This is a genomic window from Nonomuraea sp. NPDC004354, from assembly GCF_053602555.1.
In genome coordinates, this window is the sequence record NZ_JBSGDV010000021.1 from 56208 (window position 1) to 111320 (window position 55113).

Sequence of the window (55113 nt, forward strand, 5' to 3'; positions counted from 1 at the left end):
CCCGCCTACCTGGCCCCCGAGCAGATCAGCGGGGAGCCCGCGGGCACGCCGGTGGACCTGTTCGCGTGGGGGCTGACCATGTCGTTCGCCTCCAGCGGGCGGGCCGCGTTCGCCGCCGACTCCTATCCCGCGGTGCTCGGCAGGATCCTGTACGGCACGCCGGACCTCGGGCAGTTGTCGGGAACGCTGCGGGAGCTGGTGGTGGCGTGCCTGGCCAGGGCGCCGCAGGAGCGGCCCACGGCGGAGGAGGCGCTGGCCGTCCTGCTCGGCGGGCCCGCCGCCACCCCGCCCGCCGCCACCCTGTCCGCCGGCGCCTCGTCCGCCGCCACTCTGCCCGGCGCCGTTCCGCCCGTGGCCTCTCCGCCCGCGCCCCGCTCGGTCCATGGGGCGGCGGCGCCGGGGCGCCCACCGGTCTCGGTGGCCGAGCGCGCAGCCGCGAGCCGCACCGACGAGGGCACGCTCGTGGCCGCGGAGCACCCGGCACGGCCGAGCCGTGCCGGGCGGTGGCCGTGGCGGTGGTGGTGGATCGCGGCGGCGGTGGCCGGCGCGCTGGCGCTGGCGGCGGGCGCGCTCGCGCTGGCGAGCCCGTGGCGCGGCGATCCGCCGCCGCTCGCCGGCGAGTGGTCCGGCGCGGCCCATCACCCTAGCTCGAAGGTCACCTTCCCGATACGGCTGAGCCTACGGGGCGACGCGGCCGGGGGCACCATGCGGTGGGGCCAGAGCCTCCACTGTGACGGCGTCCTGGCCAGAGTCGACCCGGCCACCTACGACCTGTCGCAGGTCAGGGGTGAGGGATGCCATCCCGGCCGGGTGGTGTTCGCCGCGGAGGACACGCGCGGGTACACGTTTCAGGTGATCAGAGCGGGCGAGGACACCCCTCGCTACACAGGAAGTATCCAGAAATAGGACATCACAACGGCGTCACGGTCCGTTGACGCGCCGCGATCCCTCGACTTCAGTAGAGAGGTAACCGGTGGGCGGCGAGGGGAGGCGCCCGTGCCGAAACCGCTCCGGGCGGGGGACCCTCAGCGACTGGGCGACTACGAACTGTCCGGGCGGCTGGGGGAGGGCGGTCAGGGGATCGTCTACCTCGGCGAGTTAGGCGCGAACTCTTTCGCGATCAAGTTGCTGCACGGACCCGTGGGCGAGGAGCCGGCGGCTTTCCTGCGCGAGGTCGAGCTGGCCAAGCAGGTCGCGCGGTTCTGCACGGCGCAGGTGGTGGACGCCGGGCTGGACGACGGCAGGCCGTACATCGTCAGCGAGTACGTCGAAGGACCCTCGCTGGCCAGGGACGTGGCACTCGAGGGCCCGCGCGGCGGCGGCGCCCTCGAACGGCTCGCGGTCGGCACCGCCACCGCGCTGGCCGCCATCCACCGCGCCGGCATCGTGCACCGTGACTTCAAACCGCAGAACGTGCTGCTCGGTTCCGACGGCCCCCGCGTGATCGACTTCGGCCTGGCCAAGGTGCTGGACGCGGCGGCGACCGTGAGCGGCAGGGGCGTGGGCACGCCCGCCTACATGGCGCCCGAGCAGATCACCGCCTCGGCGATCACCGGGGCGGTGGACGTCTTCGCGTGGGGCGCGACGATGTGCTTCGCGGCCAACGCCGCCGCGCCGTTCGGACAGGACTCGGTGGCGCCGGTGCTGCACCGCATCCTGACCGCGCAGCCCGAGCTGGGGCGGCTCGACGGGCGGCTGCGCGGCCTGGTCGCCTGCTGCCTGGACAAGGACCCGCGCAACCGGCCGGCCAGCGGGGAGCTGTTGCTGGCGCTGCTGGGCGCGGGTGGGGGCGTGCCGGCGGAGGTGCTGCGCTCGCCCGCGCCGCACATCCTGCGCGTGGATCCGGACCCGCTGGCCGAGCCGGAGGCGACCGGGGCCTCGGGCGGCTACCTGCTGCCGGAGATCCCGGCGCAGCGCGGCGCCGAGCCGGTCGCGGGCGCCCGGCTGAGGGAAGCGGTCCGGGCCTCCGGCTCGGGCGCGGCGCCCGCCAGACGTCCGGCGGGCCCCCGGCCGACGGCGGATCCCTCGAACCCCTGGCCGGCGGGGGATCCCGCGGGCCCCCGGACAGCGGGGGATTCGGCGGATCCGGCGGGCCGTTGGACGTCGGGGGATCCGGCGGATCCGGCGGGCCCCCGGCGGGCGCATTCGGTGGGCGACGTGGGGGAAGGCCATCCCTCGTGGCCGGGACCCGCGGGCTGGACACCGGAGGCCACCCATCCAGGCCGCTGGGCGGGGCCCGCCGCCAACCGCGTCTCGCTGGCGGTCTCCTCCGCGCTGCTGATCAGCGCCGCGGTGCTGGTCGCCGTCCTGGTGCCGGCCCTGCAGAGCGCCAGGACACCGGCCGCCGCCGCGCCCAGGTCCGCGGTCGTGACCGGGACGCCCACCCCGGCGACGGTCCAGCAGGGCTCGGGCGGGATCAGCGACAGCCCCGCGACGGTCGAGCGTCCGCCGCTCACGGTGCCCGCTCAGCCGGTCCTGTACGCGGTGCCTGGCGTCGTGGGACTGGACCGTTCCGCGGCGATCAGGGCGATCGAGGGCGCGGGGCTCGTCGTGGGGTCGGTGCGTTCGAGCGAATCCTCACGGCCGTCGGGCGAGGTGCTGGGGAGCACGCCTGGACCGGGAGCGAGGGTGGCCAGGGGCACCAGGGTCGACCTGAAGGTGTCGGCGGGCGGCGTCGAGGTGCCCGCGCTGACGGGGATGTCGCGCGAGGCCGCCGAGGCGGCGCTGAAGACGGCGGGACTGAAGGTGGGCAGGATCGGCACGAGCTGCTCCGACCTGCCCGACGACCAGGTGATCAGCAGCAGGCCGGCGGCGGGCGCGCGCGTGACGGCGGGCCGTGCGGTCGCGCTGACGGTGGCCCGGCACGGCGTGCGGGTGCCGCAGGTGGTGGGGCTGTCCAGGCGTGAGGCCCGGGCCGTGCTGGGAGACGCGGGCCTCGCGGTACGGCAGCGGCCCCAGATCGTCGGCGAGATCGGCCAGGTGGACTCGGTGCTCGGGCAGAGCGTGTCGCCCGGCACGTGCGCCGCGCCTGGACAGCCGATCGTGATCACGGTCGGCGTGGCGGGTCAGTCGTTCCCCGACCCTGGCGAGCCGAGCACGCCACCCGACGTCGATCCGCCCGCGGGCACCGACCCCGAGCCGACTCCCGCGCCGACCTCCGGCGCTGGATCGCCCGCGGACTGACGACCGTCCGGCCGCCCCCTCCTCAGATGGCGAGGGCGGCCGCGGTGAGCACGGGCAGCACGCTCTCCTCGGGCAGGTCCATCGTCTGCACGACGCCCCACTGGAGCGCGCCGAGCACCGCCCACCCGCGTACCCGCGTCTCCCGCGTCGGTTCGGGGCCGACGAGCTTGGTGAAGATCTCGTCGCGGAAGGTCCTGATGGCCTCGCCCGGCGATCCGGCGGGCGCGTCGTCGGCACCGCCCAGGTCCTCCATGACCAGCCTGATCACCGCGCGGTGCCGTACGGTGAAGGCCGCCAGCGCCGTCACGAGCGCGCGCCGGTCGGCGAAGTCGGTGCCCAGCAGGTCGAGCATGTCGTCGGCGCAGGGCGCGATCAGCTCGGCGGCCAGCGTGTCCTTGGGGTGGAAGTGGTAGGCGACGGCCGTCTTGGTCAGCCCGACCGCGGCGGCGATGTCGGCCAGCGACGTGGCGGCGTAGCCGCGCTCGGCGAACAGCGTGCGGGCGGCGGCCAGGATCCTGGTGCGGGTGTCGCGTCCCTGCTCGAGTGTGGTCATCGTCCCGCTTCCGCCCGGGGCCGTCGCCAATGATCACACCATCGTAGGGCCGGGCGGCGCCGTGGCGGACGGCGGGCTAGAAGACGATCACGGAGCGGGCGACGCTGCCCTGGCGGACGTGCGCGACGGCCTGGCCGATGTCGGCCAGGGGGAGGCGTTCGGTGATCAGGCCGTCGAGATCGAGTCGGCCGCGCTGGTACTGCGCGGCCAGCATGGGCAGGTCGCGGTGGGGGGCCGCGTCGCCGCCCTGGGTGCCCATGAGGCGGCGGGAGGCGAACAGCAGGCCGGGCTCGATGGTCAGGGGGGTGCCGGCGGCGGGGCTGCCGACCATGACCGTGGTGCCGCCCGGCTGGGTGGCGGCGAAGGCCTGGCCGAGGACGCCGGCGACGCCCGTGGCGTCGAAGGCGTGGTCGACGCCGCCGCGCACGATCTCGCCGACCTGCCGGGGGAGGTCGCCGGCGAGCAGGGTGTGGGTGGCGCCGAAGCGGGCGGCGAGCTTGAGCTTCTGCTCGACGACGTCGGCGGCGATGATCGTGGTGGCGCCCGCCAGCACCGCCCCCTGGACGACGTTGAGCCCGACGCCGCCGCAGCCGACGACCAGCACGCTGGAGCCCTGGCCGGCCCGGGCGACGTTCAGGACGGCGCCGACCCCGGTGATGACGCCGCACGCCAGCAGGCACATGGCGTCGAACGGCGCGTCGGGGGCGATCTTCACGCACATCGCCTCCCTGACGACGGCGTACTCGGCGAAGGCGCCGATGCCGATGAACCGCCGCGTCTCCTGCCCGTCCATGGTGACCCTGGGCTCGCCGCCCATGATCGCGGTCATCCTGGCGGGGCCCGAGCACAGGTGGAAGCGGCCGGCCCCGCACTGCCGGCACTTCCCGCACGGGCCGCTCATGGAGATGATCACGTGGTCGCCCGGCGCGACCGCGGTCACGCCCTCGCCGACGCTCTCCACGATGCCCGCGCTCTCGTGGCCGAGGATGAACGGCGGCTGCCGGACCACGGGGCTCTTGCCGTCGATGGCCTTGAGGTCGGACCCGCACACGCCGGAGGCCTTGATCTGGACGCGCACCTCGCCCGGGCCGGGATCGGCGATCTCCACCTCGCGGATCTCCATCGGCCGGTGGAATCCGGTCAGGACGGCGGCGCGCATCAGCATGCCCGAACCGTAGCAAGCACATGCTTGGTTGAGAAGCGTTGACACCTATTCGGCCCGAACCTACTCTGACGCAAAACCAAGCGAGCGCTAGGCCAAAAAGCGGAGGCTGGGTTGCGGCGAGAACTCGTGGTGCTGGCAACGGTGATGGCGATCGCGGGATGCGCGGCGCAACAGAAGGCGGCGGCTCCGGGCGGGCAGACCCCGGGGGTGACCGACACGACGGTGCGGGTCGGCGGTGTGCTCACCAAGACCAGCGCCAGCGGCTACTCCACCAAGGACGCCGAGATCGGCGCCAGGGCCAGATTCGAGCGGGCGAACGCGGCCGGAGGCGTCCACGGCCGGAAGATCGAGTTCATCGGCGCCGAGGACGACACCCAGGACGCCGCCAAGGGCGACGCGGCGGCCAAGAAGCTCGTCCAGAAGGACAAGGTGTTCGCCCTCGTCCCCGTCCACGCCCCCAACTTCGGCGGCGCGGTCTTCCTCGAGCAGCAGGGCGTGCCGTGGTTCGGCTGGGCGACCGGCCCGCAGTGGTGCGGCACCAGGACCGGCTTCGGATACAACGGCTGCCTGGCGCCCAAGCCGGGCGCGGGCTCCCAGACCTGGTGGGGCAACCAGATGGCCGACCTGCTCGGCGGCGCCGCGGGCAAGACCGTCTACGTGCAGACCTCCGACTCCAGCGGCAGCAAGTACGGCGGCAAGACCATCTCCCAGTCCTTCCAGGCCGCGGGCTTCGAGCTCGTCGGGCTCAACTCGGCGTTGCCGGCCGCCGCGCCGCCCGCCGACTGGCTGCCCTACGTCGACAAGATCATGACCTCGGACGGCGGCGGGCCACCCGACATCGTGGTGTCGATCATCGCCGGCACCAAGTTCAACGTCGGCCTCTACTCCGCGCTGAAGAAGGCCGGCTACAAGGGCGTGCTCAGCGACGCCACCAGCTACGACGCGGCCATCCTCAAGGACGCCGCCACGGCCCAGGCCCTCGAGGGCGTGATCGCCGCCCCCATGTTCGAGCCCTTCGAATCGAGCGCCCCCGAGATCGCCCAGCTCAGGCAGGACGTGGAGAAGATCGCCCCCGGCACCGCGCTCACCCAGCACCTGGCCATCGGGTACTGGTCGGCCGACATCTTCCTGAAGATGCTCGAACAGACCGGCAAGGACCTCACCCGCGAGAAGTTCCTGGCCACGGGCAACGGCTCGTTCAGCTACGAGAACGCCGGATTCGGCAGGATCCGCTACCCCAAGGACCACGACGAGCCCAACGGCTGCGGCGCCCTGGTCAGGCTCCAGGCCGGGGCCTACCAGGTGGCCAAGAACATGAAGTGCTTCGACAACGTCCCGCTCAAGTAGATGCTCGCCTACGTCCTGAGCGGGCTGGTCACCGGCGCCGTCTTCGCCGTGATGGCGTCGGGCCTGACCCTCTCGTACGCCGCCACCGGCGTGTTCAACTTCGCCCACGGGGCGGTCGGCTTCCTGACCGCGCTGGTCTTCTTCGAGCTCAACGTCGGTCTGGGCTGGCCTGGATGGGCCGCGGCCCTGCTCGCCGTCGCCGGGTTCGCCCCGCTGCTCGGCTACGGCCTGCACAAGGCGATGTTCAGGGGCCTGGCCCACGCGGGAGAGACCGCGCAGATCGTGGCGACGATCGGGCTGACCATCGCGCTGCCCGCGCTCGGGCTGCTCGTCGCCGACCTGCTGGACGAGCCGCTCGGCCTGCCGCCCGCCGACGCCACCGCCCTGCCGCACGGCGCCGGCCCCTATCCGGCGGCGCAGGTCTCGCTCGGCGGGATGAGCTTCGACTCCGACCAGGTCATCACCTTCTGCGTGGCGGCGCTGGTGGCGGCGGGGCTGTGGCTGTTCATGCGGCACACGCCGTACGGGCTGCGGATGCGGGCCGCGGTCGACCGGCGCGGCCTGGCCACGCTGCGCGGGATCGACGCCGACGCGACCTCCGCGCTGGCGTGGACGCTCAGCTCCGGGCTGGCGGGCCTGGCAGGCGTGCTGGCCCTGCCGGTGGTGGGGCTGGACTCGGGGGCGTTCACCGTGCTGCTGTTCGCCTCGGCGACGGCGTCGGTGTTCGGCCGGTTGCGCTCGATCCCGTGGACGTTCGCCGCGGGCCTCGGGCTGGGCGTGGTGCAGAACCTGGTCGCCGGCTACGCGGACTTCGCGGCCGAGATCACCGGGCTGCGCACGGCCGTCCCGGTGATCCTGCTGTTCGTGGGGCTCGTGCTGCTGAACAGGTCGCGGGAACGGGTGGCCGGCAGCGCCGCCCAGGACGCACCGCCGCCCGACCACCTGGCCGACCTGCCCGTCTGGCGGCGCCGGCTGCCGTGGCTGGCCGGCCTGGCGGCGCTGCTGGTGTGGACGTTCACCAGGCCCGCGGACGACTTCTACGTCGGCGTGGTGGCGCAGGGGCTGGTGCTGGCGCTGATCTTCTGCTCGTTCGTGGTCGTGACGGGCATCGGCGGCATGGTGAACCTCGCGCAGGCGGCCTTCGCCGCGATGGCCGCGCTCACCTGCGGGTGGGCCTTCGCCTCCGGCTGGCCGTTGCCCGTGGCCATCCTGGTCGGGGTGCTGGCGGCCACGGCCGTCGGGGTGCTGGTGGCCCTGCCCGCGCTCCGGCTCGGCGGCAGGATCCTCACACTCGCCACGCTCGCCCTGGCGCTGCTCGCCGACCAGGTGCTCTTCCAGGTCGACGCCTTCAGCAACGGGACCATCGGCTGGCCGCTGCCCGCCCTGTCCTTCGGCGTGGCCGACACCACCGATCCGCGCGTGCGGGTCGTGCTGCTGCTGGCGCTCATCGGGCTGGCCGGGCTGGTGGTCCGCAACCTGGAACGGTCGGTGTCCGGCCGGGCGATCCTGGCCGTCAGGTCGGCGCCCGCCGCGGCGGCGACGGTCGGGGTGTCGGGGCCGCGGACGAAGGTCATGCTGTTCGCGCTGGCGTCGGCGATCGCCGGCCTCGGCGGGGTGCTGTACGCGACGTCGAAGGGGTCGATCACGGCGACGGACCTGCCGGCGTTCGCCGGGTTCGTGTGGCTGGCCGTCGTGGTGCTGCAGGGCGTGCGCAGGATCGGCGGCGCGGTGCTCGGCGGGCTGATCGCGGCGATCTTCCCCGAGCTGCTCGCCGGCTGGGAGATCTCCGCGCACGTCGGGGCGATCCTGTTCGGGACGGGCGGGATGATCCTCGCCCGGCATCCCGACGGTGTCCTCGCCCAGCTCGCCGAGGCCCGCCACCGCCGCCGCACCGCCCGCTCCGCCGGCGCTAGCACCGCCGGCACTAGCACCGCCGGCACGGTCAGCACTGCCGGCACGGTCAGCACTGCCGGCACCGTGAGCACCGCCGGCACCGCCGCGTTGGCGGCACCGCCCGGCGGGCCGCCCGAGGATCCCTCCGCGCCACCGCCCAACGGGTCGTCCGGGGATGCCTCCGCGGCGCGGTCCTGGCTCGCCTCCGGGGCGGCGCGGCCGGCTCCCTCCGCGCGTCCCCGCGAGGAGGTCAGGCGGGAAGGGGTGCCCGATCCCGTCCCAGTGCTCGCGCTCGACGGCGTCGTCGCGGGCTACGGCGACGTGACCGTCCTGCGGGGCGTCGACCTGGAGATCAGGCCGGGCGAGGTCGTCGCCCTGCTCGGCGCGAACGGCGCGGGCAAGTCCACCACCTGCGCCGTCGCCGCCGGGGACGTGCCGGTCACCACGGGACGGGTGCTGCTCGACGGTCACGACGTCACCGGCCGGCCCGCGCACCGGCGTGCCCGCGCGGGGGTGTTCCTGGCGCCCGAGGGACGCGGCGTCTTCCCCGGGCTGACCGTCGAGGAGAACCTGCGGACCTGGCTGGAGGCGCCCGACCAGGTCTACGAGCGGATGCCGCAGCTGGCCGCCCGCCGTACCGTGCCGGCCGGAGCGCTGTCGGGCGGCGAGCAGCAGCTGCTCGCGCTCGCGCCCGCCCTGGTCAGGCCGCCCCGCGTGCTGATCGCCGACGAGCCCTCGCTCGGCCTGGCCCCGCTGGTCGTCGAGCAGGTCTTCGCCGTGTTCGCCGAGCTGCGCGAGCGCGGCGTGGCGCTGCTGCTGGTGGAGGAGAAGGCCACCGAGGCGCTGGCGCTCGCCGACCGGGTCGCCTTCATGCGCCTGGGCCACGTCACCTGGACGGGCCCTCGCGCCGACGTGGACGCCGACCGCCTGACCGCCGCCTACCTGGGGGTGTCACCATGACCGAGCCCGCGTTGGCCGTCGAGGGCGTCTGCGTGGCCTTCGGCGGGGTCCGCGCCCTGTCCGAGGTCTCCTTAACCGTGCCCGAGGGGCAGGTCTGCGGCGTGATCGGCCCGAACGGCGCGGGCAAGACCACCCTGTTCGACGTCGTCTCCGGCCTGCGCCGTCCCCAGTCGGGGCGGGTGCTGGTCGCGGGCGCCGACGTGACCGGCGTCCCGGCGGTACGGCGGGCACGGGCGGGGCTGCGCCGTACCTTCCAGCGCACGCAGGTCTTCGGCCGGCTCACCGTGGCCGACAACGTCCTGGCCGCCATGGAGTGGCGCGGCGGAGGGGGCGGCGTGCTCGCCGACCTGGCGGGCCTGCCCGGCAGGCGCGCCCTGGAGGCGGCCCGGCGCGAGCGGGCCGCCGAGGTGCTGGAGCTGTGCGGCCTGCTGCCGCTGCGCGACGCCTACGCCGCCGCGCTCCCCGTGGGACAGCGGCGGCTGGTCGAGCTGGCCCGCGCGCTGGCCGACCGCCCCTCGGTCCTCCTGCTGGACGAGCCGACCTCGGGCCTGGACGCCGACCAGACCGCCCGGCTGCGCGCGGTCATCGCCGCGCTCGACACCACCGTGCTGCTGGTCGAACACGACATGGGATTCGTCATGGACACCTGTGACCGTCTGGTCGTCCTCGACCTCGGCAAGGTCATCGCGACGGGTCCGCCGTCGTCGGTCCGGGCCGATCCCGTGGTCCGCGCCGCCTACCTCGGCTGAGCGCCGTCCGGCGCGCGGAGTCACTCGATGACGAGCTCGACGGGGATGTTGCCGCGGGTGGCGTTGGAGTAGGGGCAGACCTGGTGGGTGGCCTCGACGAGCCGCTGCCCGCTCTCGCCGTGGAGCTCGTCGGGCAGTTCCACCCTGAGCGTCACCTCCAGGCCGAACCGGCCCTCCCCGATGCCGCCGAGGCCGACCTCGGCGGTGACGGAGGCGTCGGAGCCGTCCAACTGCTGGGCGAGGACCCCGAGTTCGCGGCGTTCAGGGCGCGGGTGGTCGAGGGCTACATCGGCCAGGCGGCGGACCGGATCGAGCGGGAGCGCGGCGCCGGTCGGGCCGCCGCGGGGCCGCCCGCGGTCCCGGCTCGCCGGCCTCATGAGGACTTCACGTTCAGGGCCGGGCGGGGGTGCGGACGGCGGCGAGCTGCGTGGCCTGGGCGACGAGGCGGCCCTTGGCGTCCCAGGCGTGCGCGGTCTCGTCCATCCGCTCGCCGGTCACGTCGGAGGCGGTCAGCCGTACCCTCAGCGGGCCGGGGGCGGGCAGCCGCCTGATGTAGGCCGACAGCTGGATGGTGGGCACCCACCCGGTCGCGCCGAGGTCGAAGGAGACCGGCGGCACCGGGTCCATGGCGACCAGCAGCGACAGCGGGTCCCAGTCGGAGCCGTCGGCCAGACGCTGCCAGCCCGAGATCACTCCCCTGCGGGACGGCTCGCCGAAGGCGAAGGCGAGGTGGGCGGGGTTGAGCCGCTGCTCGATGACCTCCATCAGCGGCACCCGCATCCCCGCGCCGGGCGGCTCGGTCGGCGACAGCCAGCACTCCTGCTCGTCGGGCAGGTCCACCGGCTCCAGGTCCGACCACCACGGGTCCTCCTCCGTGAGGCGGCCGAGCGTGATCAGCGCCTCGACCAGCGGGGCGCCGTCCTGCGACAGGCGGGCGCGCACCTGGGTGACGGCCTTGCCCTGCCGCAGCGTCTCCACCTCGACCCGCGCGGGTCCGAAGGCAGGGGGCGAGACGAACGCGCCGCTCACCGCGGTCACGTGCGGATGGTCATGGCCCGCGCTCTCCACGGCGGCCCTGCCCATGACGGCCAGCAGGTAGCCGCCGTGCGCTTTGCCGCCGACGCTCCACGTCTCGTCCAGCGTGGCGTCGAAACCACCGTCCGCGCGCGGCACCACAGCGGTCGCTTCCCCAAATGTCGTCATATGGTCACATTGACGGCGTCAACCTGACGGTGTCAACCTGATGGGATGAAACGGGTGCGGGCCAATCCGGGCCACGGCGAACGGCTGCGCGAGGAGATCCTCGCGGCGGCCGAGGCGCTCCTGGTCGAGACGGGCAGCGAGGCGGCGCTGACGCTGCGCGCGGTCGCGGGCCGTACCGGGGTGTCGACCCCGTCGGTCTACCTGCACTTCGCCGACAAGGACGCGCTCATCGAGGCGGTCTGCCTGCGCGCCTGGAACGAGCTCGAACGGCGGATGCGCGAGGCCACGCGCGACGTCGGCCACCCGTTCATGGCGCTCGGCAGGTGCGGGCGGGTCTACGTGCGCTTCGCGCTCGACCACCCCGTGCAGTACCGGGTGCTGATGATGCGGCAGGGCTCGGGCTCGGCCGCCGAGGCGTGCTTCGGCTACATGGTGACGGCGGTCTCGGCGTGCGTGGTGGCCGGGGTGCTCCGCGGCGACCCGCAGGCGCTCGCCCTGGGGGTGTGGTCGGCCGCGCACGGGTGCGCGTCGCTGCTGATCAGCCAGCCGTCCTTCCCGTGGCCCGAGGACCTCGACGGGTTCATCGACGACACCGTCAGGATGGTCGGCTTCGGTACGGCGCTCGCCTCCCGGCTGCCCCGCCGCGCCGTCTCCACCGAGGTGGTCGCCGAGCTCGACGCCCTCGCCGCCCGCTTCACCGGCTAGGACTCCGGCAGCAGCCTGCCGCGGAACTCCCCGAGCAGGTGCCGGTACACCCGCGCCACCGCGGGCCTGGCCAGCCCGCCCGCGCGCACCGCGAGGTAGCCGGTGTTGAGCGGCGGGATCTCCGGCGCGGCGAGCGCGACCAGGCGTCCTGCCGCCAGGTCGGCGGCGCACAGGTAGGCGGGCAGCACCGAGACGCCGGCTCCGGCGCGCACCGCGGCCAGCACGCCGCGCAGGTCGGGGATGATGGCCCCCGCCGTCATGCCGGCCCGCCGGCCGAAGACCGTCCGCCAGTAGCGCCTGATGATCGGCAGGTCCTCCGCGTAGGCGATGATCGGCGCGTCCCTCGTCACGCCTGGCGCCGCCACCAGCACGAACTCCTCGTCGTAGAGCGCCTCGGCCTGCACGCCCCGCACGCGCGGCCGTACCGTGGAGACCACCAGGTCGAGCCGGCCCGCCGCCAGCTCGGCCAGCAGGTCGTCGGTCAGCCCGAACGTGGTGCGCAGCACCAGCCCCTCGGCGACCAGCGGCGCGAGCACCGGCACGACCTCCACGCACACGAACTCGGCCGGCCCGCCGAGATGCACGCTCTGCTGCGCGGGCAGCTCCGCCCCCACGACCTCGGCGAGCTCGTCGAGGGCGCCCGCCACCCGCCTGGCCAGCTCGTCGGCGGCGGCGGTCGGGGCGACGCCCCGCGGCAGCCTGTCGAACAGCGGCCGGTCCATCGCTGCCTCCAGCGCCCGCACCTGCGCGGTGACCGCGGGCTGCGACAGCCCGAGCGTCTGCGCGGCGGCCGTGATGGAGCCCGTCCGGTGCACGGCGAGAAAGGTCCTGAGGAGGTCCAGCGAGAGCGACATATCAGCATTCTGATGCTTGATAGCAGGTTCGGCGATTTGTGGCCGATGGCGGGCGCCGCGCATCATCGAGGCATGAGCAAGCGCATTCTGATCGCCCTGACCAGTCATGACGACCTGGGCGGGGTGCGAAAGACCGGATACTACGTCTCCGAGGCCGCCCATCCGTGGCACGTCTTCCGCGAGGCCGGGTTCGAGGTGCGGGTGGCCAGCGTCCTCGGCGGGCAGCCGCCGCAGGACGGCTACGACCCCGAGGACGCCGCGCAGTCCGCCTTCCTCGCCTCAGGCGAGCTGCGCGACGCGGGCAGGCTGGCCGACCTCGACGGCCGCGACTTCGACGCGGTCCTGTTCGCCGGCGGCCACGGCACGATGTGGGACTTCCCGAACGACCCCGACGTCGCCCGCGTCGGCCGCGAGGTCTACGAGAACGGCGGCGTGGTGGCCGCGGTCTGCCACGGTCCCGCCGCCCTGGTGAACCTGACGCTGTCCGACGGCACCCCCCTGGTGTCGGGCAAGCGGGTGGCGGGGTTCACCAACGCCGAGGAGAAGGCCGCGGGGGTGGACCACGTCGTGCCGTTCCTGCTGGCCGACGCCCTGGTCGCCCAGGGTGCGACGCACGTGCCCGCGCCCGACTGGCAGCCCCAGGTCGTGGTCGACGGCCGCCTGGCCACGGGGCAGAACCCGGCCAGCGCCACCCCGCTCGCCGAACGCGTGGCCGACCTTCTCAAGTAACCAAGCGTGCGCTAGGTTGGGTGAGTGGATCTCGACTTCACCCCCGCCGAGGAGGACTTCCGCGCCGAGGTACGCGACTGGCTGGCCGCTCACGTGCCCGCGCGCTTGCCCTCCATGGACACGCGCGAAGGATTCGAGGCGCACCGCGCGTGGGAGGCGACCCTGGCCGGCGCGCGCCTGTCAGTGGTCTCCTGGCCCGAGGAGTACGGCGGGCGGGCCGCCTCCCCGATCGAGTGGCTGATCTTCGAAGAGGAGTACTGGGCCTGCGGCGCCCCCGGCAGGGTCAGCCAGAACGGCATCTTCCTGCTCGCGCCCACCCTGTTCGCCTTCGGCACGCCCGAGCAGCGGGCCACGCTGCTGCCCAGGATGGCGCGGGCCGAGGACGTCTGGGCCCAGGCCTGGTCCGAGCCCGGAGCCGGCAGCGACCTGGCCGCGCTCGCCTCGCGAGCGGTCCAGGTCGACGGCGGCTGGCTCCTGTACGGGCACAAGACGTGGAGCTCCCGCGCCGCGTTCGCCTCCCACGGCTTCGGCCTGTTCAGGACCTCCGGATCGCGCCACCAGGGACTGACCTACTTCCTCTTCCCGCTGGACGACGTGCTCGTCCGGCCCGTCGCCCAGCTCGACGGCACGCACGGCTTCGCCGAACTCTTCTTCGACGGCGTCTTCGTGCCCGACGACATGGTGCTGGGCGAGGTCGGACAGGGCTGGAAGATCGCGATGGCCACCACCTCGTCCGAGCGCGGTCTCACCCTGCGCAGCCCCGGACGCTTCCTCGCCACCGCGAACCGGCTCGTCTCCCTCGCCAGGGACGCCGGACCCGTGCCGCGCGAGCGGGCGGCCCGATGCCTGATCGACGCCGAGGCCTACCGGCTGCACACCTTCGCGGCCGTCATGGGCGAGCTCGGCGCGACCACCAGCCTCGGCAAGGTCTTCTGGTCCGAGCTGGACGTGCGCATGCACACCCTCGCCATGGAACTCCTCGGGCCGCGCGCCGCATCCACGCCGTGGTTCGACGCGTACCTGTTCTCCCTCGCGGGCCCGATCTACGCGGGCACCAACGAGATCCAGCGCAACATCATCGCCGAACGCGTCCTGGGGCTGCCCCGATGAACTTCACCTTCACCGAGGAGCAGCTCTCCCTCGGCGCCGCCGTACGGCAGGCGCTGCGCGACCACTGCCACCCCTCCGACCGCGGATCGGGCTGGAAACAGCTGGCCGAGCTGGGCTTCTTCACCGCGCTGGTGGACGAGGAGGCGGGCGGGCTCGGCCTCGCGCTGATCGACGTCATCCCCGCCGTCGAGGAGACCGGGCGGGCGGCCATGCCGGGGCCGGTCGTCGAGACGCTGGCCGCCGCGCCGTACGCGCCGGGGGCGGGGCGGATCGCCCTCCTGGTGGACGGGGTGGCGCTGGACGCCGACCTGGCCGACGTGGTGCTGGACGCCACCGGCGGCGCGCCGGCGGACTGCGTCCTGGAGCCGCTGGCCGCCGTGGACCCCGGGCGGGTGCCGTTCGCCGTCGACCGGGAGCGCACGGTGGCCCCCGTCCAGGAACGGCCGGCCGCTGTCGGCCCGGGGCGGGTGCCGCCCATGGCGGACCCCGTCGGGGAACGGCCGGCCGCTGTCGGCCCGGGGCAGGCGCCGCTCACCGCGGACCCCGTCCGGGAAGCCCCGCTCGCCGTGGCCGCCGGGCCCGGCGTGACGGGGCCGCTCCTGCGGCGGGTCACGGTCGGCGTGTCCGCGCAGCTCGTCGGGGTGGCCAGGGAACTGCTGGCCAGGTCGGTCGAGTACGCGAAGACCCGCACCCAGTTCGGACAGCCGATCGGGGCGTTCCAGGCGGTCAAGCACCGGCTCGCGGACGTGGCGATCGCGGTGGAGTTCGCCGCGCCCCTGGTCCACCGGGCGGCCCTGTCGGTGGACCGCGCCGGTTCCCGGCAGAACGTCGATCGGGACGTGAGCGCCGCCAAGGTCGCCGCCGGAGAGGCCGCCGCGCTCGCCGCCCGCGCCGCGCTCCAGGTGCACGGCGCCATCGGCTACACCGACGAGCTCGACCTGCGCTTCTGGCTGGCCAGGACCTGGTCGCTCACCGCCGCCTACGGCACCACCGCCGCCCACCGGGCCAGGGTCACAGAGGCGGTGTTCGGCGCGTGAGGTTCGGCGTCCCGCTCGGGCTCCTCCACCCCGCCGCGTGGAAGGACGTCGCCGTCGCCGCCGACGAGCTCGGCTTCGAGTCGCTGTGGATACCCGAACACCTGGTGTTCGCCACCGACCTGTCACTGGCCCGCTACCCGGGCACGTCCTCGCCCGGCATCACCCCGCACACGCCGCTGTTCGACGCGCCCGCCTACCTGTGCTGGCTGGCGGGCCTCACCTCCAGGATCAGGCTCGGTACGGCGGTGCACCTCTTCGCCCTGCGCCACCCCTTCGTCTCCGCCCGCGCCTTCGCCACCCTCGACATCGTCTCCGGCGGGCGGGCCGTCTGCGGGGTCGGCGCGGGCTGGTACCAGAGCGAGTGGGTGGCCGCCGGAATCGACTTCGCCACCCGCGGCCCGCGCCTCGACGAGGCCATCACCGTCACCCGCCGCCTGTGGTCGGAGCGGTCGGTGGCCCACCACGGCCGGTTCTTCACCTTCCCCGAGGTGGCCTTCGAGCCGAAACCCGTCCAGCGCCCGCTGCCCATCCTCGCCGGCGGCGAGTCGGCGGCGGCGCTGCGCAGGGCCGCCACGCTGTGCGACGGCTGGATCAGCATGCCCCACACGCTGGAGTCGGCGGCGCCCCAGCTGGAACGGCTGGCCCGGTTGCGCGACGGGCGGCCCTTCTCGGTCACCGTCCACGCCTCCTCGCTGGAGTCGCCCCGGGAGGTGGACGCGTGGGCGGCGATGGGCGTGGACCGCCTGATCGTCCGCCCGTGGACCCGGACACGGGACGCCGTCGCCCGCCTGACCGCCTTCGCCGCGGACCACGGCATCTGATCGCCCACGCCGGTTGGCCTTGCGACCCCAGCGCGGTCAGCCGCGCCGACCTCCGCCGCCCTGGCATGGTGGCGGGCCCAGGCGCAGCGGCCCCTGCGGCCTTGGGCGCGAGAGGCGCGGGCGGGAGGCGCGGGCCGGGTCGCGGGAGCCTGGGGCGGAAGGCGCCCGGCGGGTCGTGGGATGCCCCCGGGCTGGAAGCGCGGGCTGGGTCGCGGGAGCCAGTGCGGGAGGCGTCCGGCGGGGTCGTGGAGTGCCCGGGCGGGAGGCCCGGGCGGGGTGGTGGGGGGCAGTAGGAGGGCGCGGGCGCGGCGGCGGGGTCAGGCGCGGTGGCGGCCCCTGCGGTTCCGGGCGGAGGTACGGCCTGCGGCGTCGGAACCGGTGTCGGCGGAGGTGTCGCGGGAGGGGGCCGCGCCGGTGAGCACGGGTTCCTTCGCGACGGCCTCCCACAGGGTGTCCCATGGCTCGGGGGTCGGGACGACCGGGCTCTGGAAGAGGGGGCGGTGCGCCGGGAGCGGCTCGATGAGCGTGCGGAACGAACCCGGAAGGACCGGACCCGCGTGCTCCTGACCCGGGTTTGAGCTGGCTGGGCTCAGGTCGGCGGTGGCGGTGTGGGTGAGGCCGGCGTGCGCTGTGCTTGGGTGGGTGGCGCCCGTGTGAGTGGGGCCGGTATGCGCTGTGCTTGGGTGGGTGGCGCCCGTGTGAGTGGGGCCGGTATGCGCTGTGCTCGGGTGGGTGGCGCCCGTGTGGGTGAGGGCCGCATGCGCCGTGCTCGGGTGGACGGCGGCGGTGCGGGTGGGGCCGTTTGACGAGGCCGGGCTCGGGTGGGCCGGTACGGGCGTGGGGCGGTGACGGCGGCCCCGGAGCGGGGCGTCGGGGGAGAACGCGGTGGCGGGGGCGCCCGTGGAGGTGGCGCGGTGGGGGCGGACGTTCTCGGTGGTGCGGTGCCGGCGGCCACGGGCCGGGAGGTCGGGACGGAACGTGGTGCTCTCCTCCACCGGGTGCTCCCGGCGGCGGCGCCTGCCCCGGTAGCCGCCCAGCGACCTGGACTCCTGGGCGGCGGCGAAGGCGGAGCCCTCCCAGGAGGCGGGCGCCGCTTGCCCGTGCGAGGCGCCGAAGAGGTCGTCCCTCAGCGGGCTCGGGCCGCCGAACAGGTCGAGGTCGGTGCTGAGGGTGGCGTCTTCGTCCCTGAAGGGGCTCGGGCCGCCGAACAGGTCGAGGTCGGTGCTGAGGGTGGCGTCTTCGTCCCTGAAGGGGCTGGGGCCGCCGAACAGGTTGAGGTCCGTGCCCAGGATGGCGTCGTCGTCCCTGAACGGGTTGCCGCCGGCGCCGAAGAGGTTGAGGTCGGTGCTCAGGACGTCGCCCTGGCGGGCCGCGCTGAAGGCGTCGAACGGCGCCGTGGTCGAGGACTCCAGCTCGGCCAGGACCGCGTTCGACGCCTCGAGGCCCGCGGCGAGTGCGGCGGCCGCGTCGAGGTCGGACTGCCGGGCATGCGAGAGCGCGTCGAGCGCGGCCGGGCCGGTGGCGGCGACCGTCGACGACGCCGCCGCAGCGGCCGAGGCGCTGAGGGCGAGGGACGCGTCCGCGACCGAGGGCAGGCCGGTGAGCAGGGGCGCGGCCGAGGGAAGGCCGGTGACGGAGAACGGGGTCGCCGTGGGGGGCGCCAGTTCGGGGGTGGTCGTCGTCGTGGCGGCGAACAGCGGCTCGGGACGCGCCTGCCCCGGAGCGCGGCGGCGCGTTCCGGCGGAACGGCGCCCTGGCCGGCGCGTCGTGCGGGACGGGGCCGGGGCGGCGGGCCGTACCCGCAGCTGGCGGGTGCGGGCCACGGCCAGCAACCCGAGGGCGGCCAGCAGCACGGGCCCGATGATCGCGGGGGAGCCGAGGCCGGGCGCCGGCGTCGTGGACGAGGCGTCCTTGAAGGCCGTGACGGGTTCGCGGGTGGTGGCCTCGGTGTCGGCGGTGGCGGGCTTGGCGTGCTTGCCCTTCTTGGTGCCCGGCTGCTGTGCGTTGGTGCCGGGCTGCCGCGCGGCGGTCGCCACGGGCGCCTCGGCGGGCCGCGAGGTGCCGATCGAAGTGCCGGGCGAGGTGCCGGGCGAGGTGCCGATCGAGGTGCCGGTCGAGGTGCCGGGCGACGGGCTGGGGGAGCTGGGGGAGCTGGAGGAAGGGGAGACCGCAGAGGTGGAGAGCGGGGAGGTGGAGAGTGGGGCGGCGGGCGAGACGGCGTGCTCGCGGCCGGCCACGGACACCGAGGGGGCCGTCGAGGGGGCCTCGTGCCTGGGGATGAGCGCGGTGACGCTCGTCGTCTCGGTCTGCGCCGGCAGCTGGAGCCGGTCGACCTGGCTGGGCTCGGTGTCGGGCGCCAGTGACCCGTCGACCTCGGCCTCCTTCAGCTTGGCCGCGTCGAGCCGCTTCTTGATCTTCTCCGGATAGCCGTAGCCCGCGACCTTGCTCTGGTCGCGCTCCTTGCGCTTGGCGATGCCGCCGTCGATGTTGCCCTCGATCGTGAAGATCGTGTCCCCTTCGACCCTGGTGACGATGCCCACGTGGTCGATGTTGTCGATCTTGTTGGAGCCGCTCCAGTCGTAGAAGACCAGGGCGCCCGGCTTCGGCTGGTGACCCCAGGCGTCGTTCTCCTTGAACCACTTGGCGTGCGCGACGGTATAGGCGAACTGCCCGACCCACTCCTCGTAGCCGAGCTTGTGGGCCGCCCAGGACAGGAACATGTCACACCAGGGAGCGCCGCTGTAGTCGGCGTCGAACTCGACCGTCTTGCCGTACCAGTCGCCGAACTTGGTGTACGCGCCTTTGCCCTCGGAGTAGCCGAGTTCGCTCTCGAGGAGCTTGATGAGCTTGTCTGTCTCTGGGGTCATGGAAGTATGGGGAAACCTTCCGTGCACGATGGGGCTCGTGAGGTTGGAGGCTACCTTGGGAAAGAGCAGGTCAAGCACGTCCCAACCGCGGCCCGGGCGATCCCGGAAGGTGAAACCCCAGGTCAAGAGCGATTCAGGATTTTCTCCAGAAAACCGACATATCCCAAAAAGATCTACCGAATGGGGTTCGGTAAGGTGTGCCGCATGTCGGTCGAACTAGGAACCGAGGAAACCCGCCTCGCCGCCCTCTGTGCCCTTACCCAGCAGACCCGTGAGCTGATGGACGCGGTCGCGCTGACCGACGTCGCCGAGGCCGATCTGGTCGCCGCCACCGCCGCCCTGGCCGCGGTCACCGAGCGCCTGCGCGCCACCGTCCGCCAGACGCCCCAGCCGTTCGAGATCGCCCCCGACGGCACGCTGCGGCACCTCGGCAACGCCGTCACCGGCGCCGCGAACCCGCACGCGCTGCCCCTGGTCATCGAGGTCTTCGACGGCGGCGTGCGGGCTGACGTGATCTTCAAGCCGATGCACGAGGGCCCGCCGAACGGCGTCCACGGCGGCATTAGCGCCATGATCCTCGACCACATGCTCGGCCAGGCCGTCGCCACCGCGGGCTCGGCGGGGATGACGGGCACGCTGACCGTCCGCTACCGCAGCCCGGTGCCGTACGGCACGGCGCTGGTCGCCACCGCCGAGTACACCCGCACCGAGGGCCGCAAGACATGGGCGGAGGGCCGCATCGCGCTGCCGGGCGGCGAGACGCTGGTGGAGGCCACGGGCCTGTTCATCACCCCCGCGGCGTGGCTGGGCCTCTGACCCCGAAGCGGTCCGCGACGGCCCTGACCTGGCCGGAAGATCGTCACGCACAGTGAGCGTTATCGATTCGTTGTCAACCGGGGGTGAGTCTTCCGGGTCCAACCCGATGTGAAGATCTTGTACGGCACGTTCGCGTTCGTCCTGCTGGCCCAGGTGCTCAGCGGCGGCTTCGCGTCGGGCCCGACACCTCTTCGAGCCGCGTGGCTGCAGGCGAGGCCGACCAACGACGGCGAGGTGCCGACCGGCACGTGGCAGCTCGAGTTCGCCGACGGCAAGCGGAAGAACCTCTCGGTGGCGCGAGCCGCGACCACCCCGGGGGACGCCGCCCCGGTCGCCATCAGCGGCGACGGCCTGCACCTGGCTTACGTCCGCACGAGCGACCGGCGCGTGGTCGTCGCCTCGATGGCGGGCGGCGAGAGCTTCGTCGGGCCGTCCGGCGCGCACGTCAGGGCCATGTGGCTGAGCGAGGACGGCAGCCGCCTGCTCATCGACCACTACGACGAGCGGCTCGGCGACGGACGGCGCGCCAGCGACACCGCCGACCTGCTCGTCGAGGTCGGCTCGGGCCGTACCGTGTCGCTGCCCGTGGGCGGCGAGCCCGCGGGTTTCAGCGCGGACGGGGACGAGGTGCTGTCCAGGCGGCAGCTGAAGGACGACACCGTCCAGGTGTCGGCGCACCGGACGGACGGCACGTCGGCCGCCTGGGTCCCGCCGCGGGACGTCGTGCCGGCCGACCTCGCGCTGTCGGCCGACGGCGGCACGCTGGTCACGCTGGAGCAGGGCAGGCTGCGCCGCTACGACCTCGCGGCCGGGCAGTGGCTGGCAGGGGAGGTGTCGCTGGGCCCCTCGGCGTACGGCCTGGCGTGGCGGGCGGGTGAGCTGACGGTGAAGGTCGGCGCGCACGGCGCGGAGAACCGATGGAACGTCCAGGTGCTGGCCGTCGACCCGGCGACGGGTGCGACACGCACGGTGGACAGCTACCGGCTGCCGGGGTGGACCGACGACGGCGCGCTGTTCATGGCGGTGCAGCGATGACCGGCCGGATGCTCGCGGCGGGTGTCGCGCTCGCCGCCCTGATCGCGCCGGGCGCCCTCACCACGGCCGCGCTCGCCTCGCTCTCCACGGGCGGGGGTCCCGGTCAGTAGCCGGCGCCCGTCAGCAGGCCGCCGTCCACGGTGAACTCGCTGCCGGTGCAGTAACTGGACCGGTCCGAGGCCAGGAACGCCACCACGTGCGAGACCTCGACCGGTTTGGCGAAGCGCTTGATGACCATCGACTTCACGAACGCCTCGCCGTCGACCTCGGCCATCAGGTCCGGGTCGGTGGCCATCGGGGTGTTGATCGCGCCGGGGTGGACGGAGTTGACGCGGATCTTGAACGGGGCGAGCTCGCGCGCCGCCGCCTTGGTCACGCCGCGCACGCCGAACTTGGAGGCGGCATAGGCCGACAGCCCCGCCGCGCCGATGAACCCCTCGATGGAGGAGATGTTCACGATCGAGCCGCGTCCGGCCGCCTTCATGGCGTCGATGACCGACTTGATCCCCAGCCAGGTCCCCGTGAGGTTGACGCCGACGACCCGCTGGAAATCCTCCAGCGACATATCACTGATACGGCCATATTTCAGGATCCCAGCGTTGTTGACGAGGATGTCGAGCCTGCCATGGGTGTCGACCGCGGTGCCGACGGCGCGCTCCCACTCGGCGGGGTTCGTCACGTCGTGATGGACGAACGTGGCGCCGGTCGCCTCGGCCAGCTGCTTCCCCTCGTCGTCGAGCACGTCACCGAAGACGACCCGGGCGCCCTCCTCCACGAACAGGCGCACGTGCGCCTCGCCCATGCCGCGCGCGCCGCCGGTGATCAGCGCGATCTTGCCGTCAAGCAGTCCCATCGGTGCCTCCACAGAAACGTTGACCGGCGGCGACGGCGATCGCGGCCGCCTCCATGGTTCGGTAGACGGGTATACCCGCCTCGGCGGCGATCGCCCTGATCTCGTCCTCGACACCCGGCGGGGCGAATTCGCCGTTCCTGGTGACGAGCGTGACCCTGACGCCTTCGACCTCGCCCAGGTGGCGGGCGTAGGCGCGCAGGGGGTCGGCGCTGGTGCCGTAGGTGAAGAAGCTCTGCACGTTCACGTGGGCGACGACGTCCTGGTACGGCAGGCGGCGGACGATCGTGGTGATCACCTGCTTGACCAGGTCGGGCCTGCCGCGGGGGCCGACCGGGACCTCGAGGGGGTTGGCCAGCGAGCTTCCCACGCCCAGGCCGAGCGCCCTGAGGTCGTCGAGCACGTCGGCGGGGAGGGGGTCGAGGGTGAGGCCCGCGCCGTCGAAGGCGTCGGCGGCGAGCACACCGGCGCCGCCGCTGGGGCCCACCACCAGCACCCCGGGGAGGGACCCCGAGCCGGTCGCGGGGCCGAAGTCGGCGGGCGTGCGGCGGGTGGTCGCGGGGCCGGGGTCTTGCGGGGTGGGAGGGGCCGGGATCGCGGGGCCTGGGTCGGTGGGGGTGCGGCGGGAGGGGAGGCGGGGGGCGTGGGACTGGAAGTAGGCCAGGGCGCCGATCAGGGCGTCCTGGGTGGTGACGAGCGTGGCGCCGGTCTGGTCGGCCAGGGCCTGCCAGATCCGGGAGTCGGTCACCATCCCCCCGGTGTGCGAGGCGGCCGCCCTGCGCCCCTGGCCGCTGCGCCCGCCCACCAGCATCACGACCGGCAGCGGACAGCCCGCCAGCGCCGAGAACAGCGCGCGCCCGTCGCGCGGATCCTCCAGGTAGAGCCCGACGACGGCGGTCGACGGGTCGTCGGACAGCCAGCGCAGCAGCTCGGCGGGCGTCACGTCGGCCGCGTTCCCGACCGTGGCGACCCGGCTGAAGGCCAGCCCCCGCCGCTCGCCCACCTTGATCACCTCACCGGCCAGCCCGCCGCTCTGCGAGATCAGCGCGACCGTGCCCGCCGGTCCGAGCCCGCCGCCGACGAACGTCTGCCGCCCCCGCGGGCAGTAGACGCCCATGCAGTTGGGCCCGAGCAGCCGCGTCCCCGCCTCGCGGGCCGCCGCGACCAGCGCCGCCTCCAGGTCCGCGCGGCCCGCCTCGCCGAACCCGCCGCTCATGACCTGCGTGTACGGCACGCCGCGCGCCTGCCGTACCACCTCGGCGCAGCGCGGCGCGGGCACCGCCACCAGCGCGTAGTCCGCGCCGGCCGCCGCCAGCGAGGGCACCGCGGGCACCCCGCCGACCGCGGCGGCCGTGGGGTGGACGGCCACCACGTCCGCGCCCGCCGCCAGGTAGAACTCCAGGAACATGTTGCCGAAGGTGGGCTTGCTCGACGACGCCCCCACCACGGCGACCCGGCGCGGCTCGAACAGGGCGGTGAAGTCCCGCGCGACGGGCGGGACGAAGGACGGAGCGGCGGAGGGCAGGTAGCGGGCGTCCACGGCGATCACGCCGGAGGGGCCGGCGATCACCGGGTTGAGCTCGAACTCGCCCAGCTCCAGCCGTTCCCAGAGCCCCCCGTGCCCGCCGATCGCCAGCAGGAGCTTCACGACCGCGTCCACGTCGGCGGGCGGCGCGCCGCGGTAGCCGTCCAGGAGGGCGGAGCCGCGCAGCGACGCCAGCATGCGCCGCGCGTCGGCCTCGGAGACGGGGCACAGGCGCAGCGCGGTGTCGTGCAGCACCTCGGTCCACACCCCGCCGAGCCCCGCCAGCAGGACGGGGCCGAACCCGGGGTCGCGCACCAGCCCGACGATCAGCTCGACCCCCGGCGGGGCCTGCTCCTCGATCAGGAAGCCGGCGCCGAGCCGCTCGCGCATCTCGGTGACGGCGGGGCCGAGCGTGTCGTGGGTCAGGCCGAGCCGTACCCCTCCCGCGTCGGACTTGTGCAGCAGGCCCGCGGCCTTGAGGACCAGCGGCGGGGTCAGCGTCCCGGCGAGCGCGGGGTCGGTGACCCCGCGCGGCACCGGGATGCCGGCCTGCCTGAGCAGCTCCTTGACCTGGTGTTCAGTCCACAAGGTGCCGGTACGTCTCTCGGATCTCGCGCCGCAGCAGCTTGCCGGGGCCGCCGGAGGCGTCCGCGGCGTGCGGGAGCGACTCGGTGACCACGATCGCGTCGGGCCGCTGGTGTGGCGGCAGGATGTCCGCCAGCGCGAGCGCGATCTTGGACGAGTCGAGCGTCTCCCCGGTGACCGGCACCACCGCGAGCAGGATCCGGCCGTCGCCGACCCCGACCGCGCCCGCCTCGGCCACCGCGTCGAGCGCCGTGGCCGCCTCCTCGACGGTGGAGGGCTGGGTCCAGACGCCGCCCTTGAGGATCGCGTCCTCGCGCCGCCCGAGCACCTGCAGCACGCCGTCGGCCGACAGGGTGCCGAGGTCGCCGCCGACGTACCACTCGCCGCGCAGCACCTCGGCGGTCGTGTCGGGCAGCCGGTCGTAGCCCGCCATCCGGTGCGGCCCGGCCAGGTTGATCTCGCCGACGGTGTCGACGACGCGCGCGCCCGACGGGTCGGTGATCGCGACGGCGCAGCCGGTGCGGGCCCTGCCCGAGGTGCCGAGCGGGGTCGAGCCGTCGTCGACCCGGCCCACGCAGGTGTAGGGGGCCTCGGTCTGGCCGTAGTAGGAGTAGACGCCCGCGCCGGGTAACCGCTGCTTGATCCTCGACAGCAGCGAGGCGGTCAGCGGCTCGCCGCCGAGCATGATGACGCTGATCGACGACAGGTCGACCTGCTCGTGCTCGGGCGAGCCGAGCAGCGCCGCGTAGAAGGAGGGGATCTGCGAGACGTGGGTGACCTTCTCCCTCGGGACGACCTTCAGGAAGTTGGCCGGCCCCCAGTCCTGCTCGAGGACCAGGCGCATCCCTGCGTGGAGGGCGGGCCCGACGATCGCGGGGAAGCCGATGCCCCAGATGATCGCGCCGGTGCCGAAGACCGAGTCGGGCGCGCGCGGGACGTCGAGCCAGATCTGGGCGGTGGCCAGGCTGGAGGCGTGCGTGTGGACGACCGGCTTGGGCAGGCCGGTCGTGCCGGAGGTGTAGTACAGCGCCAGCGGGTCGTCGAAGCCGGCGCCGAGCGGCGGCTCGCCCTCCTCCGGCGAGGTCAGCCCGGCCGCGTCGATCCACGTGGTGATCTGCGGCAGCGCGGGCCTGATCTCCTCGACGATCCGCGCGACGGTGGCGTCGTGGACGAACGCCGTGCACCCCGAGGCGGCGACCACCTCCCGCAGCGTCTCCACCGGCCAGTAGGGGTTGAGCGCCGCCGTGACGGCTCCCACCTTGGCCTGCGCGAGGTAGACCTCCGCCACCGTCAGCGTCTCGTTGAGCAGCGCCGCGACCCGCTGTCCCGGCAGTACGCCCGCCGCGAGCAGCGCGTGCGCGCGCCGGTTGACCGCCCTGTTCAGCTCGTCGTAGGTGAGGCTCCGCTCGCCGCAGTAGGTGAGCGCGACCCGGTCGGGGGTACGCAGCGCGTTGGCCGTCAGGATCGCGTAGGCGTAGTTGCCGTAGGGCGTCATCGAGAACCTCCGGGGGAGTAGAGCACGAAGAGGTTTCCTGAGGGGTCGCGCATGACCGCGCGCGTCTCGTGCGGCCCCGCCTCGGGCTCCCTCGCCACCGCGCCGCCCCTGTCGAGGAAGTCCCGTACGGCCTGCTCCAGGTCGTCCACCTTGAGGCAGAACGCCGTCGCGCCGGTGAGCTGCTCGGCCGGGCCGGCGAGCCCGATCCCGCCTTCCAGCAGCGCGAACCTGTCGCCGTCCTGGAACCTCACCGGAAGCCCGTAGAAGGCGATCGCCTTGCCGACGTCCTCCACGGGGATGAAAACGTTCACCTGGGCCTCCATTGCGGCAGTTCGTCGCTGAACGTCACCCGCACCGGCATCCCGATGCGCACCTGGTCGGGTGGGCACTCCACCACTCGGCCGAATGCGCGCGCCCCCTCCGGCAGGTCCACCCAGGCCAGCACGTACGGCTCCCGCCCGCGGAACTCGGGGACGAACGAGCGGTGCACCACGGTGAAGGTGTGCACCACGCCGTCGCCGGAGACCGGCTCGAAGGCGAGCTCGCCTCCGCCGCACCACGGGCACGCGGGGGCGGGCAGGTGGACCCGCCGCTCGCAGTCCGCGCATCGCTGAATGACCAACTCGCCGCGCGCGCAGGCGGCCCAGTAGGTGTCCATCGACTGCCAAGCTAGCGCACGCTTGGTTCACTCACAAGGGCGTCGCCGGCGGGCGGACCAGGCGCTCGCTCACGACTCCTCCGACGGCGCCAGGGCGGCCTCGCCGTCCGGCCACGGGCCGTCGTCGCCGGGTTCGGCCTCCTGCGCCGGCGGCTCCGAGGTGACCCTCGGCTCCGGCGCGTCCGGGTCAGGAGCGCCGGCGGGCACGCTGGTGGAGGAGGACGTCGCCCCCGCTGTCGTCGAGGAGGCGGTGGGCGAGGTGGCCGTGGAGGAGACGCCCGCGGACGGCGTGCCGGTCGGGGAGGCCCGCGTGGGCGACGACGCGCACGGCGGCCCGTCCACCGGGATCTCGCTGATCTGCGGGCCGTTCGCCGCCGCCCGCTCGGTCTGCACGATCACCCCGAGGTAGACCCGCCTCCCGCAGGCCACCGCACCGAGGTCGCGCGCCACCGGCACGGTGTAGGCGGTGCTGCCCTTCAGCTCCTTCACGTCCTCGTGGACCGTGCGGGCCGGCCCGTCGCCCTCCCTGCGGGTGTAGCTGACGCGCAGCCGTACGGGGCCGGGGCCCTCGGTCGCGACCTTCACCGTCCCCGCCGACCCGCTCCAGGTGAGGATGCCGGCGGACTTGACGGCGGGCGGCAGCACGCCCGCCCTCGGCGGCGCGCTCGTGGGCGGCGCGGGCGAGCCGGACGGGCGGCCCGGCGGCTGTGTCGCCGGCAGTGTCGGCGGTTTCGGGGGTGCCGGCGGTCTCGTCGTCGGCGGGGACGTCACCCCCGTGCCCGGCGGCCGGCTCACCGGCGCGGTGCTCGTGGAGGCACTCGTCCTGGACGCCGCGGGCCGGTGCGTCGTCCTCCCGGTCGTCGGTTTCGAGTCGACCGGCGTGGCGCCCAGCTCGAAGGGCGACTTGGGCGGGGGCGCGAGGAAGGTGCCGGGCCCCGGCGGCAGCCGTCCCCCGCTGACCAGCAGCGCGACCAGCGTCGCGACCAGCGCCCCGCCCGCGATCCACAGGTGCGGCGGCAGCCTCGGCGCCCGCCGCTCCCGCACCAGCGATCCCCTCGCCTGCGTCTCCTGGGGCGAGCCCGGATTGGCCAGCGGATAGCGCAGCGCGAGCAGCGTGGCCAGCTCGCCCAGATGCCTGCGGCCCCGCTTCTCCCACTCCCCGCCGAACCCGGCGACCGCCGCCACCTCCAGCTCGGCCGCGAACTCCCTGGCCGAGCGCGGCCGGCCCGCGGGATCCTTCGCCAGCCCGCGCCGTAACAGCTCGCGGACCGCGTCGGGCACCACCTCCACCGGTACCGGCTCCACCAGGTGCTTGTCGCGCAGCGCCGCCACGTCGGGCGCCCGGTAGGGCTGCCGCCCCGTGACGCACTCGAACAGCACACAGGTCGCCGCGTACAGGTCGGTCAGCACGCTGGCCGTGCCCGCGGTCCACAGCTCGGGCGCCATGTACGGCGGGCTGCCCGCCGGCACCCCCGGCTCCTCCACGTGGACGGCCAGGCCGAAATCGGCCAGCTTGCTCGTCCCGTCCGCCTGGACCAGCACGTTGTCCGGCTTCACGTCGCGATGCGCGATGCCCCGCTCGTGCGCCGCCGCCAGCCCGAGCAGCGTCCCCTTCAGCACGGCCAGCGCCGCCTCCGGACTGGTCCTGCGGTGCTCGGCCAGGATGGCCCGCAACGACACCCCGTCGACCAGCTCCATCACCACGGCGGTCCTGGTGGGCGTCTCGACGTACTCGTAGAAGCGCACGACGTTCGGGTCGTCGATCTCCACCAGGCCCGGCGTCTCCGCCCTGAACCGCTCCATGAACTCGGCGTCCCTGCGCAGGGTGGCGTTCAGGTACTTGATCGCCACATAGGCGCCGGTGGACTGGTAGGTGGCGAGGAAGACCCGGCCCGTACGGCCGGCGCCCAGCTGACGTACTTCGCGGTAACCCGGAACCAAACCAGCCCCCATGCGCAGCGCGTGTCACTGTTTCGACGGTCTCACCCGGGGTTCCGGTTGTCACGACTCACACTGTTTCACCCACTGTCACCGACAACTACGAGTCGTAGCCGTCCGGTGGTGTCCGTGTCGTACCAGCTCAGAGCGGGGACGTCCGCGCATAGCGGCAGGTCACGCAGGTGTGGAGCGGGGCGGCAGGGGGCAGCGGAGCCGTATGACGATGACTGAGGTGGCGTCGTGGCGGCAGCTGGACGACGCCATCCGCGAGGTGGGGCAGCGGTGCGGGCAGGAGCACGCGCACTCGACCCTGGTCTACCGCGGCCTGGCGCGCAGCGCCTACTCGCACGTGTCGGGACTGGCCCGGCTGGAGGGCGACTACGCCGCCCTCGAACCGCACCTGATCCGCAACTTCCGCAAGTACGCCCACACCAGGGCACCCGGCCCGACGCTGTGGGACTGGCTGGCCCTCGGACAGCACCACGGCCTGCCCACGCGCCTGCTGGACTGGACGTTCTCGCCGCTGGTGGCGCTGCACTTCGCCACCGCCTCATGGCCGGAGGACGACGCCGTGCTGATGGCGGTGGACTGCTCGGGCGCCCACCGGCTGCTGCCCGAGCCGCTGCGCGCAGTGCTCGACCGGGAGGGGGCCCTGGTCTTCTCCACCGAGATGCTGGCCGAACGGGCCCGCGACCTGGCGTGCTTCGACGCGCTCGGCCGGGAGCGGCCGTTCCTGGCCTACTTCGAGCCGCCCTCGATGGACGATCGGGTGGTCAACCAGTCGTCGGTGCTGTCGGCGCTGTCCAGCCCCGTGGTGCAGCTGGAGCGCTGGCTGGGTGAGCATCCGGACCTGTGGTGGGGCTGGCTGATCCCCCGCCGGGTCAAGGCGGACATCAGGGGCTGGCTCGACCAGGCGAACGTCACCGAACGGATCCTGCTGCCCGGGTTGGACGGCCTCGCGGCCTGGCTGCGGCGCTACTACAGCCCCAACGCCCGCTACGACGCGGCGAACGGCGGGGGCGCGTGGATGGCCGGCGCGGAGAACGGCCGCCAGCGAGAGGGACGGATGGACACGTGACCACCCCGCGCCACGCCAGGCGGTCACGCTTGTCGGGCTGCCGCGGGCCGGCCGCACGTCCCGCGGCAGCGTGGGGCGGTCGCGCTTGCCGCGCTACCGCGAGGCGGTCACACGGTCGCGCGTCAGCAGGAAGCCCAGGGCGACCATGCCGAGCCCCAGGAAGAGGTGCAGCCAGTTGTCCGCCATGTTGACGGGCACGAAGTTGGCCGGGCTGTGGTGACCGATGAGCAGCCCGTACACCCACAGCAGCAGGTAGACCACGCCGCCGACGATCAGGTAGCCGCGCGCGCCCGCCCAGGTCCGGGCCAGCAGGATGCCCGCGACGCCGAACAGCAGGTGGACGACGTTGTGCAGGACCGACACCTGGAAGAGGCCGAGCAGCAGCGCGCCCGACCCGGGTCCGGCGACGGCCAGCGCGTGATAGTGCGTGGTGATGCCGGGGATGAAGCCGAGTACGCCGACGAGCAGGAACACCGCGCCGACGACGAGCGCGGCCAGCTGCACCGGAGATCGGGTGACGGGTTTGCGCCGCGTGTCCATGAGACCCTCCTCGGGGACGAGGTCCTGCGGTGCAGCTACCCTCGGCCGGCCGCTTCACGCCGGTCAGGCCACCGATGCCGCTCCCGTCCCGGTCAGGAGAGCGCGCTGTCGACCGCGGCGACGTACCGGTAGAAGGCCTTGGTGCGGTGGGCGGGGTCCTCGATCCAGGCGCGGCTCAGGTTGCCCCCGGCGAAGAACTGCTTGCGCTGCCCGCGGCTCAGCTCCAGCTGCACCCCCATGCCTCTGCGGTTGCGGTTCGCGATGTTGGCGGGGCTGTCGCCGTTGATCTCTTCCGGCGTCGACGCCGCGACGGTGAACCCCGCGGCGCGCAGCGCGGTGGTGATCTTCTTGGCCAGCTTCCTGTCGCGACCGCCGACGTAGGTGGTCGCCTCGGCGCCGGCGGCGGCGTGCCAGGAGACGGTGTAGTCGACCGCGGCGACCAGCGCGCGCGCTCGCGGCTCGTCGAAACGGGTGGAGGTGATGTGCAGGTCGCCGTTGTCCGAGGGCTTGATGCCCTCGAAGGAGTAGAAGGCGTGCCTGCCGCCCGCCGCGTGGTCGGCCAGCTGGGTCGTCGGCGCCTCGATCGCGCCGCCGTGGATGGCGATGTGCGCCACCGTGGCCTTCCTGGGCAGGCGCTGGACGCGCCGGTAGTCCTTGCCCTCGGTCTCGTGCGCGGCCAGCTCGGCATAGTTGCTGTAGACGTCGGCCGGCTTGGCGGCATGGGCGGTGGGGGTGGCGCCCAGAGCGAGGAGGCCGGTGACGACGGCCGGGATGACGCTTCTCATATGGCGGTCAGCTTAGTGCCCGCGAACGAACAAGATGATCGCGGCGTGAGGAGACCCAGCGAAACGCCTTCTGCGCGGAGTGGCCTTCCGGTGGCAACGGCGTTGTTCGTGCCCTGCCGTACCGGAAGGTCTCGCGCCGGTGTCCGCCTCCGCTGCCACCCCTCCGGCGAAAACCTGCTGCTCCTGCGTGGCCTGCCGCTTTGGCCATGGAGCCGTCCGACGCCCCGGCCACGCCTGGCGGGTCAGTCGGGCAGTCGGTCGGTCCACTCGGTGGCGATCGTGACGGGGCCGCTGGAGTGCGCGGTGCCTCCGGTGAGCGGCGCCCAGACGGAGGTGTTCCGGAGCTGTCCGGTCTCCGGGTCAATGGTGAGCGTTTCCTGACCGTCGAGCACCGGCACTTGGAGCCGCCGTCCGCCGTCGGCATCGCCGAGGTCCTGGACACCGGGCCGGGCGGCGAGTGCCCGGTAGGCGGCGGCGCGAACCTCGGGTGAGACCGGGGCCTCGCTGATCAGGGACAGGAGGGATTCGATGGTGGCGCCCTCCTGCTGTTCGTCGCTCAGCTTGCCGGCGCTGGTGCGCAGACCGCCGTCCGCGACCGCCGACTTCAGCTTCTCGTACAGGCCGTTCGCGTCGGTGGGGAGCTGCCGCAGCGCCTCGAAGGTCATCCGCAGAGGTCCTATCGCGAACGGCTGGGGCTTGTCGGCGAACTGTGTCAGCTTGCCTTCGCCCTTGAGCCCTTCTCCCCTCAGCCAGAACCGGCCGTCCTTCTTGTACCAGTACTCCTGCCGCGGCTTTCCCTCCTGGGTGATGGTGATGTGCCAGTACGTCCCTGACCCCTCGGGGGCGCGTTCCGCGGTGGTGGCCGCGACGAGGAGGACGTCTCGCGCGCCAGAGGCCGGCGGGGAGTTCCCGACGTGTCCCGGAACGATCACCAGAGCGGCTGCGACGGCCGCGGCGGCCGCGGGTACCAGCACCCACCGGAGTTCGATCCCGGGGGTACGGCGGCGCATGCTGCGGCGAAGCTCCTGCCGGCGCCGAGCGACCACGTCGGGCGACGGGTCCGGCTTGGCGAGCAATGTCCGAATCTCGTGCAGGTCATCCATGATTGCCCTCCTGGGCCATCGTCTTGTGGATCTTCTTGCGGGCGCGGCTGAGCCGGGAACCGACAGTGCCGTAGGAGATGCCGAGCGCTTCGGCGACTTCGTGGTGCGTCAGGTCGGCCAGGCTGACCAGCAGCACGACGTCACGCTCGCCCCGGTTGAGCGCGGCCAAGGCCCTCGCCAGACCGGGTCTCATGTGTTGGGCGGCCACCGAGTCGACCACGCGAGCCTCGTGGCTGCCGGCAGGTGGCTCAAGACCCGCCTTGGCCAGCGCCCGGTAGTGACGTGCCTCTTTGCGCCGGTGGCGGGCGATCAGGTTGGTGGCGATGCCGAACAGCCACGGCCGCAGCCCTCCGCGGGCGGTATCGAAGCGCCCGCGGTCGCGGAAGGCCAGGCAGAAGGTCTCCGCCGCGATGTCCTCCCCGGCCTGGGTGTCCAGCCGGCCGGCCGCATACAGGTACACGTCGTGGAAGTAACGGTCGTAGACGGCCGTGAACTCCTCCGCGTCCAGCCGAAAGCGGGCGACGAGCTCATCGTCGCCCGCTTGCTCGCGTGTCTCGGTCGTCACGTTCGGTCATCCTCCTGCGATCGGCTCTCACCCTCCCTTCGCCGCACCCGCGTCGGCCTTTCCCGCTTTCCGGGGACGGCCCTGCCGGCGGACTTCCCGGTGCCGGGGGAGACGGGGGCTGCGGCGGGCAGATAGGGGATGCCGTGCCAGCGGTCCGGGGGAGACGAGGGCTGCGGCGGGCAGGTAGGGGATGCCGTGCCTGGGGTCGGAGCCGGTGTCAGCGACGCGGCGAGGCTCACCAGGGCGATCAGCGCCGGCGAGTCGGTCGCCAGACGCCTTGCGCCGCCGGCCGCGATCGCTACTCGGCGGCGGCACGCTCCAGGTTGCCGGCCATGCGCTGGAGGACGTCTATGGTTCGGCGGTACTCCTCTTCGGTGAGGCCGGTGAGGAAGGTGGAGCGGATGCCGTTCACCTTCTCGTGCACCGCGGCGTGCCCGGCCTGGCCTGTCGCTGTCAGCGTGTAGCGGCCCGCGTCGTCCTGGGCGAGCCAGCCGCGACGCGTGAGCTCGCCGGTGACGTCTTCCAGGGGGACCGCGCCGGGTGTCCAGAAGGGCCGCAACGCCTCGGCAAGGTCGGCGGCGGTCCGCGGAGACTGATGCAGGACGTTCATGATCTGCCAGTGCCTCCGGGTGAGCTGCTGGTCGGCGAAGACACGCTCAGCCGTGGCTTCGATGAGACGGTCGAGGTGCTTGAGCCAGTAGCCGATGGGGCGTTCCATCATCATGTCCTTTTCCATATAGATGTCATATAACAAGTAAGTGTTCGGGAGCATATACTTGCAGATCATGGAACGCAACGGTGATGAGCACATCGAGACGATCGAACGCGCCATGGTGGCCATCCGCCGCAGCCAGAGCCGGCGCACCCTGGCACGGCTCGCCGCAGGCCGCCAGGCGACCGGCTCGGGCGACGGCCATGAGACGACCGGCTCGGACGGCCGTGAGACGACCGGCTCGGACGGCCGTGAGACGACCGGTTCGGACGGCCGTGAGACGACCGGTTCGGGCGGCGGCCGTGAGATGGCCGGTTCGGGCGGCGGCCGTGAGATGGCGGCGAGCACCGCGCCGGGAGCCGGCACCGAGGTGCTGGACGTCATCGAGGAAGCAGAGGAGGCAGGCGACGCCGCGACCGTCACCAGCGTGGCCACTGCTTTGAACATCGACCAGCCGCGCGCCAGCAAGCTGGTCGCCGCGGCCGTGGCGGCAGGCCTGGTGCGACGTGAGGCCGACCAGGCGGACGGCCGCCGCGCCCTGCTCGTACGAACGCCGGCCGGGCGCCGCCTGTCGGCCGAGATCCACGGTTTCCGGCAGCGGATCTACGCCGAGGCCATGAACGACTGGCCGGCCGCCGACCGCGCCGAGTTCGCCCGCCTTCTCGCCGGCTTCGTGGAATCACTGCGGACGGTCACCCGCTGAACCCGCACCGGCTCGATCAGGCTGAAGGCCGCCTCCAACTCGCCGTCGTGGAGGAGCGCGACCGTCGGCATGTTCGGCCTGACCCTGGCCGGCGGGCGGTCGTAGGAGCCGCCGCCGCGGCCCCCGCCAGGGGTAGGTGAGGCCATGCCGGGCCGCCTTGACGTGGGGCTTGCCCCGTGATCACAAGCCCCACGAGCGTGGGTCAGCCGGTGCCCGGCGGCTCGCGCGCGAGTCGGTCGTGGGTGTCGACGCTGCCGAACACCCAGCCGGCGCCGTGGATGTAGAGGATCACGGGCAGCGTCCCCCGGGCGCCGGCCGGCCTGACGACGCGGGCCGGGCCGGTCCCCGTCGGCCCGCCCTTCACCCTGATCCACTCATCGGTGACGTCGGGCTTGGGCACGCTGGGGTCGGACTGCAGGTCTTCGAGGATCCCGCGACCCTCCTCGGTCGGGGGCTGGTGAGATGAACGGTTCCTTGGCGTCGGCGTCAGCGAACTGCTGGGCCGCGGGTTCCAGGACCGCCACCTCGTTCCGGGCCGCGTTCTGGGCCATGGGCGAAGAACTCCGCATCGTGTGAGTGGGTCGATGTCCGCGGTGAGTCCTGCCCCCACCCCCTTCCTTGAAGTCGTCATTTGGGATGGTTTGGGGGCTTTTTGGGCATGTGGTGTCCTGCCGTTCATGAGAGGCGTCAGGGACGGGGCGGGGAGATCGGCCGCCGTGGCCGGACGCATCGATCTCTCCCGGACGGGTATCCGGCAACCATGCCGTACACACCCGACCCTGACCACCGTCGCCCCGAAGGCGCCGGCGACGCGGTCGTCGAGGGCCTCGGCCGCCTGTCGGAGGCGCTGGAGACGACCGAGCGCGCCCGCGGGCACCTCTACTCCTTCCACCAGCTCACCGGCACCGCCGACCGGACCCTCGATGACGTGGTCGACCTGCTGGAGTCGGCGGGCTGCGACGAACTGGCCCGGCGCATCCGCACGGAACTGCTCGGCCGCGAGGTCCTGCCCGGCCGGTGGACCTTCCAGATCGTCGAGGAGTACGACGACGGCTACTACCAGACGTTCAAGGAGCTGGAACGGCAGGCCCGCACCCAACTGCTCGGCGGCAGGCGGCACGTCCACGAGGCCGAGATGCGGCAACGCCGCCAGACCTGAGCGCACCGGCCGGCCGTCCCCCTCCCGTTCCTGGAGCGTCGCGCCACCGGCGAGGACATCTTTCCCCCGGCCATGAGTGACGTGACGGCCGCGCAGGCGACGGCGCCGCGCTGGGGGTCTGGCATGGGGTGACGGTGGTGGGGCCGCGCTGGCGGTCTGGCATGGTGTGGCGGGCGCCCGGGTGGCGGCGCCGAGGGTCGCGCTGGGGGAACTCGGGCGCGGGCGGATACGGCGACGCGGTGGTGAACGGGGATCGTGTGCCCGGGCACAGCCGCGTCGTGAGCGGGCGATCCTGTGCTCCGGCACAGCCCGAAGGCGCGGGTCGGTTGCGCCGGCCCATCGACTTCGCGACCCCGCTGGCCCACGATCTCCCCTAAGCCTCGGCCACCCCACCCCACGGAGGCACGATTGAAACGTTTCGCCATCGCCGTCGCGCTCGCTCTCGCGGCCGCCACGCTGGTCGCGACCCCCGCGCATGCGGCGGGTACCACCTTCACCGGCACCTACACCAACGCGGCGGGCATCAGGGGCTACCGCGGCTACGTCCCGTCCTCCTACCAGCCCGGAACGCCGATGCCGCTGCTGGTCGCCCTGCACGGCTGCAACATGAGCGCCAAGGACATGGAGGACCTCACCCGATACAACGAGCTGGCCGAGGCCCGCGGCTTCATCGTGGTCTACCCCGAGCAGTCGATCCTGGCCAACCTGCTGCGCTGCTGGAACTTCGCCCCCGCCGGCAACCACATACGTGACAAGGGCGAACCTTCGATCATCGCCGGCATCACCGCGAAGGTCCGCTCGCAGTACACGGTCGACACGCGCAGGACCTACGTCATCGGCGCCTCCTCCGGTGCGGCCATGTCCGTGATCATGGGGGCGACCTACCCCGACGTGTACGCCGCCATCGGCAGCGTGGCGGGTGGCCCGTTCCCGGGCGACCAGAACGCGACACCCGAGCAGAACGGCCTCTACGCCTACCAGGCGATGGGCGCCTACGCCCGCAAGGTGCCCGCCTTCGTGCTCCACGGCCTGGCCGACACCACCGTGGACGCGCAGCTCGGCCGCGACACCGTCACCCAGTGGGCGCAGACCGACGACCTCGCGCTCGACGGCGGCGTGGACGACGACGACGTCGACGCCGTCGCCGACACCACCAGGCAGGCCACGGAGAACGGCCGCGCCTTCACCCACTACACCTACAACCAGGCCGACACGGGCGAGTCGGTGATCGAGGCCTACTTCGTCGAAGGCATGGGCCACCGGTGGCCCAGCGGCTGCACGTGCAGCCGGTACGGTGACCCGCTCGGGCCCGACGCCTCACGCATCTCGTGGGACTTCTTCATGGCCCACCCCAAGCCATAACCCCAGGACGGTCCTGGCCGAAGCCCCGCGGCCCAGGACTGTCCGCAGGACGACCGTGGCCGTGCTCCGCCGGCCACGGTCGTCCCCCATCCGGGACGACCCTGGCCCGCGCCCCCGCGGCCAGGGTCGTCCTTTTTCTTTGGTGCGGCCCCGGTCACCCGTGGCGGGTGGGGGGTGGGTGGGGCGGCCTGAGTGGGTTCGGGAGAATCACGGTGGGTGGGGTGGCCTGGGCGGGGTTCGGGGGAGGCGTCTTGAACGGGTGGGCGGGTCGTGGCGGAGGTGGTGGGGTTCGGGGTCAGGGGTGGTGGCGTCGGCGGACGCGGTCAGGGGAGCGGGCGGCCAGCGCCCAGGAGAGCCCCGTCGCCGCCACCAGGCCCGCCAGGTACCACGGCAGGACCCGCTGCCTGTCCGCGTGGTCGCGGTAGTCCCAGTCGGTCATCACGGCGGTGGTACGCCCTTCGGGGTCGTAGCGGATCTTCAGCGTCCTGTCGGCCGAAGGGGAGCTGGTACTGCTGTGCTCGACCTGGCCGCCGGGGCATGCCAGCACGTAGTCACGGACGGGCGCCCCGGAGCTCGTGACCTCCTCGTCGACCTTCCTGACGGTCGCGCTCCTGACCTGGCAGACGGCGGCCGTGCCGTACCTGATGAGGTCGCCGAAGGCGAGATCCTCCTTCAGGGTCAGGCAGTAGGCCGGCAGCACCGGCACGCCCAGCGCCAGCAGGGCGACCGCGGCCTGGGCCTTCCGCGGCTGGGTCGGCGCGTGCCAGACCGGACCGGCGATGAGGCAGAAGCCGCCGAGCGTGGACATGATCACCGCGAGGTCCCACAGGCCGGTGCGCACGCCCAGCCATACGCCCGCGGTGGGGAGCGCGAAGCCCACGACGGTCAGGGCCGCGCCGCGCAGCACGCGCAGGGTCAGACGTCCGCGCTCGCCCATGGGCGCCCGCCTCCCAAGATCCGGTTGCGGGGACAGCATCCCGCATGGCGCCCCGGCATCCGCAGGCGCCCCCGGCCGGCGCCCCCGGCAGCCGCTCGCTCAGGCGGGCAGCCGGGCTCGGGCTCGATGTTCGCTCGGCCGTACGCCGAGGGTGCGCCGTACGGGCACCGCCTTCCCCGCCGGACGCGCCCGCCTGAGTTGAACCTGCCCCAGGGGAAGGTCACACACTGGGCGCATGATGAACATCGGGGAATTCGCCGAGCTGACCGGTCTGAGCCTGAAGGCGTTGCGCCTCTACGGCGAGCAGGGCCTGCTGCCGCCCGCCTCCGTCGACGAGTGGTCGCGGCACCGCCGCTACAGCGCCGCGCAGTTCGACACGGCGCTCCGGCTCAGGGCGGCCCGCTCGGCCGGCCTGCCGCTGGCCGAGGCGCCGGCGCTGCTCGGCGACCCCGAGACGGCGGCGGCGACGCTGGCCGCCCACCGCGCCAGGCTGGCCGCCGAGCGCGACCGCCAGGACGCCGCCCTCGCCGCCCTCGACCGGCTGCTGGCGGGTCCGGTGCGATGGCGGACCGAGGTACGGCAGGCGCGGCGGCAGCACTGGGCCGGCGTGACCCTTCCGGCCGACGTGGTCGACGACGAGCAGGCCGACGAGCTGTTCGCCGGGCTGTGGCGCCGGCTGTCGGCCGCGGGCAACCCGCCGACGGGGGCGTTCTGGACCACGATCAGGGCCGCGCGGGGGAGCGAGACCGAGACGGAGGTGGTGTGCTGCTGGCCGGTCGCCGAGCCGCCGCCCGCCGACTGGGCCGACGTGGAGCGCGGCACCATCGAGCCCGGCGAGGAGATGGTGGTCCGGTGGAGGTTCGAGCAGGACGTCCCGGTCGTGGACGGGGCGGCGCACCCGGCCGTGCTCGCCCTGCTGGCGGCGGTGGAGAGCGAGGGGGTGGACGTGTCGCTGTCGCAGGTCCGCCAGATCGGGCTGCTGGAGGACGGGCAGCCGGTGGGCGTGGAGGTGGCGGTCCGCGTGAAGCCCTGACACGTTGACTCACCGGGGTTCCGAAACCCTGCTGCCCCCGTAATGTCAGGCCCGTATCATGCGTTTCCGGACCGCCCGGTGTGATCGCCCGCACGGCGCGGCCGAGGAGGCACCCGGTCGGACGAAGCACCGACGAGCTCGTTCGATCTTGTCGCGCGGGACACGACGGAGCGCCAGACTCGGGGTGAGCGCGAACGCCCGCCGAGGGGTTCGCGCAACGGGGGCTGCCCGTCCACCGGGCAGCGGAACAGGGGGACGCATGGCGATGCAGCTGTACCTGGCCGAGCCGGACGCCCTCGGGCCGACGCTCGAGGCGTCGGCGCGGGACTGGTCGGCACGAACCGGCGTCGCGGTCGAGATCTGGGCGCTGCCCCGATCGCCGGTCACCGGCGAGGCCGCGGAGGCGGTGCGGAACACCATCACCACGGTGCTCCGCCAGCTCGAGGGCCGCCAGGGGACACGGAGGGTCTCCATCGCCGTCACGTCGGGGGACTACGGGCTCAGGCTGACCATCAGCCATGACGGCGCGGGCTCGCCCGAACCGGCCGCCGACCGCTTCGCCGCGCCCATGGCACGGTTCGCGGCGCTGCGCGGCAAGCTGACCGTCAACGACGTCCACGGCGCCGGCACGACCATCACCGGGGCGATTCCGCTGTAGCGCGCAGGTAGGCGGTGACCCGGTGCGATCTGCGGAAACACCGCCTGGCTACGCTTTGTGGAGTGACACTGACGCGACGGTGCGCGGGCCTGGCGGCAGCGGGGGCGCTGGCCGTCACCGCGTGCGGCGCCGGTGACGCGGGCCATCCGGCCCGCGTCACGCCGCCGGCCCCCGCGCCGACGCTGTCGGCGGCGCCGCCCGCCCAGCCGGCGCCCTCGCTCACCCGGGCGCGGGTCGATCTCGCCGTCTCCCGCCTCGACGGTGTCATCCGCGACATGATGGCCAGGACAGGCGTGCCGGGGCTGTCGGCCGCCGTCGTCCGCCAGGACCGCACGGTGTTCCTGAAGGGGTACGGCGTCCGCCGGGTCGGCGACCCGCGACCCGTCGGCCCCGACACGGTCTTCCAGCTCGCCTCCCTCTCCAAGCCGCTGGCCTCGACCGTGGTGGCCGGGGTGGTGGGCGGCAGGACGGTCACCTGGGACGACCCCGTGGTCAAGCACCTGCCGGGCTTCGCGCTCAAGGACCCATGGGTGAGCCGGCACGTCACCCTGGCCGACCTGTTCGCCCACCGCAGCGGCCTGCCCGACCACGCGGGCGACCTGCTCGAGGACCTCGGCTACGGCCGGCCGTACATCCTCGGCCACCTGCGCTACGAGCCGCTGGCGCCGTTCCGGGCGAGCTACGCCTACACCAACTTCGGCTTCACCGCGGCGGCGGAGGCGGCGGCGAAGGCCCGCGGCGTCACCTGGGAGGAGCTGTCGTCCCAGGTGCTGTACCGGCCGCTGGGCATGACCTCCACCAGCTCGCTCTTCTCCGCCTACGCCACGGCGCCCGACCGGGCCGCCCTCCACGTCAGGGTGGACGGCCGCTGGACGGCCAGGTACACCCGCGACGCCCAGGCGCAGTCGCCCGCCGGCGGGGCGAGCTCCACCGCCCGCGACCTGGTCGCGTGGATGCGGCTGCAACTCGGCGACGGCAAGCTCGGCGGCAGGACGGTCGTCGACCCGGCCGCGCTCCAGCGGACGCACCTGCCGCAGATCGTCTCCCTCCCGCCCCGCGCTCCGTACGGCGAGCCCGGGTTCTACGGCCTCGGCTGGAACGTGATGTACGACGAGCTGGGACGGCTGCGGCTCAACCACTCGGGCGCCTTCGCCCTGGGGGCGGCGACCACGGCGACGCTGCTGCCGACCGAGAGCCTCGGGATCGTGGTGCTCACCAACGGCCAACCGGTGGGCCTGCCCGAGGCCGTCGCCGCGACCTTCTTCGACATCGCCCAGCACGGCAGGCCGACGGTCGACTGGCTCGCCTTCTTCGGCCGGCTCTTCACCGCCATGGAGCAGGAAGAGCGATCGCCGATCGACTACGCCAAGCCTCCCGCCGCCCCCAGGCCGGCACGTCCGGCCGGCGCCTACACGGGCACCTACGGCAACGCCTACTACGGGCCGATGCGGGTGGCCGCCGAGCACGGCGGGCTGGTGATGCGGCTCGGCCCCGAGGGGCCCAAAGGGATGGCCTTCCCGCTGCGCCACTACGACGGCGACACCTTCGCCTTCCTCACCCGGGGCGAGAACGCCGCCGGATGGTCCGGTGCACGGTTCGCCGTGGGGGAGAGCGGCAGGGCCACCGCGGTGACCGTCCAGCATCTCGACCAGAACGGGCTGGGCACCTTCACCCGGCGCTGACGGTACCGGCGAGCGGCGCCGCCGGCCCGGTCAGGGGAGGCGGAGCTCGGCGAAGACCGCCCGATGGTCGGTGCGGGGCACGTCGCGCACCTCGACCCTGGCCACGCCCACCCGCCGGTCCGCCAGCACGTGGTCGATGGCGATCAGCGGCGGGAGCAGCCGCCCGTGCGGCCACGTCGGGGTCAGCCCCCTGCCCACCGCCGTCGCGGCGTCGACGTACCCCTTCGCCAGCAGGTCGCGCAGCGCCCGGTGGTCGAGGCTGGCGTTGAAGTCGCCCGCGAGCACCCGCACCACGTCGGGCGACGGCGCGGGCATCGCCTTCAGGGAGGCGTTCCACTCGGTCACCATCGGCCCGAGCGGCGGGTTCGGGTGGATCGCCACCACCTGCGCCCTGGCCCCCGACGGCAGCGTCACGGTGGCGGCGGGCATGTTGTGGCCGATCGGCGTGAACAGCCCCTTCTCCTCGGTCAGCGGGTGCTTGGCGAACAGGCCGCTGCCGGTCGCGCCCCAGGCCGGCTGCAGCACCCGGTACGGCATGAGCCTGTCCAGCCCCGCCGCGTCCAGCCGCCTGACCGTCTCGGGCCCCAGTTCGAGCGCGCTGAACACGTCAGGGTCGTACTCCCGCACCAGCGCGACCACGGCCTCCGCGTCGGCCCGGGAGAACAGGTTGATCGACAGCACCTTGAGCGCGGGCCCCCGCGCCGTGAGCGGCTCGGGAAAGGCACGCGGCAGCACGGTGGCGGCCAGCGCCACGCACGCGGCCAGCGCCGGCACGGCCGCGGCCCTCCTGCGTACGGCCAGCGTCACCGCCGCGACCGCGCCGAGCGCCAGCCCGTACGGCGTGAGCGTCATCAGCTGGGTCAGGAACGAGCCGGTCTCCAGCCCGAAGACCCGCACGACCGCCCACGCCACGAGCGCCGTCGCCACCAGCCACGACAGCCACCGCCTGCGCGCGCGCCGCGGCACCGTCCCAGGCGCCTGAAGACCCTTCTCGGCGGTGATGCTCACCCGAACCCCTTGCCTCGGCCTTTCCCACGCCCTTGCGTCGGTCTGTCCGTGACAGTGTGGGGGGCGGAGATGAAAGGCGGATGAAGCGCGAGGAAGGCGGCGCCGTCAGGGCGCCGAGTACAGCAGGCGGCGCTGGAGCGCGTGGTCGATCAGGCCGATGAGCATGTCGCGGCTGGAACCGCGGTCACGGGCGTCGCACAGCAGGATCGGGATGGCCGCGTCGAGCTGGAGCGCGAGCCTGATCTCCTCGACCTCGAACTGCTCGGCGCCGTCGAAGCAGTTGACCGCGACGATGAAGGGCGTGCCGCGCCGTTCGAAGTAGTCGACGGCGGCGAAGCAGTCGCCCAGCCTGCGGGTGTCGGCCAGGACGACCGCGCCGAGCGCGCCCAGCGCCAGCTCGTCCCAGAGGAACCAGAAACGCTCCTGGCCAGGGGTGCCGAACAGGTAGAGCACGTAGTCGGTGTTCAGCGTGATGCGCCCGAAGTCCATCGCCACGGTGGTGGAGCGTTTGGCCGAGACGCCGTAGACGTCGTCCACGCCGACGCCGCGTTCGGTGAGCAGTTCCTCGGTACGCAGCGTCCGCGTCTCCGAGACGGCGCTGACCATGGTGGTCTTGCCCGCCCCGAAACCGCCCGCGATCAGGATCTTGACCGCGTTGGGCATGCGGCGCCGTTCAGAGAGAGCGAAGACCATCGAGTACCGCCTTGTAGACCCGTGGGTCGTGGATGTCGCTGTCGGGGTGGGGATGCTGCACGTCGATCAGATCGTGTTCCAGGAGGTCGCCGAGCAGGACGCAGATCGCCCCCGGCGGCAGGTCCAGGTGGGAGGCCAGTTCGGCCACCGCGATCGGCGCCCTGGACAGGCGCAGGATCGCCGCGTGCTCGGGGTCGAGCCCGGGAGCCGGCCGGTCGGCCACCTCGGCCACCGCGATCGCCTGGGTGATCAGGGCGAAGGCGCCGCGGGCCGGCTGGGTGCGTCCCCTGGTGATCACGAAGGGGCGCAGCAGGCTCGGATCGACCTCGTGCTCGGGCGTGCCTGGACGGGTCGTCAAGCGACCTCACCTGCCCTCAGGTCGGCGGCGTCGGCCGGCGTGAGGCGGGCGCTGGTCGACAGGTGCTGGCCGACCTTGGCGATGAGCATCTCCATCTCGTAGGCCAGCAGGCCGAGGTCGGCGTCATGGGTGGTGAGCGCGGCCAGCCGGGCTCCGTGGCCCGCGATCGTCACGCGCAGGATCAGCTGTTGCCACTCCACGAGTGTCTGCTTGATCTGGCCGCCGCCCGCGTAGTCGGCGGCGGCCGCGGCGAGGCTCTGCAGGCTGGCGGCGACGGCCGACAGCCTGTCGGCGTCGTCGGGTTCGAGCCCGTCCGAGGTGGCGAGCAGCAGCCCGTCGCTGCTGAGGACGATCGCGTGCCGGATGTCGGAGACCCGGGTGACCAGGTCGTTGAGCAGCCAGTTCAGTTGTGCCGTGGTCATGTCGACTCCTGATCGCCGTGGTGGTCGCGACCGCCGAGCAGGCGCTCGGCGGCGGCGCGACCGCGGACGGTGCCCCGTTGCAGGGCCGCCAAGCGGGTGCGCAGCTCGTGCTCGTCATCCGCGATGTGCGGCACGTGCTCGTCGGGCGGCGGGCCGGCGGCGGAGGGGGCGGGGTGCTGGCGCAGTTCGGGAACGAGGCTGGTCTGGGGCACGCGCAGGGGGAGACCTCCGGGTGTGAAGTGCGGCTGGCCGGTGCTCCGGGCAGGCGTCGCCTGGCCGGGGCGTGAAGCGGGTACGGCTCCCGGCACCGGGGCCGGGGTCGGTGGACGGGCCGGGACGGACGCGACGGCGAACGCCGGTGCGGGCGCGGGCAGCGGCGCCGACGGCGTCACGGGAGCGGGCCGTGGGACGGGAGCAGCCGGTGTCCCGGGAGCGGGCCGTGCCCCGATAGCCGGCGGTGCCGATGTGGAGAGCGCCGGTGTGGGCGGTGCCGATGTGGGCGGTGCGGGGCGCTGCCGTTGCGGCAGGGCAGTGGCGGGGGCGGTCCGCTGCGGGTGCGCCGCGGCGGGCGTGAACAGATCGCCGTGCTCCGGCTCCTGCAGCAGCTCCCGCGGCACCAGCACCACGGCGGCCACCCCGCCGTACGGCGAGGACTTGAGCGTCACGGAGATGTCGTGCCTGGCCGCGAGCCTGCTGACGACGTAGAAGCCGAGCCGCGCCGCCGTACCGGTGATCTTGAATTCCGGCGGGTCGGCGATCCGCCGGTTGGCCTCCGCCAGCTCCTCGGCGGACATGCCGAGGCCGCGGTCCTCGATCTCCAGCGCGTACCCGTTGGCGACGTGCTGCCCGCTGACCGTGACGGTCGTGGAGGGCGGGGAGAACGACACGGCGTTGTCGATGAGCTCGGCCAGCAGGTGGGTCAGGTCACCGACGGCCCTGCCGAGCAGGTGGCTGTCGTCGAGCGGGGTGATGGAGACCCTGGCGTAGTCCTCGACCTCGGCCAGCGCGCCGCGCACCACGTCGAGCAGCGGGACCGAGCGCCGCCACGTACGCGCGGGGGTGGCGCCCGCCAGCACCAGCAGGTTCTCGGCCGCCCGCCGGGTCCTGACGGCCAGGTGGTCGAGCGTGTACAGGTCGGTCAGCTCCTGCGGGGTGGTGGCGCGGCGCTGCATGGCGTCGAGCGCGTCGAGCTGCCGCTTGACCAGCCCCTGGGTCCGGCGGGCCAGGCTGGTCAGCGTGTTGCGGGTGCTCAGCCGCAGCTCCGCCTGCTCGACCGAGACCCTGATCGCGGTCTCCTGCACGGTGTTGAAGGCGCGCGCCACCTCGCCGATCTCGTCGGGCCCGAAAGCCAGCGGCGGCGCCTCCTCGGTCAGGTCGACGTCCTGGCCGTGGCTGACGCGTTCGACCACGCCGGGCAGCCGGTGCTCGGCCAGGTCCAGGGCGGCCGCCCGCAGCCGGTTCAGCTGCGCCAGCAGGGCCCTGGTGGTGGTGACCGCGAGCACGATCGAGGCGACGACCGCCACCAGGCCGAGCCCACCGGCGATCAGGAGGCGGACCAGCACGCCGACGGCGACCGGGACCGCCTGCTGGACCACGCGGTCGCCGCCGTCCTGGATCACCGCGTTGAGGCCGGACAGCGCGCCGTCGGCGGCGCTGCGCCACTGCTGGGCGGTGACCGGCGCCGCGCTCCCGGTGGGATCGGCCTCGGCCAAGGCGTGCTCCAGCGCGCGCAGCCGGGTCACCGGCGCGCTCGCTCGCCACTCGCGGAAGGCCCGCTGGTCCTCGGCGGGCAGCGCGGAGGCGGCCTGCTCCAGGGTGTAGGTGGCGATGGTGCTCGCCCTGACGATCTCGGACTGGTCGTCGCGGGTGAGGCTACCGCCGGCCAGGACGCCGCTGACCAGCGCGTCCTCGCGGGACAGCAGCTCGCGGGAGACGCTCATCGCGCTGAGCGACCTGGCGTGCTTGGCGATCTCGTCGTCGTCGACGGCCGCCGCCGCGTCGTACATGTCGTAGAAGCTGTCGATCAGCGCGTCGTAGGCCGCCTGTGCCTGCCGGCGGTCCTGCTGTCCCGCGTCGACGCCCGAGCGCAGCTCGGGCAGGGTGGCCAGCTGCCGGACCACCTCCTGGGCGCGGACGTTGAGCGAGTCGGAGGCGGCCCACCGCGTGAGGGTGGCGCGTGCGGACTCGTCGAACGCCACCCGCAGCCGGTCGTTGTCCGCGCGCTGCGCGCGCAGCTGCTGGCCGGCCACCGATCCGGAGCCGAGCGAGCCGATGGTCAGGCGCCGTTCGCGTTGCAGGCCCCATAACAGGGGTTCGCTCGGCTGGACGAGGTTGCCGTCGACCGTGGTGACCCACAGCAGGTTGATGCTGTCGGAGACGGTGACCCACGCGCTGAACGCCCACAGGGCCACCAGGGAGACCAGCATCGCGACGATCTTGCTACGGACCCGGGTTGCCCGCCATCGCCGGTGTTTGCTGCGGGCCTCCGAGGCCTTGTCAAGGCCGCGAGATGACCGCGTTTGTCGCACACCAGGGGAATGTGGCACTCGGCACACCCTAGCGATCGGACAAATCTCGCTCAAGATCCTCAGTGGATTGTGTCAGATCTCCCCTCGGTGGGGATCGTCCGCAAATCCCGGGCCGGGTGCGGCTCCGCGACGCGCTCCCGAGGCTTCCCGCGCACCGCAGCGCGGCACTCGCCCGCCCGGCCGGCGCGCAGGCGCCGGTGCGCCCGTAGCGGTGCCGCTGCGGAGCGTCAGGCCCGAAACGCCGCCCGTACGGCAGGCGGCCCGCCCGCCGTACGGGCGGCCGGTTCTCCGTCGAGGCGGGCGACCTTTTCCGGCGGAAGGCGAGCGTTCTCGTCGCCCCCGGCGTGTTCTTCGGACGCGAAGGGCGGTTCAGGATCACCATCGGAATGGACACCGGCCACCTGTCCCAGGCGCTCGAAGCCCTGTCGCCCGTCGTGGCCGAACTACCCGACGCTGTTCAGAGGTGATGGACGTGGAGCTCCGCCTCCTTTCCCGCGCGTACTCCGTCTGCCGGCTGCCGGCGGGCACCGCCGTACCGGCCCCGCCGCCGTCGGCCGAGCTGTACGGCCTGACGGTGACGGCCGACGAGGTCTCCGTCGTCTGCGCCACGGGCGAGGAGCCGCCGGGCGCCCAGGTGGAGAGCGGCTGGAGCGCGCTGCGGGTGGCGGGCGAGCTGGACTTCTCGCTCATCGGCGTCCTGTCGTCGCTCACCGCGCCGCTGGCCGAGGCGGGCGTGTCGGTGTTCGCGCTGTCGACGTACGACACCGACTACCTTCTGGTGCGGACGGCCGACCTGCGGCGGGCGTGGAAGGCGCTGGAGGCGCGCGGATACGTGATCAGCGAGGGCTGAGCCCCCTCCATGCCGTAGGCGCGCCGGTCCCGGCGCGAACTCCGCCTCCGGCCTGGCGATCACGCACAGACTGGTCGTATCCCTGTATAGTCGCGCGCGTCGCACGATACGAGGAGGTGAGCCTGATGACGACGTTCTTCCGTCCTGCCCGGGCCCTCCTGGTCGCCGCGTTCGCCTGATCCGCGTCCAGGAGCGCGCCCGTCCGCGTCACTCCTGAACGAAGGAACCATGACACTCGAGTCTTTTCGCATCACCGTTTCCGATGACGTCCTGACCGACCTGCGCGAGCGCCTGACCCGCACCCGGTTCACGACCGCGTCCGACCCCGCCTTCTGGGCGGCCGGGGTCGACCCCGACTACCTGCGCGAGCTCGTCTCCTACTGGGCCGACGGGTTCGACTGGAGCGCGGTCGAGTCGGCGCTCAACGCCTTCCCCCACCACGTGGCCGAGGTCGACGGCCGGCGGGTCCACTTCGTGCTCATGCGCGGCACGCGGGTGGAGGGGGCGCCGGAGCCGCTGCCGCTGGTCCTGACGCACGGCTGGCCGAGCAGCTTCGTGGAGATGCTGCGCGTCGCGCCCCTGCTGGCCGACCCCGCCGCCCACGGCGGCGATCCCGCGGACGCCTTCGACGTGGTCGTCCCCTCGCTGCCCGGCTTCCTGTTCTCCGAGCTGCCGCGCGAGCGGTTCACCCGCAAGGGCGTCGCGCGGACCTGGCACGCGCTCATGACGCGGACCCTCGGCTACCGCCGCTTCGGCGCCTTCGGCGGCGACATCGGCGGCGGGGTCACCCAGTGGCTCGGCGCGCTCTACCCGGACGAGGTCGCCGGCGTCCACATCACCTCGGCGGTCGTGACCTCCGACTTCACCGACGTCCCGCCGACTCCCCAGGAACAGGCCTTCCTCGACGCCCTCGCCGCCTACGACGTCACCGACCAGGGCTACAGCGAGATCATGTGGAGCAGGCCCGACACGATCGCCGCCGCCCTCATGGACTCTCCCGCGGGACTGCTGGCCTGGATCGCCGACAAGTACCGCGACTGGAGCGACTGCGGCGGCGACCTGGAGAAGCGCTGGGACAAGGACACGCTCCTGACGGTGGCCACCCTCTACTGGGCGACCGGCACCATCGGCTCGTCCTTCCGGCAGTACTACGACTACGGGCTCAACGAGCCGGTCCCCACGATCGGCGTGCCGGCCGCCGTCACGCTGAGCAACGAGCCCGCCTTCGCGGGCTTTCCCAGGAGCATGGCCGAACGCCTCTACGCCGACCTGCGCCACTGGAGCACCCCCGACCGCGGAGGGCACTTCATGGCGCACGAGGAGCCCGAGCAGGTGGCCAGGGAGCTGCGGGACTTCTTCCGCCCCCTACGGTCCACCGGCTGATCCGCGGTGCATCGGCTGATCCGCGGTGCACCGGTTGAGCTGCGGTGCACCGGCTGGTCCGCGGTGCATCGGCTGATCCGCGCGTCTTCCGCTGGCCGCGGCTGACCCGCTGATCCGTGGGAAAGGGCCGCTTCCCGGCGATCGGGGAGCGGCCCTGCCGTTCAGCGGGACGGGCCGTTCAGCGGACCCCGCCGTTCAGGATCGGGATCAGCTGCTCCTCCTCGTAGTCGAGGTGCGCCTCGACCTCCTTGGTCAGCTCGTCGACCCCGGCCACGAGGGTGTCCCGGTCGAGCCCGTCGTCCGCGAGCAGCTCCTGCAGCCGGGCCAGCAGCCGCGCGACCACCTCGTGCTCCTCACGCAGGCGCTTCATGGCGGGGGCGAGCTCCGGATGCCTCGCCTCCAGGGAGGGGAACATCATCGTGTCCTCGCCCATGTGGTGGTGGTGCAGCCCCTGGCACAGCGACAGACAGTTGACGCGCAGCTGCGCCCCGATGCCGGGACCCGACGCGGCGACCTCCTTGCGGATCAGGGCCAGCTCCCTGCGGAAGGAGCCGTGGATCTTCCTGAGCACCTCGCCCATCGGCCCCGCCGGCGGGCCGTCGTGGACGGGGTGGAGCGCGACGACGGGAATGACCCTGCTCGTCCTGGCCTGGTACTCGCCCCAGCCGGGGTCGGCTTCCACCGCGCGGTCGAACAGCCGGTCCCGCTCCTCGCCCTCCAGCACCACGGCGTCGGCCTCGTAGGTGAAGACGCCGTCCTCGACGGTGACGCGCGGGTGGGCGAGGAGGTTGTGGTACCAGGCGGGATGGGTGGGCGCGCCCATGGCCGAGGCGATGACGAGCATCCGGTCACCGTCGGGCAGGTAACCGAGCGGCGTCGTACGGCGGGCGCCCGTCCTGGCCCCCGTGGTCGTGAGCAGGAGCAGCCGCGCTCCCTCGAAGGCGCCGACCTGGCCGGCGTTGGCGCGGAACTCGTCGATGATCTGCTGGTTGAAGTCGTTGGTCATGCGTGTGTTCGCTCCAGGCGTGGATGAAGATCGTTGGAAAGTCGGGGAACGGCCCGCACAGGGCAGAAGACGCCGACGGACGGCGTGAAAGGAATCCCAGGAGTACAGGAGTACCGGGAGTACGCGGCGCCGGGCGTGGGGAGGCGCGCGGGAGGGTCGTGGCGGTTAACCGCGCTCGACAGTGTGAGAAGTCACGACATCATCCCCCTGATACGGCGCCTCCATGCCTCCGCCGTCCTCCCGGGCGGCGGCACGCGACGCGAAGGTCATTACAGGCGCATCCCGCAGATCTTGTCAAGGCGCTCGCGCCGGCACCGGAGGTCAGTCATGGGCCAGTGTCGTCGCGACCTGCGGGAGCGTGTGACGATCGAGGCATGACACGATCGTTCGACGACCTGGTGGCCGAGGCCGCCGCCGTACCGGTCGCCGGCTGGGACTTCTCCTGGCTCGAAGGGCGGGCGACCGAGGAGCGCCCGTCCTGGGGTTACCAGCGCATGATGAGCGACAGGCTCGCCACGGCCGGGGCCGCGCTCGACGTCGAGACCGGCGGGGGCGAGGTGCTGGCGGGAGCGCGGAGGCTGCCGCGCACCATGGTGGCCACCGAGTCGTGGCCGCCCAACATCGTCAGAGCGACCAGGCTGCTGCATCCCCTGGGCGCGGTCGTCGTCGCCACCTCCGGCGAACCGCCGTTTCCGTTCGCCGACGAGGCCTTCGACCTGGTGACCAGCCGGCATCCGGTGACCGTGTGGTGGAGCGAGATCGCCAGGGTGCTCCGGCCGGGCGGCACCTACTTCGCCCAGCACGTCGGACCCGGCAGCGTGTTCGAGGTGACCGAGTATTTCCTCGGCCCGCAGTTCGAGGCGCGCAGCAAGCGCCATCCCGCCGTCGAGACCGCCGACGCCGTGGCGGCCGGCCTGCGGATCCTCGACGTGCGCATGGAACGGCTGCGGATGGAGTTCTTCGACATCGGCGCCGTCGTCTACTTCCTGCGCAAGGTGATCTGGATCGTCCCCGGTTTCACCGTCGAGGCCCACCGCGACCGGCTGCGCGACCTGCACGAGCGGATCGCCAAGGACGGCTCGTTCGTCGCCCACGCGTCGCGGGTGCTCATCGAGGCCCGCAAGCCGGCCTGAACCGCCGATCGAGGTAGAGAAACCTCTACCCGCGATCGGGCGCCAACCTTACTGCCCTTCACGCGAGCGATGACGATCATCGCTCGCGTGAGAACAGTGACGATCAGGCCGCGGGTCCACGCGGTGGGAGCAGTGGTGGCGGCGATGGCGCTCGGCGTGGTCGTCGGCGGCGGCGGGCAGGCCGCCACCGCCGACGACGCGGGCGGCAGGGCCAGGTTCGAGGAGATCGACGTCCAGCGGATCAACGTCGTCGAGCCGGACGGCAAGCCCCGCCTGGTCCTGACCAACAGGGTGAAGTCGCCGGGCGCCGTCGTCGACGGCGTCGACCTGGGCAACGGGGGGCTGCGGCCGGGCATGATGTTCTACAACTCCGCAGGCGACGAGAGCGGCGGCCTCGGGCTGCACAGCGGCCTGGTCGACGGCAAGCCGGAGGCGTTCGGGCAGCTGGCCTTCGACCAGTACAAGCAGGACCAGACGCTGGTCCTGCGGTACGCGGAGGGCCAGGGCGAGCGGAGCGTCGGCCTGGAGGTCAAGGACCGGCCCGACACCCCGCTGTCGGCCATGTACGAGGAGTACAAGAAGATCCAGGAGATGCCGCCGGGCCCCGAGCGCGACAAGGCGATGGCGGAGTTCAAGGAGAAGTATCCTGCTCCGCAGCGGGCCTTCTTCGGCAAGAACCGCGACAGGTCGGTGGGGCTGACGCTCGCCGACGGGAAGGGGAAGCCGCGTATCGTGCTCCGGGTCGGCGAGGACGGCAGCCCGCGGATCCAGTTCCTGAACGCCAGGGGCGAGATCACCAGGACGATCAAGGGCTGATGACCACAGTCGTGATGCCATGGCCGGCGATACCGGGCAACCCGCTGCGCTTCCTCGCGTCGGCGTGGCCCTGGCGGGCGCTCGCCTACCTGGTGACCGGCCTGCCGGGCATCGCCGGTGTGGCCTTCCTGTGGTTCCTGGGCGAGCAGGCCGCACTGGTGGTCGGCGCGATCATCCTGATTGTCGCCGTGGGGGCGCTCAGCGGCCTGATCGCGGATCTGGAACGCAGACGGCTACGGCTGATCGACCCGGTCGAGGCGCGCGCGCCGCGGCCGGCGACCGCGAGCGTCCTCTGGCGGCAGATCGGGTACGCGCTCCTGATGGCGACGGTCCTGCCCACGGTCAACCTGGTCGTCCTGATCCTCGCCGGGCTGACCGTGACCTCGCTGGTCGGCTCGTTCCATTCCTGGCTGGCCGGCCGGCTGGACGCCGGGCCCGTGGCCGACGCGCTCGGCACGCTCGCCACGCTGGTCTGGCTGGCGGCCTGCGCCTACCTGGTCACGCTGATGGCCGTGGCGCAGGGGGCGCTGGCGCGCAGCATGCTCACCGCGCCTGCCGAAGCCAGGATGATCGAGCTGACCAGGTCGAGGGCCAGGCTGGTCGACGCGTTCGAGGCCGAGCGGCGGCGTATCGAGCGGGACCTGCACGACGGCACCCAGCACCAGCTGACCGCCGTGCTCATGCAGCTCGGCCTCGCCAGGCTCGACGTCGGAACCGACGCCGACCGTGCGGCGCAGGCCATCGACCTGGCCTACGGCCACGCGCAGGCCGCGCTGGACGAGCTGCGCCGCGTCGTGCGGGGCATGCATCCGTCGGCGCTCGCCGACCGGGGACTCGCGGTGGCCGTCACCGAACTGGCCCGCCACTGCCCGGTGCCCGTGACGCTCGACCTGGACCTGCCCGTGCGCCCGCCGCCCGGGGTGGAGGCGGCGGCCTACTTCTGCGTCTCCGAGGCCCTCACCAACGTGATCAAACACAGCGGGGCCCGCCAGGCCGCCGTCAGCGCCACGCTGTCGGACGGCCGGCTCGTCGTCGAGGTGAGCGACGACGGCGCCGGCTCGGCCGATCCCGCGGCCGGCAGCGGGATCAGCGGGCTGGCCGACCGGGTCGGCGTGCTCGACGGGACCCTCTCGCTCAGCAGCCCCCCTGGAGGGCCGACGACGCTCAGGGTGTGCATCCCATGCGATTGATGATCGCCGAAGACTCGGTGCTGCTCAGGGAGGGACTGACCGGCATCTTCGCCAGGTTCGGGCACGAGGTCGTCGCCGCCGTCGGCAGCGCGGGCGAGCTGCTGCACGCCGTCGCCCGCGAGGTGCCCGACCTCGTCGTGGTGGACGTCCGCATGCCGCCGACCTTCCGCGACGAGGGGCTGAGGGCGGCCATCGCGCTGCGCGGCGACCATCCGGGGCTCGGCGTCCTGGTGCTGTCGCAGATCGTCGAGGAGGCGGCGGCGGGCGAGCTCATGGCGGCGGGAACGCGCGGCATCGGCTACCTGCTCAAGGACAGGATCGGGGCGATCACCCAGTTCGTGGCGGACGCCGAGGCGGTCGCCTCCGGCGGCACGGTCCTCGACCCGGACGTGATCCACCAGCTGTTCGCCCACCGCCGGGCCCACGACCCGCTCGACACGCTGTCGCCGCGCGAACGCGAGGTGCTCGCGCTGGTCGCCGAGGGCCGCTCCAACAGCGCGATCGCCCAGCGGCTCCACGTGTCGGAGGCGGCCGTGGCCAAGCACGTCACCGGCGTGTACACCAAGCTCGGCCTCGGGCTCGACGGAGACGACCACCGCAGGGTGCTCGCCGCCCTCACCTTCCTCCGCTCCCGCTGACCACCTGGCCGAGTGCCGGCCTCCCGCGAGAGCCGGGCCCGCCGCCCCGGCGGGTGCCCCAGCGGCCCGCGGCCGGGTGCCGGGATCGCGGGGGCGTTTCCGCGGCAGAAGGGTTGGAGCCGGCGCGCCCTCGAACGCAACCCGGCGTGCGGGACCCCCCGAGGGCCTTCCGGGATCGTCACCCGGCGCCGCGTGGTGTCCTCAGCGCGAGCGGGCAGCCGCCCCCGGCGCTTCGCGGGGAGACGGGGACGGGGCGAGATCCGATACGGCAGGGGATGAGGACGGAGTGGGGTTCGGTGCGGCGGGAGGTCTGGTGGGGGTGGGGTCCGAAGCGGCGGGAGACCCGGTCGGGGTGGGGTCCGGTAGGCCGGGGGACGGGGACGCGGGGCGGCCCGGCACGGGGTGGGTCGAGAGGGAGACGGGGGTGCGGCCGAGCATGGCGCGGGCGGTGCGGGCCAGATGGGCCTGGTCGGCGAATCCGGCTGTCGCCGCGGCCGACGCCACCGAGGAGCGGGCGAGCTGGGCGACGGCCGCGCGCAGGCGTGCCCACTGGCGCAGCCGTACCAGCGGGATCCCGACGGACGCGCGGACCAGGGCGCGCAGCCGCGGCACGGACAGCCCGACCTCGGCGGCGATGGCATGGACGGGCAGTTCGGGGGAATCGACGGCCATCGCATGGACGGGCAGCCCGAGATCGGCGGCGATGGCATGCACGGGCAGTCCGGGGGGAACGGCGGCCATCGCATGGACGGGCAGCCCGGGGGCGACAGCGTCGGCGGTGTGGACGGGCAGGCCGGGGGCGGTGGTGGCGGTGTGGACGGGCAGGCCGGGGGCGATGGTGGTGGTGTGGACGCGCGGGCCGGGGGCGGCGGCGGGCGGGGAGGCGGTGGCCAGGGCCAGCGCGTGGGCCACGCGGGGGTCGAGCGCCGGGCCGGGCCCGGCCAGCGCCACGAGCTCGGGCAGGGCGGCGCCGCGGGCCAGAGCGTCCCGCAGCCGCCGTACGGCATGCCCGTCGAGCGCCGTCATCTCCCGTGGCGCGCCCAGCAGCCACGGATCGACGAACAGCGCCGTGTAGGCCGAGGTCACCGCGGCGGTGTGGGCCAGCTGGGGCGGCACGAGCAGCCCCGCCCCCCGGACGCGCCCCGCCACGGCGGTCCCCCGCTCGGGAAGGACGACCTTCCACACCGGGTGCAGGTGGCGGGCGACGGCCGCCGGGCCGTTCTCCTCGAACACGGTCAGCCCGCCGCCGGGGGCGAACGCCAACCGGCGATCGTTTCGTTCAAGCGCTCGCGCGGGCGCGGGGGTCAGCATGGCGTCATGCACGATACCGCCGCCATCGCCCTGGCCCTCTTCCTGGCCGCCGTGGGGATCTCCCACTTCGTCTTCCCCGGCTACTTCCGCACGCTCGTGCCCGGCTGGTTCCCGTGGCCGGGGCCTGCCGTCGTGGCCGGCGGGGTGGCGGAGATCCTCCTGGGCGTGCTGCTCGCCGTCCCCGGCGGCAGGGCGGCGGGAGGGTGGGCCGCCGCCGCGCTCATCACCGCCTACCTCGCCTCGCACGTCGACGCGCTCCGGCACGCGCACCGCGACCGGCCGCGGCTGCTGGACCGTCCGGCGGGCGCGGTGGCCCGGCTGGTGGTCAACGCCGCCTACATCGGCTGGGCGGTCATGGTGGCGCTCACCGCGCCCTGACGCACACCCCTGACGCGCGATCTCCCGACCTCCGTGGCCGGTCCTCGAACCGGGCACGGGGTCCCGGGGACGTTTCGCCGGGAGGGTGGCGTGGCAGGTGTCCTGGATGGCAACCGTGTGGGACCTGGTGGTGGTCGGCGGCGGGCCCGCGGGGTCGGCGGCGGCCCTGCGCGCCAAGCAGCTCGACCCCGCCGCGCGCGTCCTGCTGCTCGACAGGGACGACTTCCCCCGCGACAAGGCGTGCGGCGACGGCATCGCCGCGCACGGCGGCGACGAGCTGGCCCTGCTGGGCCTGCCCGACCTCATCGCCGACTACCGGCCGACGCGGCGCCTGTCGGTGGTCTCGCCCGGCGGCGTGCGCGTCTCGGCCACGGTGGCCAGGCCCAACCATGTCGTGCCCCGCATGGTGTTCGACGCCCGCCTCGTCGCGGCGGCCCGCGCGCGGGGCGTCGAGGTGCGCCGCCACCGCGTCCGCTCGCTGGGCGCCGCCGACGGCCACGTGGTCGTCGACGGCGAGGTGCGCGCCCGCACGGTCGTCGCGGCGGACGGCGCGCACTCCACCGTGCGCCGCGTGCTCGGCGTGCGGCCGGCGCCCGACAGGCACACCGCGATCGCGGTGCGCGGCTACGCGGACCTGCCCGGCGCCGACGACGCCCAGCTCATCGCCATGCAGCGGGCCGGGTGGCCGGCGTACGCGTGGTCGTTCCCCATCGGCGACGGCACCGTGAACGTGGGGTTCGGCATGCTGCTGCCCCGGCTGCGGGCGACCGGCCTGCCCGGCCGGCAGGTGCTGCACGGCAGGCTCGCCGAGCTGCTGCCCGACCTGCCCGCCCGCGACCTGCGCGCCCACCACCTGCCGCTGTCGCCGGGCCGCCCGCAGCCTGGTGCGGGCAGGGTGCTGCTCGCCGGCGACGCCGCCGGTCTCGTCAACCCGCTCACCGGCGAGGGCATCTACTACGCGCTGCTGTCGGGCAGGCTCGCCGGCGAGGCGGCCGTCACCTCGA

General features: G+C 73.6%; 53 protein-coding genes (2 of these 53 running past the window's edge). 27 read left to right on the plus strand and 26 right to left on the minus strand.

What is annotated here, in order from left to right:
- Positions 1-906, plus strand: the 3' portion of a protein-coding gene (locus ACWENQ_RS38420) for a serine/threonine-protein kinase (protein WP_452418646.1). The gene continues 534 nt to the left of window position 1, outside the view; only the last 906 of its 1440 coding nucleotides appear in the window; its start codon lies off the left edge, out of view; its stop codon occupies positions 904-906.
- A 90-nt stretch (positions 907-996) separates the two neighbouring features.
- Positions 997-3183 carry a PASTA domain-containing protein gene (locus tag ACWENQ_RS38425; RefSeq protein WP_452418647.1) on the plus strand — a complete coding sequence of 729 codons (2187 nt, stop codon included), beginning with the start codon at positions 997-999 and terminating at the stop codon, positions 3181-3183.
- Between the two features lie 22 nt (positions 3184-3205).
- Here the strand turns inward: ACWENQ_RS38425 and ACWENQ_RS38430 are convergent, their stop codons facing one another.
- Positions 3206-3736 carry a TetR/AcrR family transcriptional regulator gene (locus tag ACWENQ_RS38430; protein WP_354917955.1) on the minus strand — a complete coding sequence of 177 codons (531 nt, stop codon included), beginning with the start codon at positions 3734-3736 and terminating at the stop codon, positions 3206-3208.
- Positions 3737-3812: 76 nt separating this feature from the next.
- Entirely contained in the window at positions 3813-4901 is a 1089-nt protein-coding gene (locus ACWENQ_RS38435) for an alcohol dehydrogenase catalytic domain-containing protein (protein ID WP_452418649.1), read from the minus strand.
- Positions 4902-5012: 111 nt separating this feature from the next.
- Here ACWENQ_RS38435 and ACWENQ_RS38440 point away from each other — a divergent pair, with 111 nt between their 5' ends.
- The 3 genes from ACWENQ_RS38440 to ACWENQ_RS38450 are packed head-to-tail and all read left to right on the plus strand — an operon-like array spanning position 5013 to position 9850.
- Positions 5013-6248: an ABC transporter substrate-binding protein gene (locus ACWENQ_RS38440; protein ID WP_452418650.1), complete on the plus strand. Its 1236-nt coding sequence runs from the start codon at positions 5013-5015 to the stop codon at positions 6246-6248.
- Positions 6249-9101, plus strand: a complete 2853-nt coding sequence (locus ACWENQ_RS38445) for an ABC transporter permease subunit (protein WP_452418651.1) — start codon at positions 6249-6251, stop codon at positions 9099-9101.
- Positions 9098-9850 (plus strand): ABC transporter ATP-binding protein, encoded by a 753-nt coding sequence (locus ACWENQ_RS38450; protein WP_452418653.1) that lies wholly within the window; start codon positions 9098-9100, stop codon positions 9848-9850. The genes ACWENQ_RS38445 and ACWENQ_RS38450 overlap by 4 nt, the downstream gene beginning before the upstream one ends.
- Before the next feature lie 20 nt (positions 9851-9870).
- Here the strand turns inward: ACWENQ_RS38450 and ACWENQ_RS38455 are convergent, their stop codons facing one another.
- Positions 9871-10227, minus strand: coding sequence for a hypothetical protein (locus tag ACWENQ_RS38455; protein ID WP_452418655.1), 357 nt, complete (start codon positions 10225-10227; stop codon positions 9871-9873).
- A 13-nt stretch (positions 10228-10240) separates the two neighbouring features.
- Positions 10241-11053 carry a thioesterase family protein gene (locus tag ACWENQ_RS38460; RefSeq protein ID WP_452418656.1) on the minus strand — a complete coding sequence of 271 codons (813 nt, stop codon included), beginning with the start codon at positions 11051-11053 and terminating at the stop codon, positions 10241-10243.
- 45 nt (positions 11054-11098) lie between these two features.
- Between ACWENQ_RS38460 and ACWENQ_RS38465 the strand changes: the two genes are divergently transcribed.
- The gene (locus ACWENQ_RS38465) at positions 11099-11758 is read left to right on the plus strand and encodes a TetR/AcrR family transcriptional regulator (protein WP_452418657.1); all 660 of its coding nucleotides are present in this window, start codon (positions 11099-11101) and stop codon (positions 11756-11758) included.
- On the opposite strand, the gene ACWENQ_RS38470 is transcribed toward ACWENQ_RS38465, so the two are convergent.
- On the minus strand, positions 11755-12612 hold the full coding sequence (locus ACWENQ_RS38470; RefSeq protein ID WP_452418658.1) for a LysR family transcriptional regulator: 858 nt from the start codon (positions 12610-12612) through the stop codon (positions 11755-11757). The two genes, ACWENQ_RS38465 and ACWENQ_RS38470, sit on opposite strands and share 4 nt — an antisense overlap.
- A 72-nt stretch (positions 12613-12684) precedes the next feature.
- Here ACWENQ_RS38470 and ACWENQ_RS38475 point away from each other — a divergent pair, with 72 nt between their 5' ends.
- From ACWENQ_RS38475 to ACWENQ_RS38490, 4 genes are read left to right on the plus strand one after another with little or no spacing between them, the layout of a single operon-like run.
- Positions 12685-13341, plus strand: coding sequence for a type 1 glutamine amidotransferase domain-containing protein (locus ACWENQ_RS38475; RefSeq protein WP_452418659.1), 657 nt, complete (start codon positions 12685-12687; stop codon positions 13339-13341).
- A 24-nt stretch (positions 13342-13365) separates the two neighbouring features.
- Positions 13366-14451 (plus strand): acyl-CoA dehydrogenase family protein, encoded by a 1086-nt coding sequence (locus ACWENQ_RS38480; protein WP_452418660.1) that lies wholly within the window; start codon positions 13366-13368, stop codon positions 14449-14451.
- The gene (locus ACWENQ_RS38485; RefSeq protein WP_452418662.1) at positions 14448-15488 is read left to right on the plus strand and encodes an acyl-CoA dehydrogenase family protein; all 1041 of its coding nucleotides are present in this window, start codon (positions 14448-14450) and stop codon (positions 15486-15488) included. Before ACWENQ_RS38480 ends, ACWENQ_RS38485 begins: the two co-directional genes overlap by 4 nt.
- Entirely contained in the window at positions 15485-16309 is an 825-nt protein-coding gene (locus tag ACWENQ_RS38490; protein WP_452418663.1) for a TIGR03619 family F420-dependent LLM class oxidoreductase, read from the plus strand. The genes ACWENQ_RS38485 and ACWENQ_RS38490 overlap by 4 nt, the downstream gene beginning before the upstream one ends.
- Before the next feature lie 317 nt (positions 16310-16626).
- Here ACWENQ_RS38490 and ACWENQ_RS38495 read toward each other — a convergent pair whose 3' ends face one another.
- The gene (locus ACWENQ_RS38495; RefSeq protein WP_452418665.1) at positions 16627-19176 is read right to left on the minus strand and encodes a CHAP domain-containing protein; all 2550 of its coding nucleotides are present in this window, start codon (positions 19174-19176) and stop codon (positions 16627-16629) included.
- Positions 19177-19380: 204 nt separating this feature from the next.
- On the opposite strand from ACWENQ_RS38495, the gene ACWENQ_RS38500 reads away from it, so the two are divergent.
- Together ACWENQ_RS38500 and ACWENQ_RS38505 are read left to right on the plus strand one after the other, a co-directional pair.
- Positions 19381-19992: a PaaI family thioesterase gene (locus tag ACWENQ_RS38500; RefSeq protein ID WP_354917992.1), complete on the plus strand. Its 612-nt coding sequence runs from the start codon at positions 19381-19383 to the stop codon at positions 19990-19992.
- Between the two features lie 108 nt (positions 19993-20100).
- Positions 20101-21027, plus strand: a complete 927-nt coding sequence (locus ACWENQ_RS38505; protein ID WP_452418667.1) for a hypothetical protein — start codon at positions 20101-20103, stop codon at positions 21025-21027.
- Positions 21028-21130: 103 nt separating this feature from the next.
- On the opposite strand, the gene ACWENQ_RS38510 is transcribed toward ACWENQ_RS38505, so the two are convergent.
- From ACWENQ_RS38510 to ACWENQ_RS38535, 6 genes are all read right to left on the minus strand, one after another.
- A complete protein-coding gene (locus tag ACWENQ_RS38510; protein ID WP_354917997.1) occupies positions 21131-21880 on the minus strand; it encodes a glucose 1-dehydrogenase in 750 nt (249 codons plus the stop codon).
- Positions 21867-23990 carry an acetate--CoA ligase family protein gene (locus tag ACWENQ_RS38515; protein WP_452418669.1) on the minus strand — a complete coding sequence of 708 codons (2124 nt, stop codon included), beginning with the start codon at positions 23988-23990 and terminating at the stop codon, positions 21867-21869. The genes ACWENQ_RS38510 and ACWENQ_RS38515 overlap by 14 nt, the downstream gene beginning before the upstream one ends.
- Positions 23980-25482 carry a class I adenylate-forming enzyme family protein gene (locus tag ACWENQ_RS38520; protein WP_452418670.1) on the minus strand — a complete coding sequence of 501 codons (1503 nt, stop codon included), beginning with the start codon at positions 25480-25482 and terminating at the stop codon, positions 23980-23982. The genes ACWENQ_RS38515 and ACWENQ_RS38520 overlap by 11 nt, the downstream gene beginning before the upstream one ends.
- Positions 25479-25793, minus strand: a complete 315-nt coding sequence (locus ACWENQ_RS38525; RefSeq protein WP_449929205.1) for a VOC family protein — start codon at positions 25791-25793, stop codon at positions 25479-25481. Before ACWENQ_RS38525 ends, ACWENQ_RS38520 begins: the two co-directional genes overlap by 4 nt.
- A complete protein-coding gene (locus tag ACWENQ_RS38530) occupies positions 25790-26140 on the minus strand; it encodes a Zn-ribbon domain-containing OB-fold protein (protein ID WP_354918009.1) in 351 nt (116 codons plus the stop codon). Before ACWENQ_RS38530 ends, ACWENQ_RS38525 begins: the two co-directional genes overlap by 4 nt.
- A gap of 69 nt (positions 26141-26209) precedes the next feature.
- On the minus strand, positions 26210-28081 hold the full coding sequence (locus ACWENQ_RS38535; RefSeq protein WP_452418672.1) for a protein kinase domain-containing protein: 1872 nt from the start codon (positions 28079-28081) through the stop codon (positions 26210-26212).
- Between the two features lie 214 nt (positions 28082-28295).
- On the opposite strand from ACWENQ_RS38535, the gene ACWENQ_RS38540 reads away from it, so the two are divergent.
- Positions 28296-29156, plus strand: coding sequence for an FRG domain-containing protein (locus ACWENQ_RS38540; protein ID WP_449929211.1), 861 nt, complete (start codon positions 28296-28298; stop codon positions 29154-29156).
- A gap of 93 nt (positions 29157-29249) precedes the next feature.
- Here ACWENQ_RS38540 and ACWENQ_RS38545 read toward each other — a convergent pair whose 3' ends face one another.
- The 5 genes from ACWENQ_RS38545 to ACWENQ_RS38565 all read right to left on the minus strand — a co-directional run bounded on the left by ACWENQ_RS38545 (position 29250) and on the right by ACWENQ_RS38565 (position 32936).
- Entirely contained in the window at positions 29250-29696 is a 447-nt protein-coding gene (locus tag ACWENQ_RS38545) for a DUF4383 domain-containing protein (protein ID WP_452418674.1), read from the minus strand.
- A 92-nt stretch (positions 29697-29788) separates the two neighbouring features.
- The gene (locus ACWENQ_RS38550) at positions 29789-30481 is read right to left on the minus strand and encodes a poly-gamma-glutamate hydrolase family protein (RefSeq protein WP_452418675.1); all 693 of its coding nucleotides are present in this window, start codon (positions 30479-30481) and stop codon (positions 29789-29791) included.
- A gap of 242 nt (positions 30482-30723) precedes the next feature.
- A complete protein-coding gene (locus ACWENQ_RS38555) occupies positions 30724-31584 on the minus strand; it encodes a CU044_5270 family protein (protein WP_452418676.1) in 861 nt (286 codons plus the stop codon).
- Positions 31577-32149, minus strand: coding sequence for an RNA polymerase sigma factor (locus ACWENQ_RS38560; RefSeq protein ID WP_452418677.1), 573 nt, complete (start codon positions 32147-32149; stop codon positions 31577-31579). Before ACWENQ_RS38560 ends, ACWENQ_RS38555 begins: the two co-directional genes overlap by 8 nt.
- A gap of 298 nt (positions 32150-32447) precedes the next feature.
- Positions 32448-32936: a MarR family winged helix-turn-helix transcriptional regulator gene (locus ACWENQ_RS38565; RefSeq protein WP_452418679.1), complete on the minus strand. Its 489-nt coding sequence runs from the start codon at positions 32934-32936 to the stop codon at positions 32448-32450.
- Between ACWENQ_RS38565 and ACWENQ_RS38570 the strand changes: the two genes are divergently transcribed.
- Positions 32935-33564 (plus strand): MarR family winged helix-turn-helix transcriptional regulator, encoded by a 630-nt coding sequence (locus tag ACWENQ_RS38570; protein WP_452418681.1) that lies wholly within the window; start codon positions 32935-32937, stop codon positions 33562-33564. The genes ACWENQ_RS38565 and ACWENQ_RS38570 overlap by 2 nt on opposite strands.
- A gap of 202 nt (positions 33565-33766) precedes the next feature.
- On the opposite strand, the gene ACWENQ_RS38575 is transcribed toward ACWENQ_RS38570, so the two are convergent.
- Positions 33767-33964, minus strand: a complete 198-nt coding sequence (locus ACWENQ_RS38575) for an alpha/beta hydrolase (RefSeq protein ID WP_452418683.1) — start codon at positions 33962-33964, stop codon at positions 33767-33769.
- A gap of 360 nt (positions 33965-34324) precedes the next feature.
- On the opposite strand from ACWENQ_RS38575, the gene ACWENQ_RS38580 reads away from it, so the two are divergent.
- Together ACWENQ_RS38580 and ACWENQ_RS38585 are read left to right on the plus strand one after the other, a co-directional pair.
- Positions 34325-34723, plus strand: a complete 399-nt coding sequence (locus ACWENQ_RS38580; RefSeq protein ID WP_449929227.1) for a hypothetical protein — start codon at positions 34325-34327, stop codon at positions 34721-34723.
- A 408-nt stretch (positions 34724-35131) separates the two neighbouring features.
- Complete coding sequence (locus ACWENQ_RS38585) at positions 35132-36085, plus strand: extracellular catalytic domain type 1 short-chain-length polyhydroxyalkanoate depolymerase (protein WP_354918032.1); 954 nt, start codon at positions 35132-35134, stop codon at positions 36083-36085.
- Between the two features lie 295 nt (positions 36086-36380).
- On the opposite strand, the gene ACWENQ_RS38590 is transcribed toward ACWENQ_RS38585, so the two are convergent.
- Complete coding sequence (locus ACWENQ_RS38590; RefSeq protein ID WP_452418684.1) at positions 36381-37022, minus strand: hypothetical protein; 642 nt, start codon at positions 37020-37022, stop codon at positions 36381-36383.
- Between the two features lie 235 nt (positions 37023-37257).
- Between ACWENQ_RS38590 and ACWENQ_RS38595 the strand changes: the two genes are divergently transcribed.
- The 3 genes from ACWENQ_RS38595 to ACWENQ_RS38605 all read left to right on the plus strand — a co-directional run bounded on the left by ACWENQ_RS38595 (position 37258) and on the right by ACWENQ_RS38605 (position 40395).
- The gene (locus ACWENQ_RS38595) at positions 37258-38055 is read left to right on the plus strand and encodes a MerR family transcriptional regulator (protein WP_452418686.1); all 798 of its coding nucleotides are present in this window, start codon (positions 37258-37260) and stop codon (positions 38053-38055) included.
- Between the two features lie 259 nt (positions 38056-38314).
- On the plus strand, positions 38315-38713 hold the full coding sequence (locus tag ACWENQ_RS38600) for a hypothetical protein (protein ID WP_452418688.1): 399 nt from the start codon (positions 38315-38317) through the stop codon (positions 38711-38713).
- Positions 38714-38775: 62 nt separating this feature from the next.
- Positions 38776-40395, plus strand: coding sequence for a serine hydrolase (locus ACWENQ_RS38605; RefSeq protein ID WP_452418690.1), 1620 nt, complete (start codon positions 38776-38778; stop codon positions 40393-40395).
- Positions 40396-40425: 30 nt separating this feature from the next.
- On the opposite strand, the gene ACWENQ_RS38610 is transcribed toward ACWENQ_RS38605, so the two are convergent.
- From ACWENQ_RS38610 to ACWENQ_RS38630, 5 genes are all read right to left on the minus strand, one after another.
- Positions 40426-41403, minus strand: a complete 978-nt coding sequence (locus ACWENQ_RS38610) for an endonuclease/exonuclease/phosphatase family protein (RefSeq protein WP_452418691.1) — start codon at positions 41401-41403, stop codon at positions 40426-40428.
- Positions 41404-41508: 105 nt separating this feature from the next.
- Complete coding sequence (locus tag ACWENQ_RS38615) at positions 41509-42096, minus strand: GTP-binding protein (protein WP_354918048.1); 588 nt, start codon at positions 42094-42096, stop codon at positions 41509-41511.
- Positions 42077-42454 carry a DUF742 domain-containing protein gene (locus ACWENQ_RS38620; RefSeq protein ID WP_354918051.1) on the minus strand — a complete coding sequence of 126 codons (378 nt, stop codon included), beginning with the start codon at positions 42452-42454 and terminating at the stop codon, positions 42077-42079. The genes ACWENQ_RS38615 and ACWENQ_RS38620 overlap by 20 nt, the downstream gene beginning before the upstream one ends.
- Entirely contained in the window at positions 42451-42876 is a 426-nt protein-coding gene (locus ACWENQ_RS38625; RefSeq protein ID WP_449929242.1) for a roadblock/LC7 domain-containing protein, read from the minus strand. Before ACWENQ_RS38625 ends, ACWENQ_RS38620 begins: the two co-directional genes overlap by 4 nt.
- Entirely contained in the window at positions 42873-45302 is a 2430-nt protein-coding gene (locus ACWENQ_RS38630) for a nitrate- and nitrite sensing domain-containing protein (RefSeq protein ID WP_452418692.1), read from the minus strand. The genes ACWENQ_RS38625 and ACWENQ_RS38630 overlap by 4 nt, the downstream gene beginning before the upstream one ends.
- 574 nt (positions 45303-45876) lie before the next feature.
- On the opposite strand from ACWENQ_RS38630, the gene ACWENQ_RS38635 reads away from it, so the two are divergent.
- Entirely contained in the window at positions 45877-46254 is a 378-nt protein-coding gene (locus ACWENQ_RS38635) for an ACT domain-containing protein (RefSeq protein ID WP_449929246.1), read from the plus strand.
- Between the two features lie 228 nt (positions 46255-46482).
- Positions 46483-47637 carry an epoxide hydrolase family protein gene (locus ACWENQ_RS38640; RefSeq protein WP_452418694.1) on the plus strand — a complete coding sequence of 385 codons (1155 nt, stop codon included), beginning with the start codon at positions 46483-46485 and terminating at the stop codon, positions 47635-47637.
- 178 nt (positions 47638-47815) lie between these two features.
- On the opposite strand, the gene ACWENQ_RS38645 is transcribed toward ACWENQ_RS38640, so the two are convergent.
- Positions 47816-48643, minus strand: coding sequence for a nitroreductase/quinone reductase family protein (locus ACWENQ_RS38645; protein WP_449929250.1), 828 nt, complete (start codon positions 48641-48643; stop codon positions 47816-47818).
- A 374-nt stretch (positions 48644-49017) separates the two neighbouring features.
- On the opposite strand from ACWENQ_RS38645, the gene ACWENQ_RS38650 reads away from it, so the two are divergent.
- From ACWENQ_RS38650 to ACWENQ_RS38665, 4 genes are all read left to right on the plus strand, one after another.
- Positions 49018-49776 (plus strand): class I SAM-dependent methyltransferase, encoded by a 759-nt coding sequence (locus ACWENQ_RS38650; RefSeq protein ID WP_449929252.1) that lies wholly within the window; start codon positions 49018-49020, stop codon positions 49774-49776.
- Positions 49777-49863: 87 nt separating this feature from the next.
- Positions 49864-50592 (plus strand): hypothetical protein, encoded by a 729-nt coding sequence (locus ACWENQ_RS38655; RefSeq protein ID WP_452418695.1) that lies wholly within the window; start codon positions 49864-49866, stop codon positions 50590-50592.
- Positions 50592-51782, plus strand: a complete 1191-nt coding sequence (locus ACWENQ_RS38660) for a histidine kinase (RefSeq protein WP_452418697.1) — start codon at positions 50592-50594, stop codon at positions 51780-51782. The genes ACWENQ_RS38655 and ACWENQ_RS38660 overlap by 1 nt, the downstream gene beginning before the upstream one ends.
- A complete protein-coding gene (locus tag ACWENQ_RS38665; protein ID WP_449929258.1) occupies positions 51773-52420 on the plus strand; it encodes a response regulator transcription factor in 648 nt (215 codons plus the stop codon). Before ACWENQ_RS38660 ends, ACWENQ_RS38665 begins: the two co-directional genes overlap by 10 nt.
- A gap of 201 nt (positions 52421-52621) precedes the next feature.
- Here the strand turns inward: ACWENQ_RS38665 and ACWENQ_RS38670 are convergent, their stop codons facing one another.
- Positions 52622-53683 (minus strand): helix-turn-helix domain-containing protein, encoded by a 1062-nt coding sequence (locus ACWENQ_RS38670; protein WP_452418698.1) that lies wholly within the window; start codon positions 53681-53683, stop codon positions 52622-52624.
- Positions 53684-53737: 54 nt separating this feature from the next.
- Here ACWENQ_RS38670 and ACWENQ_RS38675 point away from each other — a divergent pair, with 54 nt between their 5' ends.
- Positions 53738-54109 (plus strand): DoxX family protein, encoded by a 372-nt coding sequence (locus tag ACWENQ_RS38675; protein WP_354918086.1) that lies wholly within the window; start codon positions 53738-53740, stop codon positions 54107-54109.
- Positions 54110-54215: 106 nt separating this feature from the next.
- Positions 54216-55113, plus strand: the 5' portion of a protein-coding gene (locus ACWENQ_RS38680; protein WP_452418699.1) for an NAD(P)/FAD-dependent oxidoreductase. 254 nt of this gene lie beyond the right edge of the window; only the first 898 of its 1152 coding nucleotides appear in the window; its start codon is at positions 54216-54218; its stop codon lies beyond the right edge, outside the window.

Bases quoted from the DNA above. Each gene is read 5' to 3' on its own strand.
- ACWENQ_RS38430 (WP_354917955.1), bottom strand. From the start codon at position 3,736: ATGACCACACTCGAGCAGGGACGCGACACCCGCACCAGGATCCTGGCC.
- ACWENQ_RS38435 (WP_452418649.1), bottom strand. From the start codon at position 4,901: ATGCTGATGCGCGCCGCCGTCCTGACCGGATTCCACCGGCCGATGGAG.
- ACWENQ_RS38445 (WP_452418651.1), top strand. From the start codon at position 6,249: ATGCTCGCCTACGTCCTGAGCGGGCTGGTCACCGGCGCCGTCTTCGCC.
- ACWENQ_RS38450 (WP_452418653.1), top strand. From the start codon at position 9,098: ATGACCGAGCCCGCGTTGGCCGTCGAGGGCGTCTGCGTGGCCTTCGGC.
- ACWENQ_RS38455 (WP_452418655.1), bottom strand. From the start codon at position 10,227: ATGAGGCCGGCGAGCCGGGACCGCGGGCGGCCCCGCGGCGGCCCGACC.
- ACWENQ_RS38460 (WP_452418656.1), bottom strand. From the start codon at position 11,053: ATGACGACATTTGGGGAAGCGACCGCTGTGGTGCCGCGCGCGGACGGT.
- ACWENQ_RS38465 (WP_452418657.1), top strand. From the start codon at position 11,099: ATGAAACGGGTGCGGGCCAATCCGGGCCACGGCGAACGGCTGCGCGAG.
- ACWENQ_RS38470 (WP_452418658.1), bottom strand. From the start codon at position 12,612: ATGTCGCTCTCGCTGGACCTCCTCAGGACCTTTCTCGCCGTGCACCGG.
- ACWENQ_RS38475 (WP_452418659.1), top strand. From the start codon at position 12,685: ATGAGCAAGCGCATTCTGATCGCCCTGACCAGTCATGACGACCTGGGC.
- ACWENQ_RS38485 (WP_452418662.1), top strand. From the start codon at position 14,448: ATGAACTTCACCTTCACCGAGGAGCAGCTCTCCCTCGGCGCCGCCGTA.
- ACWENQ_RS38495 (WP_452418665.1), bottom strand. From the start codon at position 19,176: ATGACCCCAGAGACAGACAAGCTCATCAAGCTCCTCGAGAGCGAACTC.
- ACWENQ_RS38500 (WP_354917992.1), top strand. From the start codon at position 19,381: ATGTCGGTCGAACTAGGAACCGAGGAAACCCGCCTCGCCGCCCTCTGT.
- ACWENQ_RS38510 (WP_354917997.1), bottom strand. From the start codon at position 21,880: ATGGGACTGCTTGACGGCAAGATCGCGCTGATCACCGGCGGCGCGCGC.
- ACWENQ_RS38520 (WP_452418670.1), bottom strand. From the start codon at position 25,482: ATGACGCCCTACGGCAACTACGCCTACGCGATCCTGACGGCCAACGCG.
- ACWENQ_RS38530 (WP_354918009.1), bottom strand. From the start codon at position 26,140: ATGGACACCTACTGGGCCGCCTGCGCGCGCGGCGAGTTGGTCATTCAG.
- ACWENQ_RS38540 (WP_449929211.1), top strand. From the start codon at position 28,296: ATGACGATGACTGAGGTGGCGTCGTGGCGGCAGCTGGACGACGCCATC.
- ACWENQ_RS38545 (WP_452418674.1), bottom strand. From the start codon at position 29,696: ATGGACACGCGGCGCAAACCCGTCACCCGATCTCCGGTGCAGCTGGCC.
- ACWENQ_RS38550 (WP_452418675.1), bottom strand. From the start codon at position 30,481: ATGAGAAGCGTCATCCCGGCCGTCGTCACCGGCCTCCTCGCTCTGGGC.
- ACWENQ_RS38555 (WP_452418676.1), bottom strand. From the start codon at position 31,584: ATGGATGACCTGCACGAGATTCGGACATTGCTCGCCAAGCCGGACCCG.
- ACWENQ_RS38570 (WP_452418681.1), top strand. From the start codon at position 32,935: ATGGAACGCAACGGTGATGAGCACATCGAGACGATCGAACGCGCCATG.
- ACWENQ_RS38565 (WP_452418679.1), bottom strand. From the start codon at position 32,936: ATGATCTGCAAGTATATGCTCCCGAACACTTACTTGTTATATGACATC.
- ACWENQ_RS38580 (WP_449929227.1), top strand. From the start codon at position 34,325: ATGCCGTACACACCCGACCCTGACCACCGTCGCCCCGAAGGCGCCGGC.
- ACWENQ_RS38590 (WP_452418684.1), bottom strand. From the start codon at position 37,022: ATGGGCGAGCGCGGACGTCTGACCCTGCGCGTGCTGCGCGGCGCGGCC.
- ACWENQ_RS38595 (WP_452418686.1), top strand. From the start codon at position 37,258: ATGATGAACATCGGGGAATTCGCCGAGCTGACCGGTCTGAGCCTGAAG.
- ACWENQ_RS38600 (WP_452418688.1), top strand. From the start codon at position 38,315: ATGGCGATGCAGCTGTACCTGGCCGAGCCGGACGCCCTCGGGCCGACG.
- ACWENQ_RS38615 (WP_354918048.1), bottom strand. From the start codon at position 42,096: ATGGTCTTCGCTCTCTCTGAACGGCGCCGCATGCCCAACGCGGTCAAG.
- ACWENQ_RS38625 (WP_449929242.1), bottom strand. From the start codon at position 42,876: ATGACCACGGCACAACTGAACTGGCTGCTCAACGACCTGGTCACCCGG.
- ACWENQ_RS38630 (WP_452418692.1), bottom strand. From the start codon at position 45,302: ATGCTGGTCTCCCTGGTGGCCCTGTGGGCGTTCAGCGCGTGGGTCACC.
- ACWENQ_RS38640 (WP_452418694.1), top strand. From the start codon at position 46,483: ATGACACTCGAGTCTTTTCGCATCACCGTTTCCGATGACGTCCTGACC.
- ACWENQ_RS38645 (WP_449929250.1), bottom strand. From the start codon at position 48,643: ATGACCAACGACTTCAACCAGCAGATCATCGACGAGTTCCGCGCCAAC.
- ACWENQ_RS38650 (WP_449929252.1), top strand. From the start codon at position 49,018: ATGACACGATCGTTCGACGACCTGGTGGCCGAGGCCGCCGCCGTACCG.
- ACWENQ_RS38660 (WP_452418697.1), top strand. From the start codon at position 50,592: ATGACCACAGTCGTGATGCCATGGCCGGCGATACCGGGCAACCCGCTG.
- ACWENQ_RS38665 (WP_449929258.1), top strand. From the start codon at position 51,773: ATGCGATTGATGATCGCCGAAGACTCGGTGCTGCTCAGGGAGGGACTG.
- ACWENQ_RS38675 (WP_354918086.1), top strand. From the start codon at position 53,738: ATGCACGATACCGCCGCCATCGCCCTGGCCCTCTTCCTGGCCGCCGTG.